Origin of the sequence: Pseudomonas putida S13.1.2 (assembly GCF_000498395.2) — a bacterium.
Lineage (GTDB): Bacteria > Pseudomonadota > Gammaproteobacteria > Pseudomonadales > Pseudomonadaceae > Aquipseudomonas > Aquipseudomonas putida_Q.
On record NZ_CP010979.1, the window covers coordinates 3,770,817 to 3,827,562 of the forward strand.

52 protein-coding genes and 1 pseudogene (2 of these 53 only partly in view) are annotated in these 56,746 nt (G+C 64.2%); 23 read left to right on the forward strand and 30 right to left on the reverse strand.

What is annotated here, in order from left to right; translation table 11 throughout:
• Both N805_RS16650 and dapC read left to right on the forward strand, forming a co-directional pair.
• Positions 1–443: the 3' end of a [protein-PII] uridylyltransferase gene (locus N805_RS16650; protein ID WP_019472225.1), read on the forward strand. 2,260 nt of this gene lie to the left of the window's left edge; the window shows 443 of its 2,703 coding nt (coding positions 2,261–2,703); the start codon falls outside the window, past its left edge; the stop codon is at positions 441–443.
• A 30-nt stretch (positions 444–473) separates the two neighbouring features.
• Positions 474–1,670: a succinyldiaminopimelate transaminase gene (gene dapC / locus N805_RS16655; protein ID WP_019472226.1), complete on the forward strand. Its 1,197-nt coding sequence runs from the start codon at positions 474–476 to the stop codon at positions 1,668–1,670.
• Between the two features lie 141 nt (positions 1,671–1,811).
• Here the strand turns inward: dapC and N805_RS16660 are convergent, their stop codons facing one another.
• Positions 1,812–3,458, reverse strand: coding sequence for a Na+/H+ antiporter (locus tag N805_RS16660; protein ID WP_019472227.1), 1,647 nt, complete (start codon positions 3,456–3,458; stop codon positions 1,812–1,814).
• A gap of 251 nt (positions 3,459–3,709) precedes the next feature.
• Here N805_RS16660 and graT point away from each other — a divergent pair, with 251 nt between their 5' ends.
• The 6 genes from graT (at position 3,710) to N805_RS16685 (ending at position 7,567) form a co-directional block, all read left to right on the forward strand.
• Positions 3,710–3,988 carry a type II toxin-antitoxin system toxin GraT gene (graT, locus tag N805_RS30000; RefSeq protein WP_080956820.1) on the forward strand — a complete coding sequence of 93 codons (279 nt, stop codon included), beginning with the start codon at positions 3,710–3,712 and terminating at the stop codon, positions 3,986–3,988.
• A gap of 8 nt (positions 3,989–3,996) precedes the next feature.
• Entirely contained in the window at positions 3,997–4,296 is a 300-nt protein-coding gene (graA, locus tag N805_RS16665; RefSeq protein WP_003252274.1) for a type II toxin-antitoxin system antitoxin GraA, read from the forward strand.
• A gap of 124 nt (positions 4,297–4,420) precedes the next feature.
• The gene (locus N805_RS16670; protein WP_003252272.1) at positions 4,421–4,768 is read left to right on the forward strand and encodes an ArsC family reductase; all 348 of its coding nucleotides are present in this window, start codon (positions 4,421–4,423) and stop codon (positions 4,766–4,768) included.
• Between the two features lie 31 nt (positions 4,769–4,799).
• Positions 4,800–5,834 carry a 2,3,4,5-tetrahydropyridine-2,6-dicarboxylate N-succinyltransferase gene (gene dapD, locus N805_RS16675; protein WP_019472228.1) on the forward strand — a complete coding sequence of 345 codons (1,035 nt, stop codon included), beginning with the start codon at positions 4,800–4,802 and terminating at the stop codon, positions 5,832–5,834.
• A 120-nt stretch (positions 5,835–5,954) separates the two neighbouring features.
• Positions 5,955–7,160 carry a cysteine desulfurase gene (locus tag N805_RS16680; RefSeq protein WP_019472229.1) on the forward strand — a complete coding sequence of 402 codons (1,206 nt, stop codon included), beginning with the start codon at positions 5,955–5,957 and terminating at the stop codon, positions 7,158–7,160.
• Positions 7,157–7,567: a SufE family protein gene (locus N805_RS16685; protein WP_019472230.1), complete on the forward strand. Its 411-nt coding sequence runs from the start codon at positions 7,157–7,159 to the stop codon at positions 7,565–7,567. The genes N805_RS16680 and N805_RS16685 overlap by 4 nt, the downstream gene beginning before the upstream one ends.
• Before the next feature lie 109 nt (positions 7,568–7,676).
• On the opposite strand, the gene tcdA is transcribed toward N805_RS16685, so the two are convergent.
• Positions 7,677–8,486: a tRNA cyclic N6-threonylcarbamoyladenosine(37) synthase TcdA gene (gene tcdA / locus N805_RS16690; protein ID WP_177313747.1), complete on the reverse strand. Its 810-nt coding sequence runs from the start codon at positions 8,484–8,486 to the stop codon at positions 7,677–7,679.
• A 119-nt stretch (positions 8,487–8,605) separates the two neighbouring features.
• Here tcdA and N805_RS16695 point away from each other — a divergent pair, with 119 nt between their 5' ends.
• From N805_RS16695 to N805_RS16710, 4 genes are all read left to right on the forward strand, one after another.
• The gene (locus N805_RS16695; RefSeq protein ID WP_019471074.1) at positions 8,606–11,197 is read left to right on the forward strand and encodes a glycosyltransferase; all 2,592 of its coding nucleotides are present in this window, start codon (positions 8,606–8,608) and stop codon (positions 11,195–11,197) included.
• Between the two features lie 200 nt (positions 11,198–11,397).
• A complete protein-coding gene (gene dapE / locus N805_RS16700) occupies positions 11,398–12,549 on the forward strand; it encodes a succinyl-diaminopimelate desuccinylase (protein WP_019471073.1) in 1,152 nt (383 codons plus the stop codon).
• Positions 12,549–13,361: a putative RNA methyltransferase gene (locus N805_RS16705; RefSeq protein WP_019471072.1), complete on the forward strand. Its 813-nt coding sequence runs from the start codon at positions 12,549–12,551 to the stop codon at positions 13,359–13,361. Before dapE ends, N805_RS16705 begins: the two co-directional genes overlap by 1 nt.
• Positions 13,362–13,378: 17 nt before the next feature.
• Positions 13,379–13,756 carry a hypothetical protein gene (locus N805_RS16710; RefSeq protein WP_019471071.1) on the forward strand — a complete coding sequence of 126 codons (378 nt, stop codon included), beginning with the start codon at positions 13,379–13,381 and terminating at the stop codon, positions 13,754–13,756.
• A gap of 122 nt (positions 13,757–13,878) precedes the next feature.
• On the opposite strand, the gene N805_RS16715 is transcribed toward N805_RS16710, so the two are convergent.
• Positions 13,879–14,088, reverse strand: a complete 210-nt coding sequence (locus N805_RS16715) for a cold-shock protein (RefSeq protein WP_016501179.1) — start codon at positions 14,086–14,088, stop codon at positions 13,879–13,881.
• Between the two features lie 232 nt (positions 14,089–14,320).
• Between N805_RS16715 and plsB the strand changes: the two genes are divergently transcribed.
• The 3 genes from plsB (at position 14,321) to N805_RS16730 (ending at position 18,006) form a co-directional block, all read left to right on the forward strand.
• Positions 14,321–16,807 (forward strand): glycerol-3-phosphate 1-O-acyltransferase PlsB, encoded by a 2,487-nt coding sequence (gene plsB, locus N805_RS16720; protein WP_019471070.1) that lies wholly within the window; start codon positions 14,321–14,323, stop codon positions 16,805–16,807.
• A 77-nt stretch (positions 16,808–16,884) separates the two neighbouring features.
• Complete coding sequence (locus tag N805_RS16725) at positions 16,885–17,283, forward strand: YbaY family lipoprotein (protein WP_019471069.1); 399 nt, start codon at positions 16,885–16,887, stop codon at positions 17,281–17,283.
• 33 nt (positions 17,284–17,316) lie between these two features.
• The gene (locus N805_RS16730) at positions 17,317–18,006 is read left to right on the forward strand and encodes a DUF4197 domain-containing protein (RefSeq protein ID WP_019471068.1); all 690 of its coding nucleotides are present in this window, start codon (positions 17,317–17,319) and stop codon (positions 18,004–18,006) included.
• Between the two features lie 170 nt (positions 18,007–18,176).
• On the opposite strand, the gene N805_RS16735 is transcribed toward N805_RS16730, so the two are convergent.
• The 4 genes and pseudogenes from N805_RS16735 to N805_RS16750 form a co-directional block, all read right to left on the reverse strand.
• Positions 18,177–21,242, reverse strand: a complete 3,066-nt coding sequence (locus tag N805_RS16735; protein WP_019471067.1) for an efflux RND transporter permease subunit — start codon at positions 21,240–21,242, stop codon at positions 18,177–18,179.
• Between the two features lie 6 nt (positions 21,243–21,248).
• Positions 21,249–22,349: an efflux RND transporter periplasmic adaptor subunit gene (locus tag N805_RS16740; protein WP_019471066.1), complete on the reverse strand. Its 1,101-nt coding sequence runs from the start codon at positions 22,347–22,349 to the stop codon at positions 21,249–21,251.
• A 406-nt stretch (positions 22,350–22,755) separates the two neighbouring features.
• Positions 22,756–23,056, reverse strand: a pseudogene (locus tag N805_RS16745) (hypothetical protein).
• A 389-nt stretch (positions 23,057–23,445) separates the two neighbouring features.
• Positions 23,446–24,849, reverse strand: a complete 1,404-nt coding sequence (locus N805_RS16750; protein WP_019471065.1) for an LLM class flavin-dependent oxidoreductase — start codon at positions 24,847–24,849, stop codon at positions 23,446–23,448.
• 239 nt (positions 24,850–25,088) lie between these two features.
• Here N805_RS16750 and N805_RS16755 point away from each other — a divergent pair, with 239 nt between their 5' ends.
• Positions 25,089–25,730, forward strand: a complete 642-nt coding sequence (locus N805_RS16755) for a TetR/AcrR family transcriptional regulator (RefSeq protein WP_019471064.1) — start codon at positions 25,089–25,091, stop codon at positions 25,728–25,730.
• Between the two features lie 130 nt (positions 25,731–25,860).
• On the opposite strand, the gene N805_RS16760 is transcribed toward N805_RS16755, so the two are convergent.
• Entirely contained in the window at positions 25,861–26,637 is a 777-nt protein-coding gene (locus N805_RS16760; protein WP_026034418.1) for a class I SAM-dependent methyltransferase, read from the reverse strand.
• A gap of 103 nt (positions 26,638–26,740) precedes the next feature.
• Here N805_RS16760 and N805_RS16765 point away from each other — a divergent pair, with 103 nt between their 5' ends.
• On the forward strand, positions 26,741–27,361 hold the full coding sequence (locus N805_RS16765; protein WP_019471062.1) for a hypothetical protein: 621 nt from the start codon (positions 26,741–26,743) through the stop codon (positions 27,359–27,361).
• 2 nt (positions 27,362–27,363) lie between these two features.
• Here the strand turns inward: N805_RS16765 and N805_RS16770 are convergent, their stop codons facing one another.
• From N805_RS16770 to ppc, 7 genes are all read right to left on the reverse strand, one after another.
• Complete coding sequence (locus tag N805_RS16770; RefSeq protein ID WP_019471061.1) at positions 27,364–28,053, reverse strand: extensin family protein; 690 nt, start codon at positions 28,051–28,053, stop codon at positions 27,364–27,366.
• Complete coding sequence (locus tag N805_RS16775; protein WP_019471060.1) at positions 28,053–28,883, reverse strand: isocitrate lyase/PEP mutase family protein; 831 nt, start codon at positions 28,881–28,883, stop codon at positions 28,053–28,055. Before N805_RS16775 ends, N805_RS16770 begins: the two co-directional genes overlap by 1 nt.
• Positions 28,884–28,911: 28 nt before the next feature.
• The gene (locus N805_RS16780) at positions 28,912–29,781 is read right to left on the reverse strand and encodes a DUF72 domain-containing protein (protein WP_019471059.1); all 870 of its coding nucleotides are present in this window, start codon (positions 29,779–29,781) and stop codon (positions 28,912–28,914) included.
• 3 nt (positions 29,782–29,784) lie between these two features.
• Positions 29,785–30,075: a hypothetical protein gene (locus N805_RS16785; RefSeq protein ID WP_019471058.1), complete on the reverse strand. Its 291-nt coding sequence runs from the start codon at positions 30,073–30,075 to the stop codon at positions 29,785–29,787.
• Between the two features lie 131 nt (positions 30,076–30,206).
• Positions 30,207–30,881, reverse strand: a complete 675-nt coding sequence (gene tsaB, locus N805_RS16790) for a tRNA (adenosine(37)-N6)-threonylcarbamoyltransferase complex dimerization subunit type 1 TsaB (protein ID WP_019471057.1) — start codon at positions 30,879–30,881, stop codon at positions 30,207–30,209.
• Between the two features lie 321 nt (positions 30,882–31,202).
• Entirely contained in the window at positions 31,203–31,853 is a 651-nt protein-coding gene (adk, locus tag N805_RS16795; RefSeq protein ID WP_019472395.1) for an adenylate kinase, read from the reverse strand.
• A 257-nt stretch (positions 31,854–32,110) separates the two neighbouring features.
• Positions 32,111–34,738: a phosphoenolpyruvate carboxylase gene (gene ppc / locus N805_RS16800; protein WP_019472394.1), complete on the reverse strand. Its 2,628-nt coding sequence runs from the start codon at positions 34,736–34,738 to the stop codon at positions 32,111–32,113.
• A 262-nt stretch (positions 34,739–35,000) separates the two neighbouring features.
• On the opposite strand from ppc, the gene N805_RS16805 reads away from it, so the two are divergent.
• The 3 genes from N805_RS16805 to N805_RS16815 all read left to right on the forward strand — a co-directional run bounded on the left by N805_RS16805 (position 35,001) and on the right by N805_RS16815 (position 36,877).
• Positions 35,001–35,345, forward strand: coding sequence for a hypothetical protein (locus tag N805_RS16805; protein ID WP_019472393.1), 345 nt, complete (start codon positions 35,001–35,003; stop codon positions 35,343–35,345).
• Positions 35,346–35,621: 276 nt separating this feature from the next.
• On the forward strand, positions 35,622–36,035 hold the full coding sequence (locus N805_RS16810; RefSeq protein WP_014592166.1) for a DUF4398 domain-containing protein: 414 nt from the start codon (positions 35,622–35,624) through the stop codon (positions 36,033–36,035).
• Positions 36,036–36,085: 50 nt separating this feature from the next.
• Entirely contained in the window at positions 36,086–36,877 is a 792-nt protein-coding gene (locus N805_RS16815; RefSeq protein ID WP_019472392.1) for an OmpA family protein, read from the forward strand.
• A gap of 177 nt (positions 36,878–37,054) precedes the next feature.
• On the opposite strand, the gene N805_RS16820 is transcribed toward N805_RS16815, so the two are convergent.
• From N805_RS16820 to N805_RS16890, 15 genes are all read right to left on the reverse strand, one after another.
• A complete protein-coding gene (locus N805_RS16820) occupies positions 37,055–37,381 on the reverse strand; it encodes a hypothetical protein (RefSeq protein ID WP_019472391.1) in 327 nt (108 codons plus the stop codon).
• On the reverse strand, positions 37,378–38,301 hold the full coding sequence (locus tag N805_RS16825; protein WP_019472390.1) for an alpha/beta hydrolase: 924 nt from the start codon (positions 38,299–38,301) through the stop codon (positions 37,378–37,380). The genes N805_RS16820 and N805_RS16825 overlap by 4 nt, the downstream gene beginning before the upstream one ends.
• Positions 38,273–39,550, reverse strand: a complete 1,278-nt coding sequence (locus tag N805_RS16830; protein ID WP_019472389.1) for a flavohemoglobin expression-modulating QEGLA motif protein — start codon at positions 39,548–39,550, stop codon at positions 38,273–38,275. The genes N805_RS16825 and N805_RS16830 overlap by 29 nt, the downstream gene beginning before the upstream one ends.
• A gap of 154 nt (positions 39,551–39,704) precedes the next feature.
• Positions 39,705–40,253 (reverse strand): hypothetical protein, encoded by a 549-nt coding sequence (locus tag N805_RS16835; protein ID WP_019473755.1) that lies wholly within the window; start codon positions 40,251–40,253, stop codon positions 39,705–39,707.
• A gap of 29 nt (positions 40,254–40,282) precedes the next feature.
• The gene (locus tag N805_RS16840) at positions 40,283–40,987 is read right to left on the reverse strand and encodes a TetR/AcrR family transcriptional regulator (RefSeq protein WP_019473756.1); all 705 of its coding nucleotides are present in this window, start codon (positions 40,985–40,987) and stop codon (positions 40,283–40,285) included.
• A 209-nt stretch (positions 40,988–41,196) separates the two neighbouring features.
• Positions 41,197–42,699 (reverse strand): lysine--tRNA ligase, encoded by a 1,503-nt coding sequence (gene lysS, locus N805_RS16845; RefSeq protein WP_012270790.1) that lies wholly within the window; start codon positions 42,697–42,699, stop codon positions 41,197–41,199.
• A gap of 93 nt (positions 42,700–42,792) precedes the next feature.
• Positions 42,793–43,888, reverse strand: a protein-coding gene (prfB, locus tag N805_RS30550; RefSeq protein WP_155412698.1) for a peptide chain release factor 2 whose coding sequence is annotated in 2 segments (ribosomal slippage) — positions 42,793–43,815 and positions 43,817–43,888 — 1,095 coding nt in all. Because the reading frame shifts where the segments join, the coding sequence is not laid out codon by codon here.
• A gap of 244 nt (positions 43,889–44,132) precedes the next feature.
• Positions 44,133–45,137 carry a Wsp signal transduction system regulator diguanylate cyclase WspR gene (gene wspR, locus N805_RS16855; protein ID WP_019473632.1) on the reverse strand — a complete coding sequence of 335 codons (1,005 nt, stop codon included), beginning with the start codon at positions 45,135–45,137 and terminating at the stop codon, positions 44,133–44,135.
• Positions 45,138–45,188: 51 nt separating this feature from the next.
• Complete coding sequence (gene wspF, locus N805_RS16860; protein WP_019473631.1) at positions 45,189–46,202, reverse strand: Wsp signal transduction system protein-glutamate methylesterase WspF; 1,014 nt, start codon at positions 46,200–46,202, stop codon at positions 45,189–45,191.
• A complete protein-coding gene (locus N805_RS16865; protein WP_019473630.1) occupies positions 46,199–48,499 on the reverse strand; it encodes a hybrid sensor histidine kinase/response regulator in 2,301 nt (766 codons plus the stop codon). The genes wspF and N805_RS16865 overlap by 4 nt, the downstream gene beginning before the upstream one ends.
• A complete protein-coding gene (locus tag N805_RS16870; RefSeq protein ID WP_019473629.1) occupies positions 48,496–49,161 on the reverse strand; it encodes a chemotaxis protein CheW in 666 nt (221 codons plus the stop codon). Before N805_RS16870 ends, N805_RS16865 begins: the two co-directional genes overlap by 4 nt.
• Positions 49,158–50,432, reverse strand: coding sequence for a CheR family methyltransferase (locus N805_RS16875; RefSeq protein WP_019473628.1), 1,275 nt, complete (start codon positions 50,430–50,432; stop codon positions 49,158–49,160). The genes N805_RS16870 and N805_RS16875 overlap by 4 nt, the downstream gene beginning before the upstream one ends.
• On the reverse strand, positions 50,429–50,935 hold the full coding sequence (locus tag N805_RS16880) for a chemotaxis protein CheW (RefSeq protein WP_019473627.1): 507 nt from the start codon (positions 50,933–50,935) through the stop codon (positions 50,429–50,431). The genes N805_RS16875 and N805_RS16880 overlap by 4 nt, the downstream gene beginning before the upstream one ends.
• Positions 50,936–50,940: 5 nt before the next feature.
• Positions 50,941–52,563 (reverse strand): methyl-accepting chemotaxis protein, encoded by a 1,623-nt coding sequence (locus tag N805_RS16885; RefSeq protein WP_019473626.1) that lies wholly within the window; start codon positions 52,561–52,563, stop codon positions 50,941–50,943.
• A gap of 221 nt (positions 52,564–52,784) precedes the next feature.
• On the reverse strand, positions 52,785–53,468 hold the full coding sequence (locus N805_RS16890; RefSeq protein ID WP_019473625.1) for a tellurite resistance TerB family protein: 684 nt from the start codon (positions 53,466–53,468) through the stop codon (positions 52,785–52,787).
• Positions 53,469–53,684: 216 nt separating this feature from the next.
• Between N805_RS16890 and ydcS the strand changes: the two genes are divergently transcribed.
• The 3 genes from ydcS to N805_RS16905 all read left to right on the forward strand — a co-directional run.
• The gene (gene ydcS / locus N805_RS16895) at positions 53,685–54,836 is read left to right on the forward strand and encodes a putative ABC transporter substrate-binding protein YdcS (protein ID WP_019473624.1); all 1,152 of its coding nucleotides are present in this window, start codon (positions 53,685–53,687) and stop codon (positions 54,834–54,836) included.
• 147 nt (positions 54,837–54,983) lie between these two features.
• Positions 54,984–56,015, forward strand: a complete 1,032-nt coding sequence (locus N805_RS16900) for an ABC transporter ATP-binding protein (protein ID WP_019473623.1) — start codon at positions 54,984–54,986, stop codon at positions 56,013–56,015.
• Position 56,016: 1 nt separating this feature from the next.
• Positions 56,017–56,746, forward strand: partial view of an ABC transporter permease gene (locus N805_RS16905; protein WP_019473622.1) — the 5' portion only. 182 nt of this gene lie beyond the right edge of the window; only the first 730 of its 912 coding nucleotides appear in the window; the start codon lies at positions 56,017–56,019; its stop codon lies off the right edge, out of view.

Sequence of the window (56,746 nt, forward strand, 5' to 3'; positions counted from 1 at the left end):
ACGACGGCGGCTCGATCGGCGACAACCCGCAGCGGGTCAAGCAAATTCGCGACGGCCTGACCGAAGCGCTGCGCAACCCCGAAGACTACCCGGCCATCATTCAGCGCCGGGTGCCGCGCCAGCTCAAGCACTTCGATTTCCCGCCGCAGGTGACCATCCTCAACGATGCCCAGCGGCCGGTGACCATCCTCGAAATCACCGCACCGGATCGCCCAGGCCTGCTGGCCCGGCTGGGGCGCATTTTCCTGGAGTTCGACCTGTCGCTGCAGAATGCCAAGATCGCCACCCTCGGCGAACGGGTGGAAGACGTGTTCTTCATCACCGATGCCGACAATCAGCCGCTGTCCGACCCGCAGCTGTGCAGCCGCCTGCAGGAAGCCATCGTGCAGCAGCTACAAGCCGGCCAAGGTAGCGATACCAGCCCCACCCGCGTGACCTTTTAACGATTAGACGATTGACGAGACCTTGCGCCGATGAACCATGCCTTGACCCAGCTTCAGCCCTACCCGTTCGAAAAGCTCCGCGCCCTGCTGGCCAGCGTGAAGCCTGCGGCGGACAAACGCGCCATTGCCCTGTCGATCGGTGAGCCGAAGCACGAATCACCGGCGTTCGTCGCCCAGGCGATGGCCGACAACCTCGACAAGTTGGCAGTCTACCCCAGCACCATCGGCCTCCCGGCCCTGCGCCAGGCCATCGGCCAGTGGTGCGAGCGGCGTTTTGGCGTACCGGCCGGCTGGCTGGACGCCGACCGCCACATCCTGCCGGTCAATGGCACCCGTGAAGCGCTGTTTGCCTTCACCCAGGCGGTGGTCAACCGTGCCGACGACGGCCTGGTAGTCAGCCCCAACCCGTTCTACCAGATCTACGAAGGCGCAGCGCTGCTGGCCGGGGCTACCCCGCACTACCTGCCGTGCCTGGAAAGCAACGGTTTCAACCCCGATTTCGACGCCGTGCCGGCCGAAGTGTGGAAGCGCTGCCAGATCCTGTTCCTGTGCTCGCCGGGCAACCCCACCGGTGCGTTGGTGCCGATGGCCACCCTGAAAAAGCTGATTGCCCTGGCTGACGAACACGACTTTGTGATCGCCGCCGACGAGTGCTACAGCGAGCTGTACTTCGACGAGGATGCGCCACCACCGGGCCTGCTGACCGCCTGCGCCGAGCTTGGCCGTAGCGATTTTGCGCGCTGCGTGGTGTTCCACAGCCTGTCCAAGCGCTCCAACCTGCCGGGCCTGCGCTCGGGCTTCGTGGCTGGCGATGCCAAGATCATCAAGCCGTTCCTGCTGTACCGCACCTACCATGGCTGTGCCATGCCGGTGCAAACCCAACTGGCCAGCATTGCCGCCTGGCAGGACGAGGCGCACGTACGCGAGAACCGCGACCAGTACCGCGCCAAGTACGATGCCGTGCTGGACATCCTGCAGCCGGTGCTGGACGTGCAGCGCCCGGATGGCAGCTTCTACCTGTGGGCCAAGGTGCCGGGCTGTGATGCCGAGTTCACCCGCGACCTGTTCGAGGCCCAGCATGTGACCGTGGTACCGGGGTCGTACCTGTCGCGTGAGGTGGATGGTGTAAACCCCGGTGCCGGGCGCGTGCGCATGGCGCTGGTGGCACCGCTGGCCGAATGCATCGAGGCGGCAGAGCGGATTCGCGCCTTCCTGCAAAACCGCTGATTCAGCAATGCTTTAATTCTGTGCAGAACCTGTGGGAGCGGGTTCACCCGCGAACACCGGCGCAGCCGGTGCCATACACCGCGTCGTCTGATTCGCGAGTGAACTCGCTCCCACAGGGCCGCAAAGCGGCCCCCTGCGGGTCTACCTGACCTGCCCCAGGTTGGCCTCACTCATATCCAGCTCCCCAAGCACCTGCCGCACCACCTCATCGCCCACCAGGTGCTGGCGATGCAGGTTATACAACTCCAGCCGCTGCGCCCTCAGCGCACGCAAGCGCAAGCGCCGCTCCAGCAAGTCCATCTGTTCGGCCAGTGCCTTGGCCTCGGCACTGTCGTTGTAGCTGTCCAGCTCATCCCGGTACTCGGCCATCAACCGCGCCTTCAGCTCGGTCGCCAAGGTCGCCTGCGCAGCATCCTGCGGGGCATTGGCGTCGATCACTTCCTCTGCTTCAAGGGCGTGGATCGCCGCCTCGGCCGTGCGCCGCCAGGCTTCCTGCACTTCCTGATGCAAGCGCTCGTCCGGGCTCTTGGTCACCCCGCGCAGCAATATCGGCAGTGCGATGCAGGCGCTGATCAACGACAGCAGGATCACCCCGGCAGCGATGAAAATCAGCAAATCACGCTCTGGGAATACCTTGCCCGCGCCCATCAGCAACGGCACCGACATCACACCCGCCAGGGTCACCGCACCGCGCACACCGCCCAGGGTCAGCAGCCAGCAGGAACGCGCCGTAGGCATCAGCACCAGCGCCGGTTTGCCGCGCCAGCGGCGCACCACGCCAATCGCCCGCCAGATGCTCTGCACCCAGATGAACCGCAGCAGGATCAGCGCAGCAAAGATCGCCACCACGTCCAGGCAGCGGTAGGCCAGGGTCGGCCACACGGTGGCTTCGTGGCTGACCACCGCCTTGATGATGTCCGGCAACTGCAGGCCCAATAGCAGGAAGATCAGGCCATTGAAGGCGAACTCCAGCAACGACCAGACGCTACGGTTGAGCAGGCGGGTGCTGGTCTGGCGGGGCAACAGGTCGAGCCAGCTTTGCATCATGCCCGCCGCCACCGCCGAAAGAATGCCCGAAACGCCCAGGCGCTCGGCCAGCACGTAGGCGGCGAACGGCAACAGCAGCATGAACACCACGTGGGTGGCCGGGTCGTCCCAGCCACGGGCGATCATCCAGGCGCGCAGGCGGCCGACCAGCCAGCTCAGGCCCACCCCCACCGCCAGGCCGCCAAGCGCGACAAGCACAAAGCTGAAGCTTGCATCGGCCAGCGAGAACACCCCGGTGATCGCCGCCGCCAGGGCGAACTTGAAGGTGACCAGGCCCGATGCATCGTTCATCAGGGCCTCCCCCTGCAGCATGTGCATCAGCGGGGTGGGCAGGCGGTCCTGGGCGATGGCCGAAACCGCCACGGCATCGGTCGGCGACAGTACCGCCGCCAGGGCGAAGGCCACCGGCAGCGGGATGCTCGGCAGCAGCCAGTGAATGAAGTAGCCGGCCCCGACCACGGTGAACAGCACCAAACCGACGGCCAGCGCCACCACTGGCCCGCGGATGCGCCACAACTCACGCTTGGGAATGCGCCAGCCGTCGGCAAACAGCAGCGGCGGCAAGAACAGGAACAGGAACAACTCGGGGTCCAGGGCCACATGCAGGCCCAGGGTCGGCAAGGCCAGCAAGGCGCCGGCAGCGATCTGCACCAGCGGCAGGGGCAGCGGAATCATGCGGCCGACCAGCTTCGACAGGCTGACCAGCGTCAGCAAGATGAGGACGGTGTAGGCGGACTGCATCCGGGAAAGCTTCCTTTATGAACCAGAAACGATAGCAAGGCGAAGTATCGCCATTGAAACAATATGTTAGCGGCGACCGACAGTTTGCGGCCGCTGCACGATAGTCGCAGGTGACGGGGGAATATGTAACATGATGATACCCAGCAAATGTGCCTGGAGCTGGCGAGTACCGTGCTCCGCTATTAAGGCTTGAACTGCAGCAATCCCGTCGTATAATCAATCTTAACGAATAACGTTAAGCATTCAACCCCATGATTCGAAGCTTTGCCTGTGCCGACACGGAAGCACTCTTCACCACTGGAAAGACGCGGCGTTGGTCAGATATCAAGTCAGTCGCGGAGCGCAAACTGGCCATGCTCGATGCCGCCTCAGAGTTGCGAGATCTTCGGTCGCCACCTGGAAATCGCCTCGAGTCACTGAGCGGCAACCGTTCCGGTCAACATAGTATCCGTGTGAATGACCAATGGCGCCTGTGCTTCACCTGGACCGAACACGGGCCAGTTAACGTTGAAATTGTCGATTACCACTGAGGTGCAACATGCTCAAGAACGGTATGCGTCCAATCCATCCCGGTGAAATCCTGCGTGAGGATTTCCAGAAGGAAATGGGCTTCAGTGCTGCGGCACTGGCCAGAGCGTTGGGCGTTGCAACGCCAACCGTCAACAACATTCTGCGCGAAAGGGGCGGTGTTTCCGCCGACATGGCACTGCGCCTGTCCATCTGCCTGGACACCACGCCCGAGTTCTGGCTTAACCTGCAGACGGCCTTCGATTTGCGCACAGCCGAACAGCAACACGGCGATGAGATCATCGGGTCGGTGCAGCGCCTGGTCGCTTGAACACATCCTGATCAATAAACAGGGGCGCCACGGGCGTGGCGCCGCGAGGATCGTTCCCGCATAATCCCGCGACTGACATCGAAAAACGGAGAGATTGGGGCACCCTGCAACCCCAATGTACACAATGACCTACACGCTCTACGGCATCAAAGCCTGTGACACCATGAAAAAGGCGCGTACCTGGCTCGAAGACAAAGCCATCGCCTACGAATTCCACGATTACAAAACCCAAGGCATCGACCGTGACAGCCTGAACCGCTGGTGCGACGAACACGGCTGGGAAGTCATCCTCAACCGTGCCGGCACCACCTTCCGCAAGCTGGACGACGCCAGCAAGGCAGACCTCGACCAGGCCAAGGCCGTCGAGCTGATGCTGGCCCAGCCGTCGATGATCAAACGCCCGGTGCTGGACCTTGGCGCGCGTACTCTGGTCGGCTTCAAGCCAGACCTGTATGCCGCTGCCCTGGCCTGAGCCCCCACCCTATTTCGCACGAGGTAATCACATGTCCAATACCCTGTTCAGCCTGGCCTTCGGTGTCGGCTCCCAGAACCGCCAGGGCGCCTGGCTGGAAGTGTTCTACGCACAACCACTGCTCAACCCGAGCGCCGAACTGGTCGCTGCGGTAGCCCCTGTTCTCGGTTACGAAGGCGGCAACCAGGCCATCGCCTTCAGCAACGGCCAGGCCTTGAAATTGGCCGAAGCCCTGAAAGGCGTTGATGCTGCCCAGGCCGCCCTGCTGACCCGCCTGGCCGAAAGCCACAAGCCGCTGGTCGCCACCCTGCTGGCAGAAGACGCTGCCCTGGCTTCCACCCCTGAGGCCTACCTCAAGCTGCACCTGCTGTCGCACCGCCTGGTCAAGCCACACGGCGTGAGCCTGGCCGGTATCTTCCCGCTGCTGCCGAACGTGGCCTGGACCAACCAGGGCGCGGTCGACCTGGCCGAACTGGCCGAGCTGCAACTGGAAGCGCGCCTGAAAGGCGAGCTGCTGGAAGTATTCTCGGTGGACAAGTTCCCGAAAATGACTGACTACGTGGTCCCGGCCGGCGTGCGCATCGCCGATACCGCCCGTGTACGCCTGGGCGCCTACATCGGCGAAGGCACCACCATCATGCACGAAGGCTTCGTCAACTTTAACGCTGGCACCGAAGGCCCGGGCATGATCGAAGGCCGCGTGTCCGCTGGCGTATTCGTCGGCAAAGGTTCCGACCTGGGCGGCGGTTGCTCGACCATGGGCACCCTGTCCGGTGGCGGCAACATCGTCATCAAGGTGGGCGAAGGCTGCCTGATCGGCGCTAACGCCGGTATCGGCATCCCGCTGGGTGACCGCAATACCGTTGAAGCCGGCCTGTACATCACCGCTGGCACCAAGGTGAACCTGCTGGACGAAAACAACGAGCTGGTCAAAGTGGTCAAGGCCCGCGACCTGGCCGGCCAGACCGACCTGCTGTTCCGCCGCAACTCGCTGAACGGCGCGGTAGAGTGCAAGACCCACAAGTCGGCCATCGAGCTGAACGAGGCGCTGCACGCTCACAACTGAGCATTCTCCAGCCCCTGCAGGCGCGAGCTTGCGCGCGAACAGCGCATTCTCGGCGTTTGAAATGTTAAGATCGGGTCTGGCACCACGCCAGACCCGATTTTCATTCCAGGCCCCGTGAACATGTTCCAGCCCTCCCCCTGGCGTGCCGACTTCCCCGCCATCGCCGCCCTGCAACGGCAGCACCAGACCTACCTGGACAGCGCCGCCACCACCCAGAAGCCGCAAGCCCTGATCGATGCCTTGAGCCATTACTACGCCCATGGTGCGGCCAACGTGCACCGTGCCCAGCACCTGCCCGGTGCACTGGCTACCCAGGCCTTCGAAACCAGCCGCGACAAGGTCGCCGCCTGGCTGAATGCCGCGGACTCACGGCAAATCGTCTTTACCCACGGTGCCACCTCGGCGCTGAACCTGCTGGCCTATGGCCTTGAGCACCGCTTCGAAGCCGGTGACGAAATTGCCATCAGCGCCCTGGAACACCATGCCAACCTGCTGCCCTGGCAACAGCTGGCGCGCCGGCGCAACCTGCGCCTGGTGGTACTGCCGCTGGATGCCCATGGCCGCATCGACCTGAACCAGGCACTGCAACTGATAGGCCCACGCACCCGGGTGCTGGCGGTGAGCCAGCTGTCCAACGTGCTGGGCACCTGGCAGCCACTGCCGGCCCTGCTGGCCCATGCCCGGGCCCAAGGGGCGCTGACCGTGGTCGACGGTGCCCAGGGCGTGGTGCATGGTCGCCACGATGTGCAGCAACTGGGCTGCGACTTCTATGTGTTCTCCAGCCACAAACTGTACGGCCCGGACGGCGTCGGTGTGCTGTATGGCCGCAGCCAGGCCCTGGAACTGCTGCGACACTGGCAGTTCGGTGGCGAAATGGTGCAACTGGCCGAGTACCAGAGCGCCAGCTTCCGGCCGGCACCGCTAGGGTTCGAGGCGGGCACGCCGCCAATCGCCGGTGTGATCGGCCTCGGCGCAACCCTGGGTTACCTGGCAAGCCTCGACGCCCTGGCTGTCGAAGCCCACGAAACCAGCCTGCACCAACACCTGCTGCGCGGCCTGGCCGACCGTGAGGGCGTGCGGGTGCTGGGTACGCCACAGACAGCCCTGGCCAGCTTCGTCATCGAGGGCGTGCACAACGCCGATATCGCGCACCTGCTCACCGAACAAGGGGTTGCCGTGCGTGCAGGGCACCACTGCGCCATGCCACTGCTCAAGGGGCTGGGCCTGGAGGGAGCGATCCGGGTGTCGTTGGGCTTGTACAACGACAGCGATGACTTGACGCGCTTCTTTGCGGCCCTGGATCAGGGCCTGGAGCTGTTGCGATGAACATGCCGGAACACGCACGCCAGGCGTTGGAAGCGTTCGAACAGGGCAAAGGCTGGGAACAGCGCGCGCGGCTGTTGATGCAGTGGGGCGACCGCCTCGAGCCGCTGGCTGATGCTGACAAGACCGAAGCCAACCGGGTGCACGGCTGTGAAAGCCTGGTGTGGCTGGTGGCCGAGCAGGTCGATGGCTTGTGGCGGTTCACGGCCAGCAGCGATGCACGCCTGCTGCGTGGGCTGCTGGCCTTGTTGCTGGTGCGGGTGCAGGGGTTGGCCAGTGAAGAGTTGGCCAGGCTTGATCTGCGTGAGTGGTTCACCCAACTGGGCCTTGAGCGCCAACTGTCGCCGTCACGCAGCAATGGGCTGCATGCAGTGTTACAGCGGATGGCGGAGCTGGCGTCCAATTGCTGAATGTGTGCTGGCTTCTTCGCGGGCTTGCCCGCTCCCACAGGTACTGCATCTCTCAGTAAAGATTAGGCCCCTGTGGGAGCGGGCGAGCCCGCGAAGAGGCCCACCCGGTTTACTCAGGCTTGATACGCTCCGAAGGCCGCCGCGCACCCGCCACCAGCTTCTCGATCGCCTTGCTCGCCGCCACCATGCCAAAGGTCGCGGTCACCATCATCACCGCACCAAAGCCACCCGAGCAGTCCAGCCTTACCCCCTCCCCCACAAAGCTTTTCTGCAGGCAAACGCTGCCATCACCCTTGGGGTAACGCAGCTGTTCGCTGGAGAACACGCAGGGCACGCCATAGTTGCGGCTGACATTACGCGAAAAGTTGTAGTCGCGGCGCAGGGTAGAGCGCACCCGCGAGGCCAGCGGGTCGTTGAAGGTCTTGTTCAGGTCGGCGATCTGGATCTGTGTCGGGTCGATCTGCCCACCAGCGCCACCGGTAGTGACGATGGCGATCTTGCGCCGGCGGCACCAGGCAATCAGCGCAGCCTTGGCCATGACGCTGTCGATGCAGTCGATCACGCAGTCCAGGTGCTCGTGGATATGCTCGGCCATGGTTTCACGGGTAACGAAGTCGGCCACCGCATGCACCGTGCACGCCGGGTTGATTGCACGCAGGCGCTCGGCCATGACCTCCACCTTGGGCCGCCCCACCTGCCCTTCCAGGGCATGGGCCTGGCGGTTGGTGTTGCTGACGCAGACGTCGTCCAGGTCAAACAGGGTGATTTCGCCCACGCCGCTGCGGGCCAGCGCTTCGGCCACCCAGGACCCCACCCCGCCAATACCGACCACAGCCACATGGGCCTGCCCCAGGCGTTGCAGCCCCTGGTCGCCATACAGCCGGGCAACGCCGGCGAAGCGTGGATCTTCTGTGCTCATGTTCATACCCCAAAAAACCGGCGCGCATTATATGCCAGCGGGCCCATGGCCTGCATCGTTAGGAAAGAGACTACCAACCCTGCTTTAATGTCCTATCACTTCGACACAAATGGACGACAATGTCTTCACGTAAATTCGGCCTGAACCTGGTTGTGGTGCTGGCCATCGCCGCGCTGTTCACCGGGTTCTGGGCACTGATCAACCGCCCGGTCTCCGCCCCTGCCTGGCCAGAACAGATCTCTGGCTTTTCGTATTCGCCGTTCCGCCTGGGGGAAAGCCCGCAGAAGGGCCAGTACCCCACTGACGACGAGATGCGCCAAGACCTGGAGCAGTTGAGCAAACTGACCGACAGCGTCCGTATCTACACCGTGGAGGGCACCCAGGCCGATATCCCGCGCCTGGCCGAGGAATTCGGCTTGCGGGTGACGCTGGGGGTCTGGATCAGCCCGGACCTGGAGCGCAACGAGCGCGAAATCGCCACGGCCATCCAGTTGGCCAACACCTCGCGCAGCGTGGTGCGGGTAGTGGTCGGCAACGAGGCGCTGTTCCGTGAAGAAGTCACCCCGGAAAACCTGATCAAATACCTGGACCGGGTACGCGCAGCCGTCAAGGTACCTGTGACCACCAGCGAGCAATGGCACATCTGGAAAGAAAACCCCGAGCTAGCCAAGCACGTCGACCTGATTGCCGCGCACATCCTGCCCTACTGGGAATTTGTCCCGATGAAGGATTCAGTCGAGTTCGTGCTCGACCGCGCCCGTGAGCTGAAGCACCAGTTCCCGCGCAAACCGCTGCTGCTGTCCGAGGTCGGCTGGCCGAGCAACGGCCGCATGCGCGGTGGTGCCGATGCCAGCCAGGCCGACCAGGCCATTTACCTGCGTACCTTGGTCAACACCCTCAACCGCCGTGGCTACAACTACTTTGTCATCGAAGCCTATGACCAGCCGTGGAAGGCCAGCGACGAAGGCTCGGTAGGCGCCTACTGGGGCGTGTACAACGCCGAGCGTCAGCAAAAATTCAACTTCGACGGCCCCGTGGTCGCGATCCCGCAGTGGCGTGCCCTGGCGGTAGCCTCGGTGGTGCTGGCGATGATTGCGCTGATGGTGCTGTTCATCGACGGCTCGGCGCTGCGCCAGCGCGGCCGCACATTCCTCACCTTCATCACCTTCCTGTGCGGGTCGGTACTGGTGTGGATTGCCTATGACTACAGCCAGCAATACAGCACCTGGTTCAGCCTGACCGTGGGCGTGCTACTCGCCCTTGGCGCGCTGGGCGTGTTCATCGTGCTGCTGACCGAGGCCCATGAACTGGCCGAGGCCGTATGGATACACAAGCGCCGTCGCGAGTTCCTGCCGGTACAGGCCGACAGCGCCTACCGGCCCAAGGTGTCGGTGCATGTGCCGTGCTACAACGAGCCACCCGAGATGGTGAAGCAGACCCTCGACGCCCTGGCCGCGCTGGACTACCCCGACTACGAAGTGCTGGTGATCGACAACAACACCAAGGACCCGGCCGTATGGGAGCCGCTGAAGGCGCACTGCGAGAAGCTCGGCGAGCGCTTCAAGTTCTTCCACGTCGCGCCACTGGCTGGCTTCAAGGGCGGCGCACTGAACTACCTGCTCCCGCACACGGCCAAGGACGCCGAAGTGATTGCGGTGATCGACTCGGACTACTGCGTCGACCGCAACTGGCTCAAGCACATGGTGCCGCATTTCGCCGACCCGAAAATTGCCGTGGTGCAGTCGCCGCAGGACTACCGCGACCAGCACGAAAGCGCCTTCAAGAAGCTGTGCTACAGCGAGTACAAGGGCTTTTTCCACATCGGCATGGTCACCCGCAACGACCGTGACGCCATCATCCAGCACGGCACCATGACCATGACCCGGCGCACGGTACTGGAAGAGCTGGGCTGGGCCGAATGGTGCATCTGCGAGGACGCCGAGCTGGGCCTGCGCGTGTTCGAGAAGGGCCTGTCGGCTGCCTACGCCCACAACAGCTATGGCAAGGGCCTGATGCCCGACACCTTCATCGACTTCAAGAAGCAGCGCTTCCGCTGGGCCTACGGTGCCATTCAGATTATCAAGCACCACGCCAGCGCCCTGTTGCGCGGCAAGGGCAGCGAGCTGACGCGTGGCCAGCGCTACCACTTCCTGGCCGGCTGGCTGCCGTGGGTCGCCGACGGCATGAATATCTTCTTCACCATTGGCGCGCTGCTGTGGTCAGCAGCAATGATCATCGTGCCGCACCGCGTCGACCCGCCGCTGATGATCTTCGCCATCCCGCCGCTGGCGCTGTTCTTCTTCAAGGTCGGCAAGATCATCTTCCTTTACCGCCGCGCGGTGGGGGTGAACCTCAAGGACGCCTTCGCCGCAGCGCTGGCCGGCCTGGCGCTGTCGCATACCATTGCCAAGGCGGTGCTGTACGGCTTCTTCACCAGCAGCATGCCGTTTTTCCGCACGCCAAAGAATGCCGACAGCCATGGGCTGCTGGTGGCACTTTCCGAGGCGCGCGAAGAGCTGTTCATCATGTTGCTGCTGTGGGGTGCGGCGCTGGGTATCTACCTGGTGCAGGGGCTGCCGAGTTCGGACATGCGCTTCTGGGTAGCGATGCTGCTGGTGCAGTCGTTGCCATACGTGGCGGCGCTGGTGATGGCGTTGCTGTCTTCGCTGCCCAAGCCGCAGGCAAAAGCTGCCGAACCGCAGCAGGCTTGAGATTGCCGGGGCCGCTTTGCGGCCCTTTCGCGGCACAAGGCCGCTCCTACAGGGGACCGCGGCAGCCAGATAACCCGCGATCGCCTGTAGGAGCGGCCTTGCGTCGCGACAGGGCCGCAAAGCGGCCCCATTGACCCCTCGGTTTGATATAAGATAACGCCCCTCAGATTTCCCCGCCTTGCCTTGCCCCGGAGTTCCCCATGACGGCCCCTGCCGAGCTCTCGCCTACCCTTCAACTGGCCTGCGACCTGATCCGTCGCCCCTCGGTCACCCCTGTCGACGCCGACTGCCAGGCGCAGATGATGAAGCGCCTGGGCGCCGTGGGCTTCGAGCTCGAGCCGATGCGCATTGAAGACGTAGACAACTTCTGGGCCACCCACGGCAGCCAGGACGGCCCGGTGCTGTGCTTTGCCGGCCACACCGACGTGGTACCCACCGGCCCGGTGCAGCAATGGCAGCACGAACCGTTCGAAGCGCTGATCGACGCTGACGGCATGCTCTGCGGCCGTGGCGCCGCCGACATGAAAGGCAGCCTGGCCTCCATGGTGATCGCCAGCGAGCGCTTCGTGCACGACTACCCCAACCACCGCGGCAAGGTCGCCTTCCTGATCACCAGCGACGAGGAAGGTCCGGCCCACCACGGCACCAAGGCAGTGGTCGAACGCCTGAAAGCGCGCAACGAACGCCTGGACTGGTGCATCGTCGGCGAACCCTCCAGCACCACCCTGCTGGGTGACGTGGTCAAGAACGGCCGCCGTGGCTCGCTGGGTGCCAAGCTGACCGTGCGCGGCAAGCAGGGCCACGTGGCCTACCCGCACCTGGCACGTAACCCGATCCACCTGGCCGCCCCGGCCTTGGCGGAACTGGCAGCCGAGCACTGGGATGAAGGCAACGCGTTCTTCCCGCCGACCAGCTTCCAGATCTCCAACCTCAATTCCGGCACCGGCGCCACCAACGTGGTACCGGGCGACCTGACCGCGCTGTTCAACTTCCGCTTTTCTACCGAGTCGACCGTCGAGGGCCTGCAGGCGCGGGTGTCGGCGATTCTCGACAAGCATCAACTGGACTGGTCGATCGACTGGGCGCTGTCGGGCCTGCCGTTCCTCACCGAGCCCGGCGAACTGCTCGATGCCGTGGCACACAGCATCAAGGGCGTCACCGGCCGCGATACCCAGCCGTCCACCAGCGGCGGCACCTCCGATGGCCGCTTCATCGCCACCATGGGTACCCAGGTGGTCGAGCTTGGCCCGGTCAACGCCACCATTCACCAGGTGGACGAGCGGATCCTGGCCAGCGACCTAGACCTGCTGACCGAAATCTACTACCAGACCCTGGTTCGGTTGCTCGCCTGATGCTCGCCTGCCCTCTTTGCCAGGCGCCGCTGAGCCGGCTCGACAACAGTGTGGTGTGCCCGGCCGGTCACCGCTTCGACCGTGCCCGCCAGGGTTACCTGAACCTGCTGCCGGTGCAGCACAAGAACAGCCGCGACCCGGGTGACAACCAGGCCATGGTCGAGGCCCGCCGCGATTTCCTCGACGCTGGCCACTACGCCCCGGTGGCCCGCCGCCTGGCCGAGCTGGCCGCCGAGCGCCAGCCCGGCGCCTGGCTGGACATCGGCTGCGGCGAGGGTTACTACACCGCGCTGCTCGCCCAGGCCCTGCCGGCTGCCGACGGTTATGCCCTGGACATCTCCCGCGAGGCGGTCAAGCGGGCCTGCCGCCGCGCGCCGGAGGTTACCTGGATGGTCGCCAGCATGGCCCGCGTGCCGCTGGCCGACGCCAGTTGCCAGTTCATTGCCAGCGTGTTCAGCCCGCTGGACTGGGCCGAAGCCAAGCGCCTGCTCAGCCCCGGCGGCGGCCTGATGCGGGTCGGCCCGACCAGCGGCCACCTGATGGAGTTGCGCGAGGTGCTCTACGATGAAGTACGCCCTTACGCCGACGACAAGCACCTGGCCCTCGTCCCCGAAGGCATGGCCCACGCCCACAGCGAAACCCTCGAGTTCCGCCTGAGCCTGGCCGTGCCCAAGGCGCGCGCCGACCTGCTGGCCATGACCCCGCACGGCTGGCGCGCCAGCGCCGAAAAACGCGCCCGGGTGATCGACCAGCCCGAGCCGTTCGAGGTCACGGTTTCCATGCGTTATGACTATTTCGTGCGCCAAGACTGAGCACACCCGGAGCCCTTATGCGCCAACCAGATATCGAGATCTACCTGAAGGACGCCGACGTCGACCACAAGCAGATTGCCGAGTGGCTCGCCCAGGCGATTGGCCCCTGCAGCGAATGGCAGCAGAAAGGTCAGACGTTCAAATGCAAGGCCGGTAACATTCCGGTCACCTGGTTACCCAAGGCTGTAGGGAAATGGAACAGCCTGTATCTGGAAAGCGACCAGACGCCATGGGCCGATGATGTCGCCTGCGCCCGCGCTGCATTTGCCGCACTGGGTGTGGAAGTGCGCTGCGCGCCGGGTGGCTGGGTCGAGGAAGACGGGGAAGAAGATGCCGACCGCTGGGTGCGCATCAGCGCCGACGGTGAAGAGGAAATCACCTGGCGCACAACCTGAAAATACAGCCTTGCTCGTTTCTGTAGGAGCGGGCTCGCCCGCGAACACGGGCCATGCCCGTGGCAGCCACCGTGGTGGCTGCTTCGCGGGCAAGCCCGCTCCTACGGCTTGAAACCAGAGGCTCAGAGGCCCACTACGTCTTCGGCTTGCAAGCCTTTCTGGCCCTGCACGCAGGAGTACTCAACCCGCTGCCCCTCGACCAGGGAACGATGCCCCTCACCGCGGATCGCCCGATAGTGGACGAACACATCCGCACCACCTTCGCGCTGAATGAAGCCAAAGCCTTTGGCATCGTTGAACCACTTTACATTCCCAGTCTCACGAGACGACATCTGAACTACTCCGGATTTTTATTGTGAAGATCGCCTTGCAGGCATGAGCTCACGGTCCCCTGCCAACGCCGCTTGCTGAAATATCCTGCAAGTGGCAGGCCGAGTATATGACACAGAACAAAAAAAATTGATGACGGTCCCGCCGTTGGCCGATTTTTGCTGAACTTACGCCGATACGGCAGACTAAATAGCTGGATACTCACCTGAAAATCACACCCAGGGCACACACCCCATGACCCGTTCCCCCCTGCACCGCCTGATCTTTGGCGGCCTGCGTCGCCTGTTGTACCTGTGGGTGCGCTCCGAGACCATCAACCAGTCTTCCATGACCCTCAATCTCGACCGCAGCCGGCCGGTGTTCTATGCGCTGCCCTCACCCTCGCTCACCGACCTGGCCGTACTCGACCACGAGTGCACCAAGGCGGGGCTGCCGCGCCCGGTGCTGCCGGTGGCGGTCGGCCAGTTACAGGAGCCCGCCGGGTTCTTCTACCTTACCCCCGACCCGGACTGGCTCGGCCGCCAGGACAAAAGCGGCGCCCCGCCCACGCTTGAGCGCCTGGTAACTGCCGTCAGCCAGCATGCCGAGGAAGATGCGCAGATCATTCCGGTCAGCGTGTTCTGGGGGCAGACCCCGGCCAGCGAATCCAGCCCATGGAAGCTGCTGTTCGCCGACAGCTGGGCGGTGACCGGGCGCCTGCGCCGGCTGCTGACCGTGCTGATTCTGGGGCGCAAGACCCGGGTGCAGTTCTCCGCGCCGATCCACCTGCGCGAACTGGTGCAGCACAACAAAGGGCACGAGCGCACCGTGCGCATGGCCCAGCGCCTGATGCGCGTGCATTTTCGCAACCTCAAGACCGCCGTCATCGGCCCGGACATCTCGCACCGGCGCAACCTGGTCAAAGGCCTGATCCATGCCCCGCAGGTGCGCCAGGCCATCGCCGACGAGGCCCAACGCGAGAACCTGCCGCTGGCCAAAGCTGAAGCCCAGGCGCTGCGTTATGGCAACGAGATCGCCTCGGACTACACCTACACGGTCATCCGCTTTCTCGAAGTGGTCCTGAGCTGGTTCTGGAACAAGATCTACGACGGCATCAAGGTCAACCATATCGAACAGGTTCAGGGCATAGCCCCCGGCCACGAGGTGATCTACGTGCCGTGCCACCGCAGCCACATCGACTACCTGCTGCTGTCGTACCTGCTGTTCCGCAACGGCCTCACCCCACCGCACGTTGCCGCAGGCATCAACCTCAACATGCCGGTGGTGGGTAACCTGCTGCGCCGTGGCGGCGCCTTCTTCATGCGCCGCACGTTCAAGGGCAACCCGCTGTACACCGCCGTGTTCAACGAGTATTTGCACACCCTGTACACCAAAGGTTTCCCGGTCGAGTATTTCGTAGAAGGTGGCCGCTCGCGTACCGGGCGCATGCTGCAACCGCGTACCGGGATGCTGGCCATTACCCTGCGCAGCTTCCTGCGCTCGTCGCGCACGCCGGTGGTGTTCGTGCCGGTGTACATCGGCTATGAGCGCGTGCTCGAAGGCCGCACCTACCTGGGCGAGCTGCGCGGTGCCAGCAAAAAGAAGGAGTCGGTGTTCGACATCTTCAAAGTGTTTGGCGCGCTCAAGCAGCGCTTTGGCCAGGTCTACGTCAACTTCGGCGAACCGATCCGCCTCGCCGGTTTCCTCGACGAGCAACAGCCCGGCTGGCGCGAACAGGATCACGGCCCGCAGTACCGCCCGGCCTGGCTCAACGCCGCCACCACCCGCCTGGGCGAAACCGTGGCCCGTCACCTCAACGAGGCGGCCGCCATCAACCCGGTCAACCTGGTGGCTCTTGCGTTGTTGTCCACCAGCCGCCTGGCCCTGGACGAGCGCGCCCTGACCCGCGTGCTCGACCTGTACCTGGCTTTGCTGCGCCAGGTGCCCTACTCACCGCACACCACCCTGCCCGACGGTGACGGCCAGGCACTGATCGAGCACGTGCGCAGCATGAACCTGGTGGCCGAGCAGAAGGACGCCCTGGGCCGCATCCTCTACCTGGATGAAGGCAATGCGGTACTGATGACCTATTACCGCAACAACGTGCTGCACATTTTCGCCCTGCCGGCGCTGCTGGCCAGCTTCTTCCTCAGCAGCTCGCGCATGAGCCGCGAACTGCTGGGCCAGTATGTGCACGCGTTGTACCCGTACCTGCAGGCCGAACTGTTCCTGCGCTGGACGCCAGAGCAACTGGACGAGGTGATCGACCAATGGCTGGCCGCGCTGGTCGAGCAAGGCCTGCTGCGCCAGGAGAACGACGTTTACGTACGCCCGGCGCCCAGTTCGCGGCAGTTCGTGCTGCTGACCCTGCTCGCCCGCACCATCACCCAGACCCTGCAGCGCTTCTACATGGCCACCTCGCTGCTGCTCAACAGCGGGCAAAACACACTCAGCGCCGAAGCGCTGGAAGACCTGTGCGTGATGATGGCCCAGCGCCTGTCGATCCTGCATGGCCTGAATGCCCCGGAGTTCTTCGACAAGACGCTGTTCCGCCACTTCATCCAGACCCTGCTCCAGCAAGGCGTGCTGCATGCCGACGGGCAAGGCAAGCTGGGTTATCACGACAAGCTCGGCGAGCTGGCCGAGGGCGTGGCCAAGCGTGTGCTGTCGGCCGAGCTGCGCCTGTCGATCCGCCAGGTAGCCCTGCACCGTGACGATGGCCTGGAAACTTCGACCCTCTGACGGTTCATCTACCGGGAAAATCCGCTAAAGTCCCTGGGGTTGGCCACAAGCCAGCTCCAAGGACCTATGGAGATTCCATGAAAAAGCTCTTTATGCTGTGTTGCGCATCCCTGCTCGCAGCCTGTTCCAGCCAAACCCCATCCACCCAGGCCAGCCTGGACGGTGAAGTCTTCTACCTGCAGCGTATTGCCCTGCCGCCTGCGGCTACCTTGAGCGTGGAGCTGCAGGATGTTTCGCTGATGGACGCCCCTGCCGTGACACTCGCCCGCCAGGCCGGCCCGGTCAAAGGCAACGTGCCGCTGCCGTTCCACCTCAGCTACGACCCAGCCCAGGTCAAACCCGGCCACCGCTATGCAGTGAGTGCGCGCATCGAGCTGGATGGCAAGCTGCTGTTCATCAATACCGAACACCATGGTGTCATGCTCGACGGCAGTGACCCGAAATCTGTACGCATCAAGGTCGACCCGGTTCGCTGACACCCGTATTCATCTGTTTACAAGGAAAGCTTCATGATCCGCACTTCCCTGCGTTTTTCCACCCTGTGCGCCGGCCTGCTGCTGTCGGCCAGCGCACTGGCCCTGTCGCTGGGCGACCTGAGCCAGAAAGACGCCACTGGCGGCCTGAAAGATACCCTGACCCAGGGCGCGCAGCTGGCCGTCAAGCAGTTGAGCACCCCGGGTGGTTTCAGCAATAACCCCGACGTGCGCATCGAATTGCCGGGCAACCTGGGCAAAGCGGCCAAGGCCATGAAGATGTTCGGCAAAGGTGCACAGGTCGATGCCCTTGAAGCCAGCATGAACAAGGCCGCTGAAGCCGCCGTGCCGCAGGCCCAGGCGATTCTGGTGGATGCCGTGAAGAACATGAGCGTGACGGATGCCAAAGGCATCCTCAGCGGCGGTGACGACTCGGCTACCCAGTACCTGAACAAGAGCAGCCGCGAGCAGATCCGCGCCAAGTTCCTGCCCATCGTCAAGCAGGCTACCGACAAGGTCGGCCTGGCCCAGCAGTACAACAACTTTGCCGGGCAGGCGGTGGCACTGGGCGTGGTTGACGCCAAGAGCGCCAGCATCGAGAACTACGTGACCGAGAAGGCGCTGGACGGCCTGTTCGAGATGATTGGCAAGCAGGAGCAGACCATTCGCCAGAACCCGGCGCAGGCCGCTACCAGCCTGGCCAAGAAGGTCTTCGGCGCCCTCTGATGACCCGGGGGGGGGCTGCTTTGCAGCCCTTGTGGGAGCGGGCGTGCCCGCGAACACCGGCGAAGCCGGTGCCATACAGCGAGTTGTCGGCTTCGCGGGCACGCCCGCTCCCACAGGATCCAGCACAGCTTGGAATCGCGAAAGGAGGGCAAAGCCCTCCCCTGCGGTCTTCAGCCCTTCTTCACCCTGAACCACGCCGCATACAACGCCGGCAGGAACAACAGGGTCAACGCCGTGGCCACGATCAAGCCACCCATGATCGCCACCGCCATCGGCCCGTAGAACACGCTGCGTGACAACGGGATCATCGCCAGCACCGCCGCCAGCGCCGTCAGCACGATCGGCCGGAAGCGCCGCACCGTGGCTTCGATGATCGCCTGCCAACGCTCCATCCCTGCCGCAATGTCCTGCTCGATCTGGTCCACCAGAATCACTGAGTTGCGCATGATCATGCCTGCCAGGGCAATGGTGCCCAGCATGGCGACAAAGCCGAACGGCTGGCGGAACACCAGCAGGAACAGGGTCACGCCAATCAGCCCCAGCGGTGCGGTGAGGAACACCATTACCGTGCGCGAGAAGCTGCGCAGCTGGATCATCAGCAGGCTCAGCACCACCACCACGAACAGCGGCATGCCAGCGTTCACCGACTTCTGCCCGCGCTCGGAGTCTTCAACCGTACCGCCCACTTCCAGCAGGTAGCCATCCGGCAGCTTGGCGCGTATTTCCTGCAGGGTCGGCTCGATCTGTTTCACCAGCGTGGCCGGTTGCTCCTTGTCGTAGATATCGGCGCGCACGGTCACCGTCGGCAAGCGGTTGCGGTGCCAGATGATGCCTTCCTCGAAGCCGTACTCCAGGGTCGCTACCTGCGACAGCGCCACGCTCTGGCCGTTGTCGGTCGGCAGTGCCAGGCTGCCGAGGTTACCCAGTTCGCGACGCTCCTGCTGGGTGCCGCGCAGCAGGATCTCGATCAGCTCGTTGTCCTCGCGGTACTGGCTGACCGTGGTGCCGGTCAACGAGCTTTGCAGGAAGCTGGCCAGGTGCGCGGTGCTCACGCCCAAGGCGCGGGCGCGGTCCTGGTCGATTTCGAGGAACACGGCCTTGCTGGGTTCTTCCCAGTCCAGGTGCACGTTGACCACATGGGGGTTCTCGCGCACCTTGTCGGCCACTTCGCGGGCCAGCGCACGGGCCTTCTCGATGTGCTCGCCGGTGACCCGGAACTGCACCGGGTAACCCACGGGCGGGCCGTTTTCCAGGCGCGTGACGCGGGCACGCAGGTCGGGGAACTGCTGGTCCACGGTGCTGATCAGCCAGCTGCGCAGGCGCTCGCGGTCCTCCATCGACTTGGCCAGCACCACAAACTGGGCAAAGCTGGCTGCAGGCAGCTGCTGGTCCAGCGGCAGGTAGAAGCGCGGCGAGCCGGTGCCCACGTAGGCCACGTAGTTATCGATGCCGTCCTGCTGCTTGAGCAGTGCCTCCAATTGCTTGACCCGCTCGGCGGTATTGGCCAGCGAGGCGCCTTCAGCCAGCTTCAGGTCAACCATCAGCTCCGGGCGCCCGGAGGCCGGGAAGAACTGCTGGGGCACGAAGCGGAACAGCAGGATGCTGCCGACAAAGGCCGCGATGGTCAGCAGGATCACCGTCTTGCGCCGCCGCACGCACCATTCAACCACCCGCCGCACACGCTGGTAGAACGGCGTGGCGTAAGGGTCTGGCGCGTGGCCGTCCTTGCCATGGCGCGCAGCGTGCAGCTTGGCCAGGTCTGGCAGCAGGCGCTCGCCCAGGTAGGGCACGAACACCACCGCCGCCACCCACGAGGTCAACAGGGCGATGGTCACCACCTGGAAGATCGAGCGGGTGTATTCGCCAGTGCTGGAAGCGGCAGTGGCGATGGGCAGGAAGCCTGCCGCAGTGATCAGGGTACCGGTCAGCATCGGGAAGGCAGTGCTGCTCCAGGCATAGCTGGCTGCCTTGAGCCGGTCGTAGCCCTGCTCCATCTTGATCGCCATCATTTCCACGGCAATGATCGCGTCGTCCACCAGCAGGCCCAGCGCCAGCACCAGCGCGCCCAGGGAAATCTTGTGCAGGCCGATACCAAAGTAATGCATGGCAGCAAAGGTCATGGCCAGCACCAGCGGGATGGCCAGCGCCACCACCAGGCCGGTGCGCAGGCCCAGCGAGAAGAAGCTCACCAGCAGCACGATGACCAGCGCCTCGACCAGCACCTGGACAAATTCGCCCACACCGGCCTTGACCGCAGCAGGTTGGTCCGAGACTTTGCGCAGCTCCATGCCGGCCGGCAGGTTGCGCGCCACGCGCTCGAACTCGCCTTCCAGCGCCTTGCCCAGTACCAGGATGTCGCCGCCGTCCTTCATCGACACGGCCAGGCCAATGGCGTCCTCGCCCATGAAGCGCATGCGCGGGGCGGGCGGGTCGTTGAAGCCACGGTGCACTTCGGCCACATCGCCGATGCGGAAGGTGCGGTCACCCACGCGGATGGGGAACTGGCGAATCTGCTCGACGCTGTCGAAGCGCCCGCTCACCCGCAGTTGCAGGCGCTCGCTGGGCGTCTCGAAGAAGCCGGCGGTGCTTACCGCATTCTGCTCCTGCAGGGCCTGCTGCACGGCCTCCAGGGGTACGCCGAGGGTGGCCAGCTTGAGGTTGGACAGCTCGATCCAGATTTTTTCGTCCTGCAGGCCCACCAGCTCGACCTTGCCCACATCCTTGACCCGCTGCAGCTGGATCTGGATGCGGTCGGCGTAGTCCTTGAGCACCGCGTAGTCGAAGCCCTTACCGGTCAGCGCATAGATATTGCCGAAGGTGGTGCCGAACTCGTCGTTGAAGAACGGGCCTTGGATCTCGGGTGGCAGGGTGTGGCGAATGTCCGCGACCTTCTTGCGGATCTGGTACCACAGCTCGGGGATGTCCCTGGAGTGCAGCGAGTCGCGGGCCATGAAGGTGACTTGCGATTCGCCGGGGCGCGAGAACGAGACAATCTTCTCGTACTCGCCGGTTTCCATCAGCTTCTTCTCGATGCGTTCAGTGACCTGGCGCGACACCTCCTCGGCGCTGGCGCCCGGCCACAAGGTACGAATGACCATGGCCTTGAAGGTGAATGGCGGGTCCTCGCTCTGGCCGAGCTTGGTGTAGGACATGGCGCCAATCGCCGCCAGCAGGATCATCAGGAACAGGACGATCTGGCGGTTGCGCAGCGCCCAGGCAGAAAGGTTGAAACCCATCGGGACTTACTCCTTGGCCGTCAGCTTCACTACACGGTTGCTGCGGTCCACAGGGCGTATTTCCTGGCCCTCACGCAGTACATGGCCACCGGCGGCGACCACCCAGTCGCCGGCGGCGAGGCCTTCGAGCACTGGCACACTGTCGCTGCCATAAGCCCCCAGACGCACCTCGGCCCGCTCCAGGCGGCTGTCCTTGTTGACGCGCCACACATAGGCCTGACCGTTTTCCGCTGTAACCGCTGACAGCGGCACTGCCAACGGGATCAGCCCGTCATGGGCGATGAACACCCGGGCACTCTGGCCCAGTTCCGCCGGCGTGGCAGTCGAGGTAAAGGCGATGCGCGCAGCGAAGGTGCGCGAGCGTGGGTCGGCGGCTGGCGACAATTCGCGGATGCGCCCCTGGAAGCGCTCTTGCGGGTGCGACCAAAGCTCCACGCTCACCGGTTGGCCCACGGCAAAGCGGGCAAACTGCTGCTCCGGCAGGCCGATCACCACTTCGCGCTCGCCATCGGCGGCCAGGGTGAACACGGTTTGCCCGGCGGCAACCACCTGGCCCACTTCGACCTGACGCTTGGCAACCACCCCGGCCTGCGGCGCGCGCAGCACGGCATATTCGGCCTGGTTGCCAGCCACGTCGAACTCGGCCTTGGCCTGTTTCAGCCGGGCAAGGCCGGCGCGGTAGAGGTTTTCGGCATTGTCGAACTGGGAATGGCTGACCATCTGCCGGTCCAGCAGCTTCTGGTAGCGATCACGCTCGGCGCGCACCAGCGCCAGGTTGGCCTCGGCAGCCGCCATCTGGGCGCGGTTGGCTTCCAGTTGCAGGCGCACGTCCTGCGGGTCCAGCTCAGCCAGCGGCTGGTCGGCCTTGACCCGCTGCCCCTCCTCCACCAGGCGCTTGGTGACCTTGCCGCCAATGCGGAAGGCCAGGTCCGGCTCGAAGCGCGCACGCACTTCGCCGGGGTAACTGTCGGCAGCGGCTTCGGCCGGCTGCGGCTGCACCACCAGCGCCGGGCGCGGCGCGGCAGGCGGGGTGGCTTCCTGGCCGCATGCCGTCAGTAACAACGCGGCAACGGCGGGCAAGGCGATGGACAAGGCATGGCGCAACATGATGAATCCTTTCGCGGAGGGCACTTCGAATATTTGTACTGGAAAGTATATTAAATCAGGCCGCCGGTGCCGGGAAGGGTTTTGCGGTGGTTTTTCAGGGGTACGGCTGAAGTCTTTTGGCGCCTGAGAGATCGAGCGCCGCCCGCGCGGCGCATCGCGAGCTGCGCTCGCTCCTATGGCAGATTGGTGGGGTGCCAAGCAGTCCTGAGGCCAGTGCTGCGCGGGTGGTCATGAAGCAGTGATCGCAAGCGCAGCGCGTACATTGTGGGAGCGGCGGTGCGGCGGTCCGATTCACCCGCGAACACCGGCGAAGCCGGTGCCATGCACCGCGTCGTATTCTTCGCGGGTGAACCGGACCGCCGCACCGCCGCTCCCACAGGGATTTGCGTCGGTGTCGAGGACGGCGCTATACCTGTGGTGTTCGGTTTGTCGGTGGGGATGTCGACTCGATGCCATCGAGTATCGCCTCGATCAATCGCATGTAGGTTCGACCAGAACATGCCCCGGCCTTCTTCGCGCATGTAGTCCAGGGCTTTGGATCCGGTTTCGTAGGCGCTGCGCAGGTACAGGGCTACATGGACCAAAGCGTCTTCGGCGGAAATGTTCGGGTTGACGGTGAAGAGGGGATCATGGCCGGCATCGCAGCGGCCGAAGGGGCGGGTGGACGTGCGTTGAAGGGGTGGGTCGGGGACTATTTTCTTCATCATGGAAAATGCTCCTCAAGGCCGCCACCCATCACTACCACGTGAATGGGTGGCGACTGTACGCGAGGTGGTAGACCCAGGCATTTTCCAATCCAGGCAGGCTCGAAAGCCTCCCACGCACAGCCGCCATAGGCTGTCATGGAAAAAGCGCATCCGGGCTACCACACCCGATCGCCAAGTTGTTCGGCGACGGATAGAGCCTAGAGACACTGGTTCCAACTGAACAGGTGATGACAGAGGACGCGGGTCGTAGGATATTTCCGAAGCGCCTAACTGGACAGCCCCTTTGGCAAAAATCAGAAATATCTTCGGAGGACTTGGCTCTAACCTGTGGGAGCGGGCAAGTCGGTGCGCCGAACCGCCGCGAAGGGCCGCAAAGCGGCCCTGGCATTTCAGATCGGTTCGGCGATGCTGGCCGGCTTGGTTAGGCGGCTGAGGTCGCGATAACCGGCAGCCGGGTGGCTGGCCGGCAGCCGTGGGCCGTCGCCGAACAGCTTCTCGCGCAGGGTGCCGGGGCGGTATTCGGTCTTGTAGGCGCCGCGTTGCTGCAGCTCGGGTACCAGCAACTCGACCACGTCGCGGAAGGTTTCATGGGCCAGGGCATAGGTCAGGTTGAAGCCGTCGACATCGGTTTCTTCAACCCAGGCCTGCAGTTCGTCCGCCACGGTTTGCGCACTGCCGACGATCAGCGGGCCAAAGCCGCCGATGCCGACCCAATCGGCCAGCTCTTGCACGGTCCAACGCTTGTTCGGGTCGGCGGTGGAAAACGCTTCCACGGCCGACTGGATGGCATTGGTGTGGATATGCTCCAGCACCTGGTCAGGCTGGTATTCGCTAAAGTCGATGCCGGTCCAGCCGGAAATCAGCGCCAGGGCGCCTTCGTAGCTGGCGTAGCTTTTCAGCTCCTCCCATTTGGCCTGGGCCTTGGCGTCGGTTTCGTCGACGATCACCGTCTGCATGTTGAAGATCAGCACCTTGCGCGGGTCACGCCCGGCCTCGGCGGCGCGGCGGCGAATGTCGGCCACGGTCTTTTTCAGGATGACCTTGGACGGCGCGGCGACGAACACGCATTCGGCATGGCCGGCGGCAAAATGCTTGCCGCGGCTGGACGCCCCTGCCTGGTACAGCACGGGGGTGCGTTGCGGCGAAGGTTCGCACAGGTGAATACCTGGGACCTGGAAGTGCTCGCCGTGGTGGCGGATCTCGTGGACTTTGCGCGGGTCGGTGAACAGGCCGGTTTTGCGGTCGCGCACCACAGCACCGTCTTCCCAGCTGCCCTCGAACAACTTGTACAGCACCTCCAGGTACTCGTCGGCGAAGTCGTAACGGGCATCATGGTCGCTCAGCGCCTTCTGCCCCAGGTTGCGCGCACCGCTGTCCAGGTAGGAGGTGACGATATTCCAGCCGATGCGGCCCTTGGTCAGGTGGTCCAGGGTCGACAGCCGACGGGCGAACGGGTACGGGTGCTCGAACGTCAGCGAGGCGGTCAGGCCAAAACCGAGGTGTTCGGTGACCAGCGCCATGGGCGTGATCACTGCCAGTGGGTCGTTCACCGGCACCTGCGCCGCCTGGCGGATAGCCGCGTCGCCATTGCCACCCAGCACATCGTAGATACCGATCACGTCGGCAATGAAGATGCCGTCGAACTTGCCGCGCTCCAGCAGCTTGGCCAGGTCGGTCCAGTAGTCCAGGTCCTTGTACTGCCAGGCGCGGTCCTTGGGGTGCCGCCACAGGCCGGGTGACTGGTGGCCAACACAGTTCATCTCGAAGGCATTCAAACGAATTTCACGTGGCATGGGGATTCCTGTTCGATAGGCTCGGCACCTTTGTCAGGTGCCCTTGAAGCTTTATCAACACGATTCATGCCAACAAAATAATCGTTATAAATCAGCAATTTACTTAAAACATAAACAGCACTGATGCCTGAACGACGACATCACTGTCGATCAACTGTCCGCTGGCAGACAGCAGGCAAATGTGAGCTGGTTTTAGCCGGATCGCGCCTGACCCGTTAAGATGGTGATTCTTCAACCAGATGCAGACCACAATGCCCAATGACGCACCCATCGGCCCAGGCCGGCCAAAGGACCTGGTCAAGCGCGAGGCGATTCTCGAAGCGGCCAAGGCCCTGTTCCTCAGCCTTGGTTACGCCAACACCAGCATGGATGCGGTCGCTGCGGCGGCAGGTGTTTCAAAACTCACGGTGTACAGCCACTTCACCGACAAGCAGACCCTGTTCTGTTCGGCGGTCATGGCCACCTGTCAGATCCAGCTGCCTGACCTGCTGTTCGAGTACCCCGAGGGGGCACCGGTGGACGAGGTGCTGCTGACCATCGCCCGTGGCTTCCAGGCACTGATCAGCAGCGACGAAGCGGTCAAGCTCAGCCGCCTGATCATGGCCCAGGGCAGCCTGGACCCAAGCTTTGGCGAATATTTCTACGAAGCCGGGCCCAAGCGCGTGCTGGCAGGGATGGAAGCGCTGCTGCGCGGGGCGGATGAGCGCGGGCTGCTGCGCATCGACAACCCACTGCATGCGGCGGAGCACTTCTTCTGCCTGGTCAAGGGGGCGCCGGATTACCGCTTGCTGCTGGGGTGCGCGGGGCCGTTAGAGGGCGACGAGGCCGAGGCGCATGTGCGCGAGGTGGTGGGGGTGTTCTTGCGGGCGTTCAAACCCTGATATCTGGATGCCTGTGCTGGCCTCTTCGCGGGTAAACCCGCTCCCACAGGTACTGCACAGGATTCAACGCCAAGTCGATCCTGTGGGAGCGGGTTTACCCGCGAAGAGGCCAGCACAGATATAACGAAATTCAGGCCTTCAAGGCTTTCTTCGGGTAAATGTCATACCGGCTCGACTTGCCCTCCAGGCTATGGCTGGGCTTGGGCCCGTCGATGATCGGCGCCTTGCGCGGGCGCTTCACCACCACCCGGTGGCTGGCCAGCGCCAGGGCAGCTTCGAGTAGCGCAGGGGCATCAAGGTCGTCACCCACCAAAGGCCGGAACACGCGCATTTCCTTTTTCACCAGGGCGCTCTTGTCGCGGTGCGGGAACATCGGGTCGAGGTAGATCACCTGCGGCGCCTCCCCTTCCCAGGCGCGCATGCGCTCGATGGCGTTGCCGGTCAGCAGGCGCATGCGCCCGACAATAGGGCCCACCTCGTCATCCGACCGCGCCCGCGCCAGGCCATCCTCCAGCAGCGCGGCAATCAGCGGCTGGCGTTCGATCAGGGTCATCTGGCAACCCAGGCTGGCCAGCACGAATGCATCTTTGCCAAGACCTGCCGTGGCATCCAGCACTTGTGGCCGCACGCCTTGGGCAATGCCCACGGCCTTGGCGATCATCTGCCCGTTGCCACCGCCAAACTGGCGCCGGTGCGCGGCCTGGCCTTCGACAAAGTCCACCCGCACCGGCCCAGGTGCCTGGGGCCCAAGCTGCTGGATCTGCAAGCCGTCAGCGCCTACCTGCACGGCGAAGTCAGCGGCCTCATCGTGCAGCGGCAGCGCGAGCCGCTCGGCCCACGCGGCGGCCTGCGCCGCAAATTCAGCCGACAGTGCCTCGACCCGGATACCTGTGCCCTGCTCTTCCATCATGTACACCCGAAAATTGAACCCAGCCATTAATGTATCGGCAGCCACGGCCGATACAGGCAATATCCCGCTATTCTGCCAGAGCACAACGCGCGCGACTGCCATGTCAGATACTCTTCCCATCGGCTTGACCTATTTGTCGCCTGTCGGCAACTACAGCCAGCACAATACCCAGGCACTCGGGGGCGTCAGCCACCTGTGGCAGGATTTTTTTGCCCGGGCCATGGCCGAGCAGCAGGAAGAGCCCGTAGACAGCGTCAGCCAGTCGTTCGTGCAGTACGACCAGGACAGCGGCGAACCCATCGGCGGCGCCCGTGCGCTGGCGCTGATCGACGCCCAGCGCGCCTGCCCGGTGCAGGACACCGAGGTAGCCCCGCCCGAGCCGCTGTTTCTGCCCAAGGCAGAGCTTGAAGCCAACCTGCTCCCGCCTGCGCCTGAGCCGTTCAGTGCCATGGAGCTGATCGAACAACAACGCCAGCTCGACACCAGCAACAGCTGGATGCGGCCGGTGGTGATGAGCCAGGGCCAACCGATTGCCGAGCCCGGCCCGGGCCCTGCCCCGCGGTCGTTGTTCCTGCCCATTGCCGAGTTCGAGACCAACCTGCTGGACCCGGCCCCCGAGCCGTTCGACGACGCCACCCTGGCAAAACAGCAAAACGATCTGGAATTCGACATCCACTGGGCGCGCCCGGTGGTGCTGAACAACGTGCGCGTTCACGCCTGAAGCTAACGGCAGATCTGCCAGCGCCCCATGTCCAAATGGAAGTGATTATGGTGCGCGGTGTTGTAATTCGGCCCCAGTACCGTGCTGAAGCTCTCGCAAGCCGCCTGCTGCACCTGCCGCAAGAATTCTGCCTTCTGCCCGCCCGCCTGCCAGTCACGCGCCAGCACGATGCGCCGGCCGTCCTGCAGTCGAAAGCCGCTGATGTCCAGCGCATTTGCCGTAGCGTGCTGGCTCAGGCGACCCTGCTTGCGGTGGTAGACATTGCGGCAGGCAAAACTGCCCAGGTGATCGACCTGCGTGACCGGTTGGCCCAGCACCCGCTGCGCCACCGGCTGCAAGCCATGGTTTTCGAAAAGTGCATAGGCCACCGCCAGCGGGCAACTGGCCAGGAAGCTGCTGCTTAGCCGCGCCTGGCCGCCCTCGATACGCCATACGTTCTGTAACGGGCAGTTGGCCGAAGCCGGGCTGTCGGCTTGCGCCCGGTAGCGCAGCTGACTGGTTTCCAGCGCCTGGCGGCACAGTGCCGGGTCATCGCGCAGGCGTGCAAGCTTGTACGGTGTCAGCAGATTGGGCGGCTGGCGCACATCCAGCGGCGCCCAGGGGTTCCACACGGCAGGCAGCCGCCAGCCGAAGTGCCAGGCCAGGCCGGCCAGCACCAGCAGGCCGGCCAGCAGCGCCAGCACTGCCCGCATCAGCGGCGGAACAGGTCGTTGAGCTGGGCGAACGGCAGTGCCTGCTCACCATAGCTGAACGTACCCTCGTTGCGAATTTCCAGCGCGGCACGGTGAAAGGCCCCCAGTGCGGCACGGGCCAGCGACGAGCCGACGCTGATGCGGCGTACGCCCAAGTCCTGCAACTGGTTCACGCTCAGCGGTACACCCGCCATGCCCATCAGCACATTCACCGGCCGCGGTGCGACCGCCTGCACCACCGCACGCACTTCCTCAACGGTGCGCAGCCCGGGGGCATAGAGCACATCGGCACCGGCCTCGGCATAGGCTTGCAGGCGCAGGATGGTGTCGTCGAGGTCCATGCGGCCGTGCAGCAGGTTCTCTGCCCGGGCGCACAAGGTGAACGGGAACGGCAGGCTACGCGCAGCCTGCACGGCGGCGCGCACGCGCTCCACGGCTAGCCCGAGGTCATAGATGGGCGCATCACTGCGGCCACTGGCATCTTCGATGGAGCCGCCTACCAGGCCGATTTCAGCAGCACGCAAGATGGTCTGGGCACAATCTTCAGGCATGTCGCCGAAGCCGTTCTCAAGGTCCGCAGCCACCGGCAACGCAGTGGCATCGACGATCTCGCCGGCATTGTCCAGGGTATCGTCCAGGCTCAAGGCGCCTTCGGCGTCTGGCCGGCCCAGGCTGAAGGCCAGGCCGGCACTGGTGGTGGCCAGCGCCTCGAAACCCAGGCTGGCGAGCAGCTTGGCGGAGCCGGCATCCCACGGGTTGGGGATGACGAACGCGCCTTCGCGCTCGTGTAAAGCCTTGAAGGCTTCGGCTCGCAGGGTTTGCACATCCATGGTTCAACCTCCGGCAGTCAGGGAAAGGTCAGAGTAAGCCCAGTTGTTCGACCTCGGGCGCGCGCGGCAATTCCGGCAAAGGTGCAAGACCTGGCAGGCGTGCCATCAGGCGTTGATGGAAACGCTGGGCCAACGCCGCAGCCAGGCGATTGTCCGAGGTGTGCAGGAATATGTAGGGGTTGCGGCCTTCTTCGATCCAGTCGGCGACTTTCTCTACCCAGGGGCTGAGGAAGGAGTGATTGGCCTCCAGCTCCGGGTGGCCGATGAAGCGCACCTGTGGGTGCTGGCTGAAGGCCGCGGGGCGCGGTGGCACCTTGGGCTTCTTGGATTGCGCGTGCAGCACGGCAGGGTCGCGCGAGGCGCAGCTGAACAACGCACGCGGGTCCAGGCAGATGCGCTCCACGCCGCGTTCGTGCAGCAGGCGGTTGAGCAGGCGTTCTTCTTCACCTTTGGCGAAGAAGGCCTGGTTGCGCACTTCCACGGCCACCGGCAGGCCGATTTCGTCGAGGAAGTGGCAAAGCTCGCCCAAGCGCGCCGGGCCGAACTGGGCCGGCAACTGCAGCCAGTACGGCGAAACGCGCTTGCCCAGCGGGGCCATCAGCCGCGTGAAGTCGAAGGCCGGCTCCAGTTGATCACGCAGGTCACCTTCATGGCTGATGTCCCTGGGAAACTTGGCGGTGAAGCGGAAGTGCTCGGGCATCACCTGCGCCCAGCGGGCAATCGTGCCCGGGGCGGGGCGTGCATAGAAGGTGGTATTGCCCTCGACGGCGTTGAACACCTGGCTGTAGAGGCCAAGCATTTCGTTGCTGCTGGCGTCGGCGGGATACAGGTAGTCGCGCCAGGCGTTTTCGCTCCAGGACGGGCAACCGAGAAAATAAGGCAGTGGTGGTGGACTCATCCACTAAATGTACAGGTCGAGCCCCAGTACTTCCATGTCCCAATCGGTGAAACCGGCGGTGCTCAGGTAGCTGGCCAATGCAGTGGCGGTGCGCCGGTCACGGGCGCGGGGGAAGACCATGTCTTGCTGGCGGGCTGGCAGGCCACCGCTGCGACGGCGGGCGGTGGCTTCCAAGGGTGCGGCCTGGTTGTCTTCGATTACCTCGGCATCATCGATGGCCTCGTCACGCGCCGCTGCCTTGCGCGGGGTGCGCTTGACCGGATAGGACTGCGATGAGAAACCGTCGATACGCATGGCATGAGCACTCAGGACCAATGATGGCAATTTAGCAGCATCAGGGTTCCGTCGCTAATGCTTGAGTGATAACTGGACCACAGATCGCGCAAAAGGTTTTAGAGTGATCGGCGATAACCGACGAACTGCACTCAGTGCTTCTTGGGCGTGGCTACATTATCGCGCAGATACACCGGTTGCGCCTGCTCGGCAACGATTGCCTCGCCACGCGCCCAGGCGAAGGTGGCCAGGCTGAGAATGTCCAGCGCATTGGGCAAGGCGCCGGGGTTGCTGGCCGCCACCTGGACCGCCAGGCGCTCGGCGTAGCCCCATCCGGTACCGGCACCGAACCACTCGCCACTGCTGCCCGCCGGCAGCGCTACCTGCTCGGGCGGCAACACCGCTTCGCGGCCGACCAGGCGCATTTCGCCCGCCGTGGCCTGGTAGCAGCCCCAGTACACTTCATCCATGCGTGCATCGATGGCAGCCGCCACCTGCTGCACGCCCTGCTCGCGCAAGGCACCCTGGGCCAGTGCGGCCAGGTTGGACACCGGCAGCACCGGGCGCTCCAGCGCGAAGGCCAGGCCCTGGACCACACCGATGGCGATACGCACGCCGGTGAAGGCACCAGGGCCACGGCCGAAGGCGATGGCATCCAGTGCATTCAGCGCGACGCCGGATTCGGCCAGCAGCTGCTTGATCATTGGCAGCAGCTTCTGCGCGTGCTGACGTGGGATCACCTCGTAATGGCTGGTTACCTTGCCGTCATGCAGCAGCGCGACGGAACAGGCTTCGGTGGCGGTATCCAGGGCCAGCAGGGTGGTCATCGAACGGGTATCCAGGTGCGAATGAAAAGAGCGGCAGTATAGAGCAGCAGCGGCGTTGTGTCCCGAGGGGGCGCTGTGCGGCCTTTGCAGGCGGTCTACACAACATGGCCTTGACGCGATCCCTGTAGGAGCGGCCTTGCGTCGCGATGGGGCGCGTAGCGGCCCCACGATTTCAGCTTCGCCGCAGAAATTGCCGGGGCCGCTTGGCGGCCCATCGCGACGCAAGGCCGCTCCTACAGGGACCGCGCCAGGCCGTGGATTGCAGCCCTGAAACGACAACGGCCCGCTAGCGGGCCGTTGTCGGGGGGCGTCAGGCGCTGATCAGCTCAGGGCTGCCAAGACCTTGGCAGTGATGGCGTCAACCGAACCGACACCTTCGATGTGGCTGTACTTCGGCTTGCCGGCATTGGCTGCCGACAGCTTCTGGTAGAACTCCACCAGCGGCTTGGTCTGGGTGTGGTAGACCGACAGGCGATGACGAACGGTTTCTTCCTTGTCGTCGTCGCGCTGGATCAGGTCTTCGCCCGTCACGTCGTCCTTGCCTTCCACTTTCGGCGGGTTGTACTGAATGTGGTAGGTGCGGCCCGAGGCCAGGTGCACGCGGCGACCCGCCATGCGGCCGACGATTTCTTCGTCGTCCACGGCGATTTCGACCACGGCGTCAATGTCGACACCGGCCGCGACCATGGCTTCGGCTTGCGGGATGGTGCGTGGGAAACCGTCGAACAGGCAGCCATTGGCGCAATCAGGCTGGGCGATGCGCTCCTTGACCAGGCTGATGATCAGCTCGTCGGAGACCAGCTGGCCGGCATCCATGACTTGCTTCAGCTCCAGGCCCAGCGGGGTGCCGGCCTTGACGGCAGCACGCAGCATGTCGCCGGTGGAGATCTGTGGAATACCGAACTTTTCGGTGATGAACTTTGCCTGAGTACCTTTACCGGCCCCGGGAGCTCCCAGCAGAATTACGCGCATCTTGTGCTCCTCAAATTTTTTTATGAAATTCAATGGATTCGGCAACCAGGGCCAAGTCCGGAAAATCGGGTATGACCATAAAACGGTCAGAAGGCTGCTCAAGATACACAGCGCCCGGCAGCCATACAAGCGTCCCAAAGTTGCAGGAAAGCGCCACTTGTAGCCGACCGGGCAGGTGGTTGCGCCCGGCGCAACCACCCTTCCCTTACCCGTGCATGGCCTGCACGCCACTCACACTGACTGGCCTGGGCCTCCCCTCAGCCGGTATTGCGCAGCCCGGCGGCAATACCCGCCACGGTCACCAGCAAGGCCTGCTCCAACGGGCTGTCCAGAGCGGCTTCGCGGCTGCGCGAGCGGGCCAGCAACTCGGCCTGCAGGCGGTGCAGCGGGTCCAGGTAGGTGTTGCGCAGGCTGATGAATTCCAGCGTCTCGGGGCTGTGCGCCAGTAGTACCTGCTGCCCGGTCAGCCCCAGCACCACCTGGCAAGACTGCGACAATAGGTCGCGCAGGTGTGCACCTAAAGGAAGCAGGTGCGGTTGCACCAGACGTTCGTCGTAGGCCTCGGCAATTTGCGCATCGGCCTTGGCCAGCACCATTTCCAGCATGTCGATGCGGGTGCGGAAGAACGGCCATTGCTCGCGCATCTGCGCCAGCAACTCACCCTGGCCACGGGCCAAGGCGTTGCTCAGCGCGGTTTCCCAGCCCAGCCAGGCCGGCAGCATCAACCGGGTCTGGGTCCAGCCAAATATCCACGGGATGGCCCGCAGGCTCTCGATCCCCCCGGCGCGGCGCTTGGCCGGGCGGCTGCCCAGCGGCAGGCGCCCCAGTTCCTGTTCTGGCGTCGACTGGCGGAAATACTCGACGAAATCGGGGTTGTCGCGCACTACGCTGCGGTAAGCCTTGACGCCATCGGCAGCCAGCTGGTCCATCACCTCGCGCCAGGCCGGCTGCGGGGGCGGAGGTGGCAACAGCGTGGCTTCGAGCACAGCGGCCAGGTACAGGTTGAGGTTTTGCTCGGCAATAGCCGGCAAACCGAACTTGAAACGAATCATTTCGCCCTGCTCGGTGGTGCGGAAACGCCCCGCCACCGACCCCGGTGGTTGCGACAGGATCGCCGCGTGGGCCGGGCCACCACCGCGGCCTACCGTACCGCCCCGGCCGTGGAACAGCAGCAGTTCGACCTGATGCTCGGCACAGATGCGTACCAGGTTTTCCTGGGCCCGGTACTGCGCCCAGGCCGCCGCTGTGGTACCGGCGTCCTTGGCCGAGTCGGAGTAGCCGATCATCACTTCCTGCGGGCCGCGCAGCCCGGCCCGGTAACCCGGCAGGCCGAGCAGGCGCTGCATTACCGGGCCGGCATTGTCCAGGTCGGCCAAGGTTTCGAACAGCGGTACCACACGCATGGGGCGGGTCAGCCCGGCTTCCTTGAGCAGCAGCTGCACCGCCAGCACATCCGAAGCGGCACCAGCCATGGAAATCACGTAGGAGCCCAGCGAGGCAGCGGGCGCGGCGGCAACCTCCCGGCAGGTTGCCAGCACCTCGGCGGTATCTGCCTGCGGCCTGAAGTGCGCGGGCAACAGCGGCCGGCGGTTTTTCAGTTCGGCTTGAAGGAATTCGATGCGGCGGTCTTCATCCCAGTCGGCATAGCGGCCCAGGCCCAGGTAGTCGGTGATTTCGGTCAGCGCGTCACGGTGGCGGGCAGCGTCCTGGCGTACGTCCAGGCGGCCCAGGAAAAGGCCGAAAGTGACGGCGCGGCGCAGGCAGTCGAGCAACGGGCCTTCGGCGATAACGCCCATGCCGCATTCGTGCAGCGACTGGTAGCACAGCTCCAGCGGCGCAATCAGGTCGCGGTTATCCACCAGCACTTCGGCGCTGGCCGGTTGGCTGCTGGTCAAAGCGGTATGCGCCCAGGCACGCGTTGCCCGCAGGCGGTCGCGCAATTGCTTGAGCACGGCGCGGTAGGGTTCGGCACTGTCGCCCACCCGTTCGCGCAAAGCGGCGCTGGCCTGCTGCATGGACAACTCGGCGGCCAGTGCATCGATGTCGCGCAGGAACAGGTCGGCGGCCATCCAGCGCGCCAGCAACAGCACCTCGCGGGTGACCGCGGCAGTCACGTTGGGGTTGCCATCACGGTCCCCGCCCATCCACGAGGCAAAGCGGATCGGCGCGGCTTCCAGCGGCAGGCGCAGGCCGGTGGCTTCCAGCAGGGCCTGGTCGACCTTGCGCAGGTGGCTGGGGATCGCGTGCCACAGCGAATGCTCGATCACCGCGAAGCCCCACTTGGCTTCGTCTACCGGGGTCGGCCGGGTGCGGCGGATTTCTTCGGTGTGCCAGGCCTCGGCAATCAGCCGGCGCAGGCGTACACGTACTTGAAGGCGTTCGTCCGGGGTCAGGTCGCGGTGGTCCTGGGCAGCCAGTTGGCCGGCAATGGCATCGTACTTCTGGATCAAGGTGCGACGAGCCACCTCGGTGGGGTGTGCGGTGAGCACCAGCTGGATGTCGAGCTTGGCCAGCTGCCGGGCCAGGGCATCGTTGCTGTGCCCGGCTTGCTTCAGGCGCGCCAGCAGCTCGGGCAATACCCGCGCTTCGAAAGGTTCGGGCTGGCCGACGTCGCGGCGGCGGATCAACTGGTACTGCTCGGCCATGTTGGCCAGGTTGAGGAACTGGTTGAAGGCCCTGGCCACGGGCAGCAAGTCTTCTTCGGCAAGGTCGGCCAGGGTGGACGTCAGTTGCTCGCCAGGGCCACGGCGGTCGGCCTTGGCACTGTGGCGGATGTCCTCGATTTTCTGCAAGAACGCATCGCCATGCTGCTGGCGAATGGTTTCGCCGAGCAGCTCACCCAACACATGGACATCTTCACGCAAACGCACATCGATATCGGTCATTGGCCCTCTCTCCGTTGCATCCCTTTCGGGCTCCACGCGATCCCTGTGGGAGCGGGCATGCCGGCGAACACCGGCACAGCCGGTGCCAGGCACCGCGTTTTGATTCTTCGCGGGCATGCCCGCTCCCACAGGCACTGCATCTGCACTGAAGAGTGCCCCCAGCCGAGCGGCAATGGCAAGCCGTGTTCGGCCAAAGCAAACTAAAGTGAAAGCACAGCACTCCCATGCAATGCAGCCTTAACAGGCGTCAACAGAGGTCATCATGAAAATCCGTGAACTCGCCCAGCACTGGGAACAGAATGCCGCCGGTACCCTCAGCCGCACGGGCCATGTATTGCATCTGGACCTGGAGTCCGAGGCGCGCCTGGCCGCGCTGATCGACATGTACCCCAAGCGCACCGCCGAGGAACTGCTCGGCGAACTGGTGGCGGCCGCCCTCGAAGAGCTGGAAGCCAGCTTCCCCTATGTGCAGGGTCGCCAGGTCATCGCCACCGATGAAGAAGGCGACCCGCTGTATGAAGATGTCGGCTCTACGCCGCGCTTTCTCTCCCTCTCCAGACAACACCTGCACAGCCTGAGCACCACCGGCGACGACAGCGACAAATAACTGCCCGCCCCACCGTTCCGGGTCTCGCCAAGGCCCGGAATACCGCTCCAACCCGTGAAAGTTCCAGCCAGCACTCACTGACCAATCAGTCAGAAATAATTCCCCTCTTACCGCACTTTTTTCTGAACCATTCTGAAAACGGTCGAGTCGGAGCCAATAGCCATCACGCTAAAACCCTGCACACTGCCCTCGTGCACCGTTCAGCTGAAGCGCTCGGTTTTGTCAGGGATTAAGCGATGGACTGCTACGGACATCGTCGTTATCAGGAGTGATCCAATGGAGCTGACCACCATGAAGACCCGCACTAGCAAACTGTCATCTACTCACGTGCGCGGGTTCAAGCTGGCCGCGCTGGCCCTGGGCAGTAGCCTGGTCCTGGCCGGCTGTGCGGGCAACCCGCCCACCGAGCAGTATGCCGTTACCCAATCCGCCGTGAACTCTGCCGTCAGCGCGGGTGGCACCGAGTTCGCTGCCGTGGAAATGAAAGCGGCCCAGGACAAGTTCAAGCAAGCCGAAATCGCCATGCACGACAAGAAGTACGACGAGGCCAAGCGCCTGGCCCAACAGGCCGAGTGGGACGCACGCCTCGCCGAACGCAAGGCCCAGGCGGCCAAGGCCCAGAAGGCCGTGCAGGATGCCCGCCAGGGCGTTCAGGACGTACGTGAGGAAGGCCTGCGCAGCGCTCAGTGAGCCCTGCCCCGCCAACCTTAGCCTTCGCACTCGATCAAAGGATGAACACTATGCGCAAACACGTCATGATTCCCGCCCTGCTGGCCCTCAGCGTTGGTCTTGCTGCCTGCTCGCACGACCCTAACGCCAACCTCGAGTCGGCCCGCACCAACTTCTCCTCGCTGCAGAGCGACCCGCAATCGAGCAAGGTCGCGGCGCTGGAGACCAAGGACGCCCAGGACTGGCTGAACAAGGCAGACAAGGCCTACATGGACCGTGAAGACGAGAAGAAGGTCGACCAACTGGCCTATCTGACCAACCAGCGTGTCGAAGTGGCCAAGCAGACCATTGCCCTGCGTACTGCCGAAGGTGAGTTGAAGAACGCCTCGGCCCAGCGCGCACAGGCCAAGCTGGACGCCCGCGACGCCCAGATCGCCAAGCTGCAGGACAGCCTCAATGCCAAGCAGACCGACCGCGGCACGCTGGTGACCTTCGGCGACGTGCTGTTCGACTTCAACAAGGCCGAACTCAAGAGCAACGCCTACCCGAACATCACCAAGCTGGCCCAGTTCCTTCAGGAAAACCCGGAACGCAAGGTGATCGTAGAGGGCTACACCGACAGCGTCGGCTCGGCCAACTACAACCAGACCCTGTCCGAGCGCCGCGCCAACAGCGTGCGCATGGCACTGGTACGTGCCGGCGTCGACCCGGCGCGCGTCGTTTCCCAGGGCTATGGCAAGGAGTACCCGGTAGCGGACAACGGCAGCAACTCGGGCCGTGCGCAAAACCGTCGCGTGGAGGTAACCATCTCCAACGACAACCAACCGGTAGCACCCCGTTCGGTGAGCCAGATTCAGCAGTAAGTCTGGCTGGCTGAAAAGAAAGCCCCGCGTTCGACGCGGGGCTTTTTTTTGCCTGTACCGGCCTCTTTGCGGGCACGCCCGCTCCCACAGGTACGGTGCTTGTTTCGAGCTTTGCGCAATCCCTGTGGGAGCGGGCATGCCCGCGAAGGGGTCGGCACAGGCAGTAGGGATAATGGCTCACTTCACCTGCTGCGGGGTTTCCTCGCCCATGCAGCGCACCGCACGCTTGCGGTTGTCCACCAGCACGCCGGTCAGGCCTTTCTGCCCGGTGTCGAACAACACCAGCACGCCATCGACGCACTGGGCCACTTGCGGCGCCGGGTCCAACGAAACTTTATAGTCCTCGCCGGGGATGGTCTTGAGCATGGTGAAGTCCTGCAGCAACAGGGCATCCTCGGGTTTGGCAAAATGCAGGTAACCGTAGTACCACAAGGCCCCCACCGTCACGATGATGCTGCCGACGCCGGTCAGGATCAGCGGGATGGCGTTGCGTTCTTCACTCATTGCTTGTTCTTCTCGTCAGGGAAATTGGGCACTTCGGCAAGCCGCCGCAGGCCGTTGAAATGGCTAGGGTCGTCGAGGAAACGCAGCATCACCTGGCGCCATGTGGGGTCGGCGAAGGTCTGCACGTGGCCACCACGGGTCAGTTGCAGCACCCGCGGCGGTGGCGCGTGCTGGTACAGGCGAATACCGTTGTCCATCGGCACCAGGTTGTCGTCAATGCTATGGAAAAACAGCTTGGGCGGGCTGCTCAGCTGCTCGATCGAATGGATTGCGCTGTCGCCGTCCGGCACCAGCCACGACAGCGGCACCTGCAACGGCCAGGTCATCCAAGAGGTGCTGAGGGCAAAGCGCCCGACCGACCGGTAACTGGCTGGCACGCCATCGAACACCAGGGCACTGAAGCGCTGGCGCTGCTCGGGGTGGGCCGCCAGGTAGTGAATGGCCATGGCCCCGCCAAGGCTCTGCCCCAGCAGCACCAGGGGCTTGCCCTTTACCTCGGGCGCCTGGTCCAGCCAGGCCATGGCGGCGCCGATATCTTCGTACACCTCTGGCAGGCTCGGCGTCCCCTGCGACAGGCCATAGCCGCGGTAATCGATCATCAGCACCTGATAGCCCTGCTCCGGCAGCCAGTAGCTGCCACCCAGGTGCCCCGGCAGGTTGCCACCGTTACCGTGCAAGTGCAGTACCGTACCCTTGACCTCGACGCCGGCCTTGGCCGGCAACCACCAGCCGTGCAGGCGCAGGCCGTCCGACGTGACAAGGGTGACATCGCGGTAGGCGAGCTTGGCCCGCTCGGGGGTGAACGCCTGACCAGGTTCGGGGTAGAACAGCAAGCTGCTGCAGCCACTCAGGCCCAACAGCAGCAAGCCAAGCGCCAGCAGGCGGCAGCGCTCAGAGAATGTTCGCGTAGTCGGCTTCAATACGGTCCAGGCTCAGGTGGTTGAGGAAGTTGGAGAAACACATCCAGGCCGACAGCGCGTTAAGGTCGCGAAACTGCTCGGGCAGGTACTTGGGCGGCTCCACCAGGCCCTCCTCCACCAACTGGCGCAGGGTGCGCATGTCCTCGAGGGTGGTCTTGCCACAGAACAGCAAGGGGATCTGTTCGAGCTTGCCCTTCTTCACGGCCAACTGAATGTAGTTGTAAACCATGATGAAGCCTTTGAGGTAGGACAAGTCCTTGGTGAATGGCAGGCCATTGGGCACCGAGCCGCGGAATACCCGGCTGGCGTTGCTGTAGCTCTGCGCAACCTCGAAGCCTTGCCCACGGAAAAAATCAAACACCTGGAGGAAATCGGCGCCCTCCTCGACCATGTGGATGGCGCGGGTGCGGTTGGTGAGCTTGCGCAGGCGGCTGGGGTAGGAGGCGAAGGCAATCACCTCCATGAGGATGGCCAGGCCTTCCTGGGTGACCGTGGACGAGGGCGGGCCCTTGGCCAGGAAGGTGCAGATCGGCTGGTTCAGGCCATTGAGCGTGGTGCCGACATGCACCAGCCCTTCGTGCACCTCCAGGGCGCGGACATCGCGGGCGTTGAACATGGCATCGGCGCGCACCTTGATGTAGTCGGCACCGGCAGCGGCATCGGCGACGATGCCGTCGGACTCGAATACGCGAATGGTTCCCTCGGCCTCGCCGAACACCGTGTTCAGCCGGCGCTGGAGGATCTCCACGGCCTCCTTGGCGGTAAGGTTCTTCGGCTCGTCCTTCAGGTCGCCACGGCCATCGATGTTGTTCAGGTAGTCCGACAGCATCAGGCCAAGGTCGGCCAGGGTCGGGTCACCGGCATGGAAGGCATCGGAGGCAGCGCCATACAGTTCCTGGGAGATCAGGCCGAAGTCCTCGGTACCGCGCGCTTCAAGCATCCGCACCACCATGCGGTATTCGCGGCACATGCGTTTCATGATCTGCCCGACCGGGTTGAACTGGCCCAGCTGGCGGATGATGTCGCGCTCGATGCCCTGGAACTCGGCCTTGACCGCGCCGGAGTCGAACGACAGCGGGCGCGACTGGTAATAGGCACGGTCGACGGCCGGCGGCTCCTTGCCCTTGGCCTTGAGGAAGCCCTGACGAATGTTTTCGTCCCATTTCACCGCGTCCAGCACCCGGATCGGGGTCTGCGCCGCAACGATGCGGTCGGACAGGGCACGGATGGTTTGCTGGTATTCGTCCACCGGGGACTCCTTATTGCAACAATGAGCCAAGCCTTGTGTTGCCTGTGCTGGCCTCTTCGCGGCTAAAGCCGCTCCCACAGGGACCGCACAGGTCTCAAGCCTGATGCAGTGCCTGTGAGAGCGGCTTTAGCCGCGAAGAGGCCGCAACAGGTAACTACTTGCCAGTACGCTGGAACCGCGCCACTTCGACGAACAGGTCGGAATTGGCCGGGTCGTCCAGGTAGGCCAGCACCCGCGCCGACGGGCTATCGATCAGCACGCCGTCGCCGTTGTCTTCAGGCACCTCGGTGCTGCGCCCGGTCAGTTCCTTCTTGTCCACCGCCTGCTGCACCTGTTCGACATCCAGGTTGTAGACCACCAGCTCCTTGCCCTCGACGATGTCGAAACCGCCGATCAGGAAGTTGCCCCCCAGGCGTTTGGGCACGCCGGCCGACAGGTACCAGCGGTTACCGTGGCGCGACACGGTGAATACGTATTCCTCAGGGGCCTTGCCCTTGGCCGTGGCCACCGCCTTGTAGGCATCGCCGCCGCTGCGACTGATGGTCAGCTTCAACGGCTCGCCCCAAGCGTCCTTGCTGCTCCACTTGCCGAGCAGGGCCTTGGGCGCCGCCTGGTTGCTGGGCAAGGGCTCATGGAAGGTCACCAGACAACCGCCCAGCAGCAGGAATGACAGAGTCAACAACACCACACGCCAGGCTTTCATCAGGTTCTCCTTGAAAAATCGGTCTCGGCTCAAGCCGATGCCAGCACCAGCTGCAGGTATCGGGTAAGCATAGCGAGCATCTGCCCATCGGCTTGCGCGTTCGCATCCTTGAGCAGGCCCTGATATTCCATCTGCACGATAATCGCCGTCAACATCTGGGCGTCCTGTTCCGGTTGCCGCGACCCCACCACCTGCAGCAATTGCCGGGTGCCGTGCAGCAGGATCTGCTCGTGGGCACGCACCAGTTCCGCCAGGCGTGGGCACAGCAGCGCCTCCTGGCGGAAGGCCTGCTCGGCCATGAGGAAGTCGCGGCGGTTCAGCAGTTGCCGTTGCACATAGTCGGCAGTCATGCGCGCCACTTCATCAGCCAGCCGCGCCCGTGCCTGCGGGCTGCCGTCGCCCTGGGCCAGCAACTGGCGCAACACCACTTCGGTGTTGGCCCACAGTTTGGCCATGTAGGCGGCACTGCGCTCGACATACTGGGCGAAGGTGTCGGTGAGCAGGTCCTCGATGTCCTTGAAGTAGTAGGTGGTGGCCGACAGCGGCACAGCGGCCTCGGCGGCTACCGCACGGTGGCGCACACCGCGTACACCATCGCGTACAACGATGCGCATGGCGGCGTCGAGGATCAGCTGGCGGCGCTGTTCGCTGCCTTGGCGGGCAGTCTTGCGGCCTTGGTATTGCACGCTTTCGGCGACGGCGGTAGCGATGCCGGCGGCGCCTTGGTCAGGCATGGCGGGTGTCACGGGGATACCTCACGGTTCAAGTCATCTGCGGCCTGCACTGGCCTCATCGCCGGCAAGCCAGCTCCCACAGGCCCGCACAATAGTCAGGACCTGTGCAGTACCTGTGGGAGCTGGCTTGCCGGCGATAGGGCCAGTACAGACAACATAAAGCTTCAGGCAAGAAAAAGCCGCCTCGAAAGGCGGCTTGTTCAATTCACTCAGGCCTGTGGACGCATGTGCGGGAACAGGATCACGTCGCGGATCGACGGCGAGTTGGTCAGCAGCATTACCAGGCGGTCGATGCCGATGCCTTCACCGGCGGTCGGCGGCATGCCGTACTCCAGCGCACGCACGAAGTCGGCGTCGTAGTGCATGGCTTCGTCGTCACCCGCGTCCTTCTCGGCCACCTGGGCCAGGAAGCGCTCGGCCTGGTCTTCGGCATCGTTGAGCTCGGAGTAGGCATTGGCGATTTCGCGGCCACCGATGAACAGCTCGAAGCGGTCAGTAACGGCCGGATTGTCGTCGTTGCGACGGGCCAGCGGCGACACTTCGAACGGGTACTCGGTAATGAAGTGCGGCTGCTCCAGCTTGTGCTCGACCAGCTCTTCGAAAATCATCACCTGCAGCTTGCCCAGGCCTTCGTGGCCGAGCACCTTGGCACCGGCCTTCTTGGCGATGTCGCGGGCGCGGTCAACGTCCTGCAGGTCGGCTGCGGTCAGTTCCGGGTTGTACTTGAGGATCGAGTCGAACACCGACAGGCGCACAAACGGCTCACCGAAGTGGAACACCTTGTCGCCATACGGCACGTCGGTCGACCCCAGCACCAGCTGCGCCAGCTCGCGGAACAGTTCCTCGGTGAGGTCCATGTTGTCGCGGTAGTCGGCGTAGGCCTGGTAGAACTCGAGCATGGTGAATTCAGGGTTGTGACGCGTCGAAACACCTTCGTTACGGAAGTTGCGGTTGATCTCGAACACCTTTTCGAAGCCCCCCACCACCAGGCGCTTGAGGTACAGCTCCGGCGCGATACGCAGGAACATGGCCATGTCCAGGGCGTTGTGGTGGGTTTCGAACGGCTTGGCCGCGGCGCCACCCGGGATGGTCTGCAGCATCGGCGTCTCGACTTCGAGGAAGTCACGCTCGATGAGGAACTTGCGAATGTGCGAGATCACCTGCGAACGCACACGGAAGGTGTGGCGGGTTTCTTCGTTGACCATCAGGTCGACGTAACGCTGGCGGTAGCGCTGCTCGGTATCGGTCAGGCCGTGGTGCTTGTCGGGCAGCGGGCGCAGCGACTTGGTCAGCAGGCGCACGTTGGTCATTTCGACGTACAGGTCGCCCTTGCCGGAACGGGCCAGGGTGCCTTCGGCGCTGATGATGTCGCCCAGGTCCCAGGTCTTGACTGCGGCCAGGGTTTCTTCCGGCAGGGTCTTGCGGTTGACGTAGACCTGGATGCGACCGGTCATGTCCTGGATCACCATGAACGAGCCACGGTTGAGCATGATACGGCCGGCAACCTTGACCGGGATCGCGGCTGCTTCCAGCTCTTCCTTGGTCTTGTCCGCGTACTGTTTCTGCAGGTCGTTGCAGTAGCTGTCGCGACGGAAGTCGTTGGGGAAGGCGTTGCCCTTGGCGCGCTCGGCGGCAAGTTTTTCCTTGCGCAGGGCGATCAGGGCATTTTCTTCCTGTTGCAGGTCTTGCGATTCGGTCTTGAGGTCGCTCATGTCGTCATTCTTTCCATCAGGTATTCGTTGCCCTTTTCGGGCAGGGCACGCGATACCGGCGGGTAGCCAGGTATCGCGGCAGTGGAGTGCGGCTTACAGCCCTTGCTTGAGGCTTGCTTCCAGGTACTGGTCAAGGTCGCCGTCCAGCACTTTCTGGCAGTCGCTGCGCTCTACGCCTGTGCGCAGGTCTTTGATGCGCGAGTCATCCAGTACGTAGGAACGGATCTGGTGGCCCCAGCCGATGTCCGACTTGCTGTCTTCCAGCGCCTGCGAAGCGGCGTTGCGCTTCTGCATTTCCAGCTCGTACAACTTGGCCCGCAGCATTTTCATGGCGGTGTCTTTGTTGGCGTGCTGGGAACGTTCGTTCTGACACGCCACCACGGTGTTGGTCGGCACGTGGGTGATACGTACGGCCGAGTCGGTGGTGTTCACGTGCTGACCACCGGCACCGGAGGAGCGGTAGGTGTCAATGCGCAGGTCGGACGGGTTGATCTCGATCTCGACCTTGTCGTCGATTTCGGGCGATACGAACACCGCCGAGAACGAAGTGTGGCGACGGGCACCGGAGTCGAACGGGCTCTTGCGCACCAGGCGGTGCACACCGATTTCGGTACGCAGCCAGCCGAAGGCGTACTCGCCCTTGATGTGCACGGTGGCGCCCTTGATGCCGGCGACTTCACCTTCGGAAAGCTCGATGATGGTGGCGTCGAAACCGCGCTTGTCGGCCCAGCGCAGGTACATGCGCAGCAGGATGTTGGCCCAGTCCTGCGCCTCGGTACCACCGGAGCCGGCCTGGATATCCAGGTAGGCGTTGTTCATGTCCATTTCGCCGCTGAACATGCGACGGAACTCAAGCTGGGCCAGGGATTCTTCCAGGCCCTGCAGCTCGGTCTCGACGTCGCCGACAGCGCTTTCGTCCTCTTCCTCGACGGCCATGTCGAGCAGGTCCTTGCAGTCCGACAGACCGTTGGACAGCTTGTCCAGGGTCTCGACGACCTGTGCCAGCATGGCACGCTCGCGGCCCAGGGCCTGGGCGTACTCGGGCTTGTTCCAGACGTTGGGGTCTTCCAGCTCGCGGTTGACTTCGATCAGGCGGTCATGCTTGTGATCGTAGTCAAAGATACCCCCGAATGGACTGGGAACGCTCGGTGAGGTCCTTGATGGTGTTCAGGATCGGTTGGATTTCCATGGGCTGGCTACTCGTGCGAATTCGGTGAAAAGCCCGCGAGTATAACCGAGTCCGCTGCTGGGCGGCAGACCCGCCGGGCGGTCGCATTCGTAGAACGTATCACCGCCTTTGTAGGAGCGGCCTTGTGTCGCGATGCGCAGCGCAGCGGCCCCCTGCGATATTTGCTGCGTAGCTGAAATTCTGGGGCTGCTGTGCAGCCCATCGCGACACAAGGCCGCTGCTACAACGGTCCGCGCACCGCTTCTCAGGCGATGCCGACCTGGTTACGCCCGCTGTTCTTGGCCTGGTACAAGCCTTTGTCCGCCGCCGAGATCAACTGCCGGCAGTGGCTGCCGACGGCCGGGGTGTGGGTGGCCAGGCCAATGCTCACGGTCAGGCGCGCATCGGCCACCGGCGCGGTATGCGGGATGCCGAGGCCCAGCACCGTCTGGCGCAGCTTCTCAGCCACCAGGCGCGCCCCGCCGGGCGAGGTGTTGGGCAACACCAGGGCAAACTCCTCGCCGCCATAGCGCGCCGGCAGGTCGGTCGGCCGCGAGCACGAGCCACGGATCGCCTCGGCCACCTGGCGCAAGGCCTCGTCGCCGGCCAGGTGGCCGAAGCTGTCGTTGTAGGCCTTGAAATAATCCACATCGATCATCAGCAACGACAGCTGCTGCTGTTCACGCATGGCCCGGCGCCATTCCAGCTCCAGGTACTCGTCGAAGTGGCGGCGGTTGGACAGCCCGGTCAGGCCGTCGGAGTTCATCAGCCGCTGCAGCATCAGGTTGGAATCGAGCAACTGCTGCTGGCTGACGCGCAGGGCGCGGTAGGCCTCGTCGCGTTGCAACAGGGTGAGGTACGAGCGTGAGTGATAGCGAATGCGCGCGACCAGCTCGATGGTATCCGGCAGCTTGACCAGGTAGTCGTTGGCCCCGGCGGCAAACGCCGCGCTCTTCACCAGCGGGTCTTCCTTGGTCGACAGAACGATGATCGGGATGTCCTGGGTGGCCGGGTTGTTGCGGTATTCGCGCACCAGGGTCAAGCCGTCCAGGCCAGGCATGATCAGGTCCTGGAGGATGACCGTGGGCTTGATGCGCATGGCCTGGACCACCGCCTGGTGCGGGTCGGCACAGAAGTGGAAGTCGATGTTGTCTTCATTGGCCAGACCACGCCGCACCGCCTCGCCGATCATGGCCTGGTCGTCGACCAGCAGCACCATCGCCGAGTTCTCGTTGGTGGTGGCAAAACCTTCGATCGGTAATTCATTCATACCTGTTCACCCGATCACTGCCGGCGTGGCGGCGTGATTCAATACATTTCGTCATTTTGCGAAAAAGTCCATCAAGCGCCCGGCGATGCGTTCCAGCGGGCGAATTTCCACCGCAGCATCAATGGCCGCAGCGGCCTTGGGCATGCCGTACACCGCACTGCTGGCCTGGTCCTGGGCAATGGTCAGAAAGCCCTGCTGACGCATCAGCTTCAGGCCCTGGGCGCCGTCGCGGCCCATGCCGGTGAGTAGCACGCCTACCGCATCGCCATTCCAGTAACGTGCCACGCTTTCGAAGAACACGTCGATCGATGGCCGGTAGATTTCATTGACAGGCTCGGCAGTGTAGGCCAGTTGGCCATTCTGTAGCAGGCGAATGTGGTGGTTGGTGCCTGCCAGCAACACCTGGCCCGGCTGCGGCGGCTCGCCTTCGCGGGCCAGGCGCACCGGCAGGCCTGCTGCGCTGCTGAGCCATTCGGCCATCCCGGCGGCAAACACCTGGTCCACATGCTGGACCAACACGATGGCTGCCGGGAACGCTGCGGGCAAACCCTTGAGCAGCACTTCGAGCGCCGCCGGGCCACCCGCCGACGAGCCGATCGCCACCAGCCCGCGACGCTGCGAAGCCTCGCGCAACGGCGCGGCAACCGGCCTGGCGGCTGGGCTGCGCTGCTGGCCGACCAACCAGCCGATATTGAGGATCTTGCGCAGCAGCGGTGCCGCTGCTTCGCGGGGGTCGCCAGCGCCCAGCGCGGGGGTGTCGACCACGTCCAGGGCGCCGTGGCCCATGGCCTCGAACACGCGGTGCACGTTCTGTTGGCGGTCCACCGTGACGATGACGATGGCGCACGGGGTTTCGGCCATGATCCGCCGGGTGGCCTCCACACCGTCCATCACCGGCATGATCAGGTCCATCAGGATCAGGTCTGGCAGTTGCTCGGCGCAACGCTGCACCGCCTCGGCGCCATTGCTGGCCACCCACACCACCTGGTGTGCAGGCTCCAGGGCGACCGCACGGCGTAGCGCCTCGACGGCCATAGGCATGTCATTGACGATGGCGATCTTCATCCTTGAGCCCCCCCGATCAGCTCGACTACAGCCTCCAGCAACGCATCGTCGTGGAAACTGGCCTTTGCCAAATAGTAGTCGGCGCCTGCATCCAGGCCACGCCGTCGGTCTTCCTCACGGTCTTTATAGGACACCACCATTACCGGCAGCGATTGCATGCGCTGGTCGCGGCGTACCAAGGTCACCAGCTCGATGCCGTCCATGCGCGGCATGTCGATGTCGGTGATCAGCAGGTCGAAATCCTCGCTGCGCAGGGCGTTCCAGCCATCCATGCCATCTACCGCCACCGCCACGTCGTAGCCGCGGTTGCCCAGCAGCTTACGTTGCAGCTCGCGCACGGTCAGCGAATCGTCGACCACCAGAATGCGTTTACGGGCCACGCCGCGGGCACCGCTGCTACCGCGCTCGACGCGTTCCAGGCTGCCGGTGCTGAGCAGTTTTTCCACCGAGCGCAGCAAATCTTCGACATCGACGATCAGCACCACCGAGCCGTCATCGAGCAAGGCGCCCGAGGAAATGTCCTGCACCTTGCCAAGCCGCGGGTCGAGTGGCATCACCACCAGCACCCGCTCGCCCACCAGACGCTCCACGGCCACGCCGTACAGTTGCTCACGCTCGCGGATCACCACCACCCGCAGGCTGGCTTCATCGCTTTGCCCGGCCGGGCGGTTGAGCAACTGGCTGGCCGCCACCAGGCCGATATGCCGGCCTTCATGCCAGAAGTGCTGACGCCCTTCAATCTGTACGATCTGCTCGGCGGTCACTTCCAGCGTGCGCTCGATATGGGCCAGCGGGAAGGCGTAGGCCTCACCGCCCACCTCGACAACCAGGCTGCGCACCACCGACAGGGTCAGCGGCACCTGCAGGTGAAAGCGACAGCCCTGCCCCGCCATCTGGGTCAGCTCTATCGAGCCGCGCAGCTCGCGGACCATGTGCTGCACCGCATCCAGCCCCACACCGCGCCCGGACACCTCGGTGACCTTGTCGCGCAGGCTGAAGCCAGGCAGGAACAGGAACGTCAGCAACTCCGCATCGCTCATTCGCGCCACTGTGTCGGCGGGCGACAGGGCACGCTCGACGATGCTGCTGCGCAGGCGCTCAAGGTCGATACCGGCGCCATCGTCGATCAGCTCCAGGCTGAGCATGCCGGCCTGGTGCGACGCCCGCAGGCGGATCACACCCTCGTCCGGCTTGCCCGCCAGCAGGCGCCGCTCGGGCAGTTCGATCCCGTGGTCGACGGCATTGCGCAACAGGTGGGTCAGCGGTGCTTCGAGCTTTTCCAGCACATCGCGATCGACCTGGGTCTTCTCCCCTTCCACCACCAACCGCACCGGCTTGCCCAGCGAACGGCCCAGGTCGCGGACCATACGGCTCTGCCCGGTCAGCACGTCGGCAAACGGCCGCATACGGCAAGCCAGCGCCGTGTCATACAGCAACTGCGCACGCTGGCTGGCCTGCCAGCCGAACTCATCCAGGTCGGCCGCCTGCTGCTGCAGGATCTGCTGGGTTTCGGCCAGCAGACGTTGGGTTTGCGCCAGGGCCTCGAGCACCTCGCTGCTCTGGCCGCTGTCCTCCAGCTGCATGCGCAAGCCGTCGAGCGCCTGCATGCCTTGGCCGTGCATGCGCTTGAGGCGCTGCAGGGTGGCCAGGTAAGGCTTGAGCCGCTGGGTTTCCACCAGCGACTTGCTGGACAGGTCGAGCAGGCTATTGAGGCGGTCGGCGGTAACCCGCAATACCCGCTCGGCACCTTCGCCAGCGCGCTTGCCAGCCTTGCGCTGCAGAATCGGCTCGGGCTCGGGCTCTGGTTCCGGCGGTTCGGTTGGCAATACCAGTGGTGCAGGCGGCAAGGTAGCCAGCGGCGGCTGTGGTACCACGGGTGCAGCCAACGGCTGCGCAGGCACGGCTGCACCCGGGTCGAGCAGGCTGGCCATCTGCGCAAGAAACACCGGCAAGGTCGCCTGCGCCCCGGCATCGCCTGGCGTGGCGATACGCATCAGCAGGTCGGTGCCCTGCAACAGCGCGTCGATGTGCTCGGCGGTGAGCCGCAGGCGGCCTTCCTGGGCCGCCACCAGGCAATCTTCCATGACGTGGGCGACACTGACGCCAGCATCCACCCCGACGATGCGCGCTGCCCCCTTGAGTGAGTGAGCGGCACGCATGCACGCCTCAAGCTGGTCGGCCTGGGTGGGGTTGCGCTCCAGTGCCATCAGCCCGGCACTGAGCACCTGGGTCTGCGCCTCGGCCTCCAGGCTGAACAGTTCGAGCAACGATGCGTCGCGCATTTGCTCTGGGGTCATGACAGGCTCCGCTGCACGGCAGACAGTAAGTGTTGATCGTCCAGCACCCGCACGCTGCGGCCGCGCCACTGCAGGACTGCGGCGGTAAAGCGCGTGGCGTCCTGGCCGCTGCCCAGCAGCAGTGGGTCTAGCCGGTGAATACCGTCGATTTCCTCAACGGCCATCACTACCGGCCCTCCCTCGGCCGCCAGAATCAGCATGCGTGGCATGGCCCGACCGCCACGTTGCTCGACGGTGCCGGCCTGCACACCCAGCAAGTCAGCCAGTGACAGGCACGGCACCAACGCACCGCGCACATTGGCAACCCCCTGCAGCAGCCGCGAGCGCTGGTGCGGCAGCGAATGCACAGCCTGCAACGGGGCGATTTCGGCCAGGCTGGCGGTGGCCAGCGCCAGCCACTCTTCGCCCAGGCGGAAAAGCAACATGGAGCGGCCGGTGTTTTCCTCGACCGGCTGTACCGCTGCAGCCTGGTGGTCCTGCATCAGCGCGTAGCGGTCGAGCAGCCGTGTGGCCGCAGCGGCATACACCTCGCAATTGCGGCAATGCACATGCCGCTCCAGCAGCGGGCACTGCTTGTCACCGTGCACGCCAATACGGTTCCAGCAGTCGTCGATGTGCGCGTCATCCTCGGCCAGCAACTGCATCGTCGAATCACTGTTCATCGTTCAGGCTCCCGGCCAGCCCGCGCCGCACGATCCTGCAGGCGCCGGGCGCCGGCCAGGTCGCCCTGGGCCGCCAGCAAGGCGGCCAGGTGCACCAGCGCCTCAGGGTGCTGTGGCTCCAGGTACAAGGCCTTGCGATAGTGGGTGAGCGCCTGCTGCGCATCGCCCTCGGTATCGCTGAGCAGCCCCAGCCAGTAGTACACCTGCGCCGACGGCGGATACTGGCCCAGGTACCGCTGGCATTCGCCACGCGCCTGCTCGCTGGCGCCGGCATTGGCCAGCCGGGCAATGCTGGCCAGCAACTCGCTGGCGCCCTCGTGCTTGTGCTGGCGGGCTGGCGCTGGCCTGGCCGCCACCGGCAGCACACGCAGCGGGCGCGGCACCGGCACGCTGGGCGGCGGATAACCTGGTGTGCGTAAAGTCGCCAGCGTACGCTGCGCAGGCTGGGCGGGTGCCGCCGGCAACGGGGCGCTGTCGCCCTCCTGGCGCACGTAGGCAAACGACTGGGCGATCCCCAGCGGACGCATGCCCAGGCGTGCCAACAAACTGCCTTCGGCCGGGCCGATGAACAGCACACCCTGTGGATGCAGCAGGCGCTTGAGCACTTCGAACACACGCTGTTGGGTAGGCACGTCGAAATAGATCAACAGATTGCGACAGAACACGAAGTCGTACAGGCCATCGCGGCTGGCCAACGCCGGGTCAAGCACATTGCCCACTTGCAGGCTGACCTGCTGGCGTACCCGCTCATGCAGGCGGTGGCCTTCGTCCAGCGCATCGAAATAGCGCTCGCGAAAGCCCAGTTCGCTGCCACGGAAGGCATTGCGGCCATACACAGCCTGCCCGGCCTTGGCGACCGAGCTGGGGCTGATGTCCATGCCATCAATCAGGAATGCACCCGGCGCCATGCCGGCGTCGAGCAAGGCCATGGCCAGCGAATAAGGTTCCTCGCCGGTCGAGCAAGGCAGGCTGAGCAATCGCAGCGGGCGCGCGCCCGCCAGGTGGGCCTGGCGTTTGTGGGCCAGGCTGGCCAGCGCTGTGAACGAGTCGGGGTATCGGAAAAACCAGGTCTCCGGGACGATCACCGCTTCAATCAGCGCCTGCTGCTCATCCGTCGACTGCTGCAGGCGCAGCCAGTAGTCGTCCAGGTCGATCGCGCCCATGGCCACGCAACGCTGGCGCAGCGCGCGTTCGACCATGGGCGCGCCCACCGACTCCACGTCCAGGCCAATACGCTCACGCAAGAAGCGGAAAAAACGCTGTTCGTTCATGTAGGCATCCCTGTCGGGTCTTGCGTGTACAGCAATTGGTGCACGGCGTCGGTCAGCAGGTCATTGACTTCGATGCGCTGCAGCAGGCCCAGAGCATCCTGGCGCACCGGGCCCAGGTAAGGCGCTTGGCCTGTATCCACCCCATAAGGCTGGAATTCGTCCGGTTGGCAACGCAGGGTTTCGGTGGCCTGTTCCAGAATCAGGCCAAGCTGCAGGCTGCCACGGTAGTGCACCAGCACCAGGCGGGTACTGGTGCGCTGCGCCGCGGGTTGGCCAAAACTCAGCGCAGCAAGGTCGATCACCGGGACCAGTTGGCCGCGATGGGCGAGGATGCCCGCGACCCAGGCAGGTGCCTGGGCAATCGGCTTGAGCGGCTGGCGCGGCAGCACCTCGATCACCTCGTGCACGCTCAGGGCAAAGCGCTGCTCCCTGAGGCGAAACTGCAGGTACAACGCGCCCTTGACGTTGTGCGCGGGTGCGGCGCGCAGTGGCAAGTCGTTCATCGCAGTCAGACTTTGAAGCGCGACACGCCGCCACGCAGGCCGGCGGCCACCTGGCTCAGTTCATCGATGGCAAAACTGGCCTGGCGCAGCGACTCGACGGTCTGGGTACTGGCATCGCTGAGTTGGGCCAGCGCCTGGTTGATCTGCTCGGCACCGGTGGCCTGGGCCTGCATGCCTTCGTTGACCATCAGTACGCGCGGCGCCAAGGCCTGCACCTGATGAATGATCTGGCTGAGCTGCTCGCCCACCTGCTGCACCTCGAACATGCCGCGGCGCACTTCTTCAGAGAACTTGTCCATGCCCATGACGCCGGCCGACACCGCCGACTGGATTTCGCGCACCATCTGCTCGATGTCGTAGGTGGCCACGGCGGTCTGGTCGGCCAGGCGGCGCACTTCGGTGGCCACTACGGCAAAGCCACGGCCATACTCGCCGGCCTTTTCCGCTTCGATGGCGGCGTTGAGCGACAGCAGGTTGGTCTGGTCGGCCACCTTGACGATGGTCACCACCATCTGGGTGATGTTGCTGGCCTTTTCGTTGAGGATACCGAGCTTGGCGTTGACCAGGTCGGCAGCGCCCATCACCTGGTGCATGGTCTCCTCCATGCGTGCCAGCCCCTGCTGGCCGGAGCCGGCCAGGCTGGAAGCCTGATCAGCGGCGGAGGTGACTTCGGTCATGGTACGCACCAGATCACGCGAGGTGGCGGCGATTTCCCGCGAGGTGGCGCCGATTTCGGTGGTGGTGGCGGCCGTTTCGGTGGCGGTGGCCTGCTGTTGCTTGGACGTGGCGGCAATTTCGGTAACCGACGTGGTCACCTGCACCGACGAGCGCTGGGCCTGGGCCACCAGGTTGGCCAGTGCCTCGGCCATTTCGTTGAAGCCGCTTTCGATGGCGCCGAACTCGTCCTTGCGGTCCAGGCTCAGGCGCATGCTCAGGTCGCCTGAACGCAGCTTGTCGAGGGCATGCACAATACGCTGCATGGGAGCGGTAATGGCACGCATCAGCAGCAGGCCGCAGATGCCGGCGGCGACGATTGCCAGCAGCAGCGATACCACCATGCTGCCCTTGGCCGTGCTGACGGCGCTGACGATCTCGTTGGTGGCGGAGTCGGCAGACGCCCGATTGTGCTCGATCACTTCATTCAGGTGCTTGCGGCCATCTACCCAGGCCGGCGTCAGCACCTCGATGATCAGCCGTTCGGCTTCGGCATAGTTGTGCTGACGGTAAGTGTCCAGCACCTGACCGACGATCTTCATGTAGCTCTCTTCCTGCTGCACGAAGTTGTCGAAGCGGGTCTGGTCGTCCTTGTCCTGGATGGTGGACTGGTAGCTGGCCATGTGTTGCTTGAGCCGGTCTTCGAAGCTTTTGAACAGCTCCATGTCGGCCGACGTGATTTCACGGTGGTTGGACAGGCCCACCAGTTGCTGGCTGGTGACGTAGCTGTCGACCCAGGCGCTGCGGATCATCGAGCTGTAGTAGACCCCGGGAATGCTGTCGGTCCCCACTGCCTCCTCGGCGGTTTCGATGGCCACCAACCGCGAGTAGGCGGCCACGATCATCAGCAGCATGATGGCGATGATCACGGCGAAACTTGCCAGGATCCGTTGGCGCAAGGTCCAGTTCTTCACATTCAGCCCTCAGGAATTCACAACGAGCGGGAAAAATCGCTGAAGTATAGCCCAGAGGCCTTACAGATTTGCGGGTGAAGTGAGGGGTAAACAGGCATCGCTGCTGATGGACATGTCACAGGGGCTGCTGTGCAGCCCTTCGCGGGCACGCCCGCTCCCACAGGTATCATGATAACCCTGTGGGAGCTGGCTTGCCGGCGATGGGCTAACGCAGCTCCCAGTTATTGGCCAGCAGCAAGCCGTACCTGGCTTTCCAGCTCCTGGCGCAGGGCTGGGTCCAGACGCAGCTGGCGGGCCAGTTCGTCCAGGTAAGAACGCTCCATGAAGTTTTCCTGGTCGACCATCATCACGCTGGCCAGGTACATCTCGGCGGCCATTTCTGGCGTTTGCGCGGCGCGGGCCACCTCAGCCGGGTCCAGCGGTTTGTTCAGCTCGGCATGCAGCCAGTGCTGCAGTTCGCGATCGCTGTCCAGGCGGGTGAACTCGCCCTCGATCAGCGCCCGCTCCCGCTCGTCGATATGGCCATCGGACTTGGCCGCCGCCACCAGCGCTCGCAGCACCGCCTGGCTGTGCTGCTCGGCCTGGGCAGGCGGCAGGCGGTCGACGGTTTGCGGTTCGGCGGCGGCCCCCCGCTGGTTGGCCTGCCAGTTGCCGTAGGCTTTGTAGGCCAGCACCCCCAGCGCGGCCAGGCCGCCATAGGTCAGGGCTTTGCCGCCGTACTTTCGGGCCTTCTTGCTGCCCAGCAACAAGCCCAGAGCGCCGCCACCCAACAGGCCGCCACCTGCGCCGGACAACAGCCCGCCAAGGCCACCGGCAGCGCTGCCGGACTTGTTGGCGCCCCCCTGTTTTTCGAGCATTTGCTGGCCGGATTTGAGGAGTTGATCAAGCAAGCCCCGGGTGTTCATTCGTGTGTCTCCACGCAAGAAGATTCAACCGCCAGAGTAAGGCTTGGCGCAGCACACGCCATGCTGGATTTGCTTCCGGATGTTGCATTGGCTGGCAAAAAGCCAACTAGACTCGATATCGCCAATACGTCGCGCGACCGCTCTACGCTTATAACGATTGCTTCACGGCTTGCTTGATGACTGCCCCGAACAAGATCTGCAAAAAGAGGGAACACCATGTCAGTGCACAAGACCGCATTGCTCGGCGCCATGACTGGCGCCGTGCTGGCCAGCGCCAGCCTGCAGGCTGCCGAACCGCCCAAGGCCCTGGGGCCTGGCGAGGGGCGCCTGGATATCGTTGCCTGGCCCGGCTACATCGAGCGCGGTGAAAGCGACAAGGCCTACGACTGGGTGACCGGTTTCGAGAAGGAAACCGGCTGCAAGGTCAGTGTAAAGACTGCCGCCACCTCCGACGAGATGGTCAGCCTGATGACCAAGGGCGGTTATGACCTGGTCACCGCCTCGGGCGATGCCTCGCTGCGGCTGATTGCGGGCAAGCGCGTGCAGCCGATCAACACCGCCCTGATCCCCAACTGGAAGAACATCGACCCGCGCCTGCAGAACGGTGGCTGGTACGTGGTCGACAAGCAGGTATACGGCACCCCTTATCAGTGGGGGCCGAACGTGCTGCTGTACAACACCAATACCTTCAAGCAGGCCCCTACCAGCTGGGGTGTGGTGTTCGAGCCGCAGAACTTGCCCGACGGCAAGCCGAACAAGGGCCGTGTGCAGGCCTATGACGGGCCGATCTACATCGCCGACGCAGCGCTGTACCTGAAGTCGACCAAGCCCGAACTGGGTATCAAGGACCCTTACGAGCTGAACGAGGAGCAATACAAGGCCGTGCTGGAACTGCTGCGCCAGCAGCAACCGCTGATCCACCGTTACTGGCATGACGCCACAGTGCAGATGAGCGACGTGAAGAACGAAGGCGTGGTCGCCTCCAGTTCCTGGGGCTACATGGTCAATGGCCTGAAGGCCGAGAACCAGCCGGTGGCCTCGACCATTCCCAAGGAAGGCGCAACCGGCTGGGCCGACACCACCATGCTGCACAGCGAGGCCAAGCACCCCAACTGCGCCTACAAGTGGATGGACTGGTCATTGCAGCCGAAGGTGCAAGGTGATGTAGCAGCCTGGTTCGGCTCCTTACCGGCGGTGCCGGCGGCGTGCACCGGCAGCGAACTGTTGGGCGCCGAGGGGTGCAAGACCAACGGTTTCGACAATTTCGACAAGATTGCCTTCTGGAAAACCCCGCAGGCCCAGGGGGGCAAGTTTGTGCCGTATAGCCGCTGGACCCAGGACTACATTGCGATCATGGGTGGGCGCTAAAAGTTACTTGGCCTGCCCTGGCCCTATCGCCGGCAAGCCAGCTCCCACAGGGTCTGCACAGGCCCCAGCCTTGCGCATGACTTGTGGGAGCTGGCTTGCCGGCGATAGGGCCAGGGCAGGCAATACATAGACAACTGAGTACTGCCTATGCCCCTAGCCGTCCAGTTCACCCAGGTTTCCCGCACCTTCGGCGAGGTCAAGGCGGTCGACCAGGTCAGTATCGACATCATCGATGGCGAGTTCTTCTCCATGCTCGGCCCTTCGGGTTCGGGCAAGACCACCTGCCTGCGGCTGATCGCCGGCTTCGAGCAACCCACGAGTGGTTCGATCCGCATCCACGGTGCCGAAGCCGCTGGCGTGCCGCCCTACCAGCGCGACGTCAACACCGTGTTCCAGGACTACGCCCTGTTCCCGCACATGAACGTGCTGGACAACATCGCCTACGGCCTGAAGGTAAAGGGCGTGGCAAAGGCCGAACGCCACAGCCGCGCCGAAGAAGCCCTGGCCATGGTGGCCCTGGCCGAATATGGCGCGCGCAAGCCGGCGCAGCTGTCCGGCGGCCAGCGCCAGCGTGTGGCCCTGGCCCGTGCCCTGGTCAACCGGCCACGGGTATTGCTGCTGGATGAACCACTGGGCGCGCTGGACCTGAAGTTGCGCGAACAGATGCAGGGCGAGCTGAAAAAGCTGCAACGCCAGCTGGGCATCACCTTCATCTTCGTCACCCACGACCAGACCGAGGCCCTGTCGATGTCCGACCGGGTCGCGGTGTTCAACCGCGGCCGTATCGAACAGGTCGACACCCCGCGCAATCTGTACATGAAGCCCGCCACCACTTTCGTCGCTGAATTCGTCGGCACTTCCAACGTGGTGCGTGGCGAACTGGCCATGCAGCTCAACGGTAGCCCGGCGCCCTTCTCCATCCGCCCCGAGCACATCCGCCTGGGCGACCTTGTGGTCACCAGCCACGAAGTGCAGGTAAGCGGCCTGTTGCGCGATATCCAGTACCAGGGCAGCGCCACCCGCTTCGAGTTGCAACTGGACAGCGGCCAGCTGTTGGCGGTAAGCCAGGCCAACGACCGCTGGCAAGCGCAGGCCCACCCCTGGCAGCCCGGGCAACGGGTGCAGGCACACTGGCCCCGCGAGGCCATGACCGTGTTGCAGGAAACCGAGGCCCGCTGAGATGAGCACACTGCGCAGCCTGGCCAACCTGCTGTACCGGCGGCCCAACCTGTACCTGGCACTGCTGCTGGTACCCCCGCTGACCTGGTTCGGCGCAATCTACCTGGGTTCGTTGCTGAACCTGCTGTGGCAAGGCTTCTATACCTTCGACGACTTCACCATGGCGGTGACCCCGGACCTGACCCTGGGCAACTTCGCCGCGCTGTTCAACCCATCGAACTTCGACATCATCCTGCGCACCCTGGGCATGGCGGTGGCGGTGTCGTTGGCCAGCGCGGTACTGGCCTTCCCCATCGCCTATTACATGGCGCGCTACACCAGCGGCAAGACCAAGGCGTTTTTCTACATAGCGGTAATGATGCCGATGTGGGCCAGCTATATCGTCAAGACTTATGCCTGGACCCTGCTGCTGGCCAAGGGCGGCGTGGCCCAGTGGTTCGTCCAGCAGTTGCACCTGGACGGCCTGCTGCAAGCGGTGCTGGCGGTGCCGGGCGTGGGCGGCAGCACGCTGTCGACTTCCCAGCTGGGGCGCTTCATGGTGTTCGTGTACATCTGGCTGCCGTTCATGATCCTGCCGATACAGGCCGCGCTGGAGCGCCTGCCGCCTTCGCTGCTGCAAGCCTCGGCAGACCTTGGCGCACGGCCTGGGCAAACCTTCGTGCAGGTGATCTTGCCGCTGTCGATCCCGGGCATCGCCGCCGGCTCCATCTTTACCTTCTCGCTCACCCTGG

Excerpts from the sequence above, each read along its gene's own strand:
- N805_RS16890 (WP_019473625.1), bottom strand. The coding sequence starts at position 53,468 with ATGAACACCCGGGGCTTGCTTGATCAACTCCTCAAATCCGGCCAGCAA.
- dapC (WP_019472226.1), top strand. The coding sequence starts at position 474 with ATGAACCATGCCTTGACCCAGCTTCAGCCCTACCCGTTCGAAAAGCTC.
- N805_RS16880 (WP_019473627.1), bottom strand. The coding sequence starts at position 50,935 with ATGAACGACTTGCCACTGCGCGCCGCACCCGCGCACAACGTCAAGGGC.
- N805_RS16735 (WP_019471067.1), bottom strand. The coding sequence starts at position 21,242 with ATGGGTTTCAACCTTTCTGCCTGGGCGCTGCGCAACCGCCAGATCGTC.
- lysS (WP_012270790.1), bottom strand. The coding sequence starts at position 42,699 with ATGAGCGACCTCAAGACCGAATCGCAAGACCTGCAACAGGAAGAAAAT.
- N805_RS16695 (WP_019471074.1), top strand. The coding sequence starts at position 8,606 with ATGTCTTCACGTAAATTCGGCCTGAACCTGGTTGTGGTGCTGGCCATC.
- N805_RS16815 (WP_019472392.1), top strand. The coding sequence starts at position 36,086 with ATGCGCAAACACGTCATGATTCCCGCCCTGCTGGCCCTCAGCGTTGGT.
- graA (WP_003252274.1), top strand. The coding sequence starts at position 3,997 with ATGCTCAAGAACGGTATGCGTCCAATCCATCCCGGTGAAATCCTGCGT.
- N805_RS16730 (WP_019471068.1), top strand. The coding sequence starts at position 17,317 with ATGATCCGCACTTCCCTGCGTTTTTCCACCCTGTGCGCCGGCCTGCTG.
- ppc (WP_019472394.1), bottom strand. The coding sequence starts at position 34,738 with ATGACCGATATCGATGTGCGTTTGCGTGAAGATGTCCATGTGTTGGGT.
- N805_RS16765 (WP_019471062.1), top strand. The coding sequence starts at position 26,741 with ATGTCAGATACTCTTCCCATCGGCTTGACCTATTTGTCGCCTGTCGGC.
- N805_RS16685 (WP_019472230.1), top strand. The coding sequence starts at position 7,157 with ATGAACATGCCGGAACACGCACGCCAGGCGTTGGAAGCGTTCGAACAG.
- N805_RS16680 (WP_019472229.1), top strand. The coding sequence starts at position 5,955 with ATGTTCCAGCCCTCCCCCTGGCGTGCCGACTTCCCCGCCATCGCCGCC.
- N805_RS16715 (WP_016501179.1), bottom strand. The coding sequence starts at position 14,088 with ATGTCGTCTCGTGAGACTGGGAATGTAAAGTGGTTCAACGATGCCAAA.
- dapE (WP_019471073.1), top strand. The coding sequence starts at position 11,398 with ATGACGGCCCCTGCCGAGCTCTCGCCTACCCTTCAACTGGCCTGCGAC.
- ydcS (WP_019473624.1), top strand. The coding sequence starts at position 53,685 with ATGTCAGTGCACAAGACCGCATTGCTCGGCGCCATGACTGGCGCCGTG.
- N805_RS16820 (WP_019472391.1), bottom strand. The coding sequence starts at position 37,381 with ATGAGTGAAGAACGCAACGCCATCCCGCTGATCCTGACCGGCGTCGGC.
- N805_RS16760 (WP_026034418.1), bottom strand. The coding sequence starts at position 26,637 with ATGGAAGAGCAGGGCACAGGTATCCGGGTCGAGGCACTGTCGGCTGAA.
- N805_RS16775 (WP_019471060.1), bottom strand. The coding sequence starts at position 28,883 with ATGGATGTGCAAACCCTGCGAGCCGAAGCCTTCAAGGCTTTACACGAG.
- N805_RS16875 (WP_019473628.1), bottom strand. The coding sequence starts at position 50,432 with ATGAACGAACAGCGTTTTTTCCGCTTCTTGCGTGAGCGTATTGGCCTG.
- N805_RS16770 (WP_019471061.1), bottom strand. The coding sequence starts at position 28,053 with ATGCGGGCAGTGCTGGCGCTGCTGGCCGGCCTGCTGGTGCTGGCCGGC.
- N805_RS16725 (WP_019471069.1), top strand. The coding sequence starts at position 16,885 with ATGAAAAAGCTCTTTATGCTGTGTTGCGCATCCCTGCTCGCAGCCTGT.
- plsB (WP_019471070.1), top strand. The coding sequence starts at position 14,321 with ATGACCCGTTCCCCCCTGCACCGCCTGATCTTTGGCGGCCTGCGTCGC.
- N805_RS16660 (WP_019472227.1), bottom strand. The coding sequence starts at position 3,458 with ATGCAGTCCGCCTACACCGTCCTCATCTTGCTGACGCTGGTCAGCCTG.
- tcdA (WP_177313747.1), bottom strand. The coding sequence starts at position 8,486 with ATGAGCACAGAAGATCCACGCTTCGCCGGCGTTGCCCGGCTGTATGGC.
- tsaB (WP_019471057.1), bottom strand. The coding sequence starts at position 30,881 with ATGACCACCCTGCTGGCCCTGGATACCGCCACCGAAGCCTGTTCCGTC.
- N805_RS16840 (WP_019473756.1), bottom strand. The coding sequence starts at position 40,987 with ATGCCTGACCAAGGCGCCGCCGGCATCGCTACCGCCGTCGCCGAAAGC.
- N805_RS16870 (WP_019473629.1), bottom strand. The coding sequence starts at position 49,161 with ATGAACAGTGATTCGACGATGCAGTTGCTGGCCGAGGATGACGCGCAC.
- N805_RS16705 (WP_019471072.1), top strand. The coding sequence starts at position 12,549 with ATGCTCGCCTGCCCTCTTTGCCAGGCGCCGCTGAGCCGGCTCGACAAC.
- wspF (WP_019473631.1), bottom strand. The coding sequence starts at position 46,202 with ATGAAGATCGCCATCGTCAATGACATGCCTATGGCCGTCGAGGCGCTA.
- N805_RS16865 (WP_019473630.1), bottom strand. The coding sequence starts at position 48,499 with ATGACCCCAGAGCAAATGCGCGACGCATCGTTGCTCGAACTGTTCAGC.
- graT (WP_080956820.1), top strand. The coding sequence starts at position 3,710 with ATGATTCGAAGCTTTGCCTGTGCCGACACGGAAGCACTCTTCACCACT.
- N805_RS16670 (WP_003252272.1), top strand. The coding sequence starts at position 4,421 with ATGACCTACACGCTCTACGGCATCAAAGCCTGTGACACCATGAAAAAG.
- wspR (WP_019473632.1), bottom strand. The coding sequence starts at position 45,137 with ATGAATGAATTACCGATCGAAGGTTTTGCCACCACCAACGAGAACTCG.
- N805_RS16785 (WP_019471058.1), bottom strand. The coding sequence starts at position 30,075 with ATGCGTATCGACGGTTTCTCATCGCAGTCCTATCCGGTCAAGCGCACC.
- N805_RS16750 (WP_019471065.1), bottom strand. The coding sequence starts at position 24,849 with ATGCCACGTGAAATTCGTTTGAATGCCTTCGAGATGAACTGTGTTGGC.
- N805_RS16835 (WP_019473755.1), bottom strand. The coding sequence starts at position 40,253 with ATGAAAGCCTGGCGTGTGGTGTTGTTGACTCTGTCATTCCTGCTGCTG.
- N805_RS16810 (WP_014592166.1), top strand. The coding sequence starts at position 35,622 with ATGGAGCTGACCACCATGAAGACCCGCACTAGCAAACTGTCATCTACT.
- adk (WP_019472395.1), bottom strand. The coding sequence starts at position 31,853 with ATGCGCGTAATTCTGCTGGGAGCTCCCGGGGCCGGTAAAGGTACTCAG.
- dapD (WP_019472228.1), top strand. The coding sequence starts at position 4,800 with ATGTCCAATACCCTGTTCAGCCTGGCCTTCGGTGTCGGCTCCCAGAAC.
- N805_RS16900 (WP_019473623.1), top strand. The coding sequence starts at position 54,984 with ATGCCCCTAGCCGTCCAGTTCACCCAGGTTTCCCGCACCTTCGGCGAG.
- N805_RS16805 (WP_019472393.1), top strand. The coding sequence starts at position 35,001 with ATGAAAATCCGTGAACTCGCCCAGCACTGGGAACAGAATGCCGCCGGT.
- N805_RS16755 (WP_019471064.1), top strand. The coding sequence starts at position 25,089 with ATGCAGACCACAATGCCCAATGACGCACCCATCGGCCCAGGCCGGCCA.
- N805_RS16710 (WP_019471071.1), top strand. The coding sequence starts at position 13,379 with ATGCGCCAACCAGATATCGAGATCTACCTGAAGGACGCCGACGTCGAC.
- N805_RS16740 (WP_019471066.1), bottom strand. The coding sequence starts at position 22,349 with ATGTTGCGCCATGCCTTGTCCATCGCCTTGCCCGCCGTTGCCGCGTTG.
- N805_RS16780 (WP_019471059.1), bottom strand. The coding sequence starts at position 29,781 with ATGAGTCCACCACCACTGCCTTATTTTCTCGGTTGCCCGTCCTGGAGC.